A 56,805-nucleotide genomic window follows, 5' to 3' on the forward strand; every position below is an offset into this window, starting at 1 on the left:
GCCGGCTCATCGCCCCGGCCGCGGGCACCCCGTGCCCCACCGCGTCGCCGACCACGAGCGCCAGCCGGCCACGGCCGAGCGGCACGGCGTCGTACCAGTCGCCGCCGGCGGCATCGACCGACGTGGCCCGGTGGTAGCTGCCGGACAGCCGCACGTCCGGGAGCAGCGGCAGCGCCGGCGGCAGCAGCGAGTGCTGCACCTGGTCGACGACGTCCCCCTCGGCGAGCGCGGCCGCGGCCTGCGGGCAGCCGGTCCGGCCCGCCTCGACCAGCACGAGGACGCCGGGCTGCCCGTGCACCCGGAGCGGCTCGAGGACGACGGTGGCGGCCCGCCCGTCGGGGTCGGGGTCGCCGTGGACGGTCTCGGCCTGCCCGCTGCGGGCCACCTCCGCGGCCATCTCGGTGACGCGGCCGCCGACGGCCGCGGCGAGGTCACCGGCCCCCGTCCCGACGTCGCGGGCGCGGGCGTTGGCCCAGACCGGCTCCAGCCCAGGCCCCGCGAGACACCAGATGGCGGCCGAGGCGGTCTCCATCGCCCCGACGAGCGCGGCACCGCCTGCGTCGTCCACGGGTGCGGGCCCGGACGGCGGGCTCTCCTGGCTGGTGTTCATCTGCAGCCAGCGAACCGCAGCCCCGGAGCGCCTGCAACCGCGCCGACCCGCTGAGTGACCTGGGGTTTCCCTCTCTCCGCGACGGGGTAAGCCTCCCCGTCAGGCGCACCGCCCGGCGGCGCCGGGCAGGGCCCACTGCCGATCGGGCAGGATGGGTACGAACCGCGCAGGCCGGGGTCCCCCTGACCCCACCGGCCCGCGGTCGCCACGCGAGATTGAGGAGCAACGACGGATGGTGGACTCGAGGGGTGCCCTCGCGCAGGACGGGCGGCGCGCCGAGCGACTGGAACTGCGGGTGCCCACCACACCGACCCAGCTGCCCGCGGTGCGGGCCATGGCCGGTGACCTGGCGATGCGGATGGACTACGACCTCGACGCGGTGGAGGACCTCCGGCTGGCCGTCGACGAGGCCTGCGCGACGCTCTCGGCGATCGTCTCCGGCGACCGCCGGCTGACCGTGGTGTTCGAGACCACCCGCCGGGGCCTGCACATCGACGCCTGGGTGCCGACGGCCGAGGGCACCGACGTCCCCCGCGACGGCTTCGGCTGGGCGGTGCTGCACACCCTGGTCGACAAGGTCGAGGCCGGCCCGGCCACCCAGTCCACGGTCCCGGCCGGCGACGGCGGCGCCTCGCCGGTCGCGGTCATCTCCATGGACAAGTACCTCCCGGGACGGCACCCGGACCACCGGCTCGGGGGCACGGGCCAGAACGTCCCGGTCGCGCAGTGACCGGGGCGCCAGCCCCGGAGTCCCGAACCGTCGAGGAGGACACCCTGCGCGACGACGAGTCCCCGACCGGCCGCCGCGGCACGGAGGGCGAGGTCGCCTCGGAGCAGCAGCCCGTCGTGGTGCCCGACCCGCGCAGCGAGGCCGTCCCCGGCCCGGACGCCGGCGCCCCGGTCGAGGCCGACATGACCGACGAGGCGGAGACCGAGGCGGAGACCGAGGCGGAGACCGCCGACGACGACACGGCCGAGGACCCCGCCGCCGGTGCCGACGAGGACGAGACCGCGTCGGGCGACAGCGGCTCCTCCGGCTCCGCCCCCGTCTCGGAGAACCGGCGGCGGGCCGAGCGCACCGCACCGCTGTTCGCCGAGCTGGCGACGCTGGACAAGGACGACCCGCGCCGTGAGCGGCTGCGGGAGATCCTCGTCGAGGAGCACCTGCCGCTGGTCCGGCACTTCGCCCGCCGTTTCAGCAACCGCGGCGAGCCCTTCGACGACCTGCTGCAGGTCGGCACCCTCGGCCTGATCGCGGCCATCGACCGGTTCGACCCGAGCCGCGGCGTGGAGTTCCTCTCCTTCGCCGTCCCGACCATCACCGGTGAGATCAAGCGGCACTTCCGCGACCAAGGCTGGTCGGTGCGCGTCCCGCGGCGGCTGCAGGAGCTGCACCTGTCGCTGAACGCGGCGGTCGGCGAGCTGGCGCAGAAGAACGGCCGCGCGCCGACGCCGTCGGAGCTGGCCGAGCACCTGGGCATCCCGCGGGCGGAGGTGCTCGAGGGCCTCGCCGTCGCGAACGCCTACCGCAGCAGCTCCCTCGACGAGCGGCTCTCCGGTGAGGACGACTCCCCCACCCTCGCCGCCACCCTCGGCGAGGAGGATGCCGCGCTGGAGGGCGTGGAGTACCGCGAGTCGCTGCAGCCGCTGCTGGCCACCATCCCGGCGCGGGAGCGGCGGATCCTGATCCTGCGGTTCTTCGGCAACATGACCCAGTCGCAGATCGCCGCCGACATCGGCATCTCGCAGATGCACGTGTCCCGGCTGCTCAGCCAGACGCTGGCCAAGCTCCGCGAGGGCCTGCTCAAGGACTGACAAAGGACCCCGTCCTCCCTCCCCTCGAGGAAGGACCCCCTGCTCCCCGCCACTCGTGAGCTCGCGGCGGGACCCTGCAGGGGGCCGGCGGGCCCCGGGACGGGGCGGGGGCCGTCGGTCGTGGGCCCCGGCGGTCACGCGTTGGGTTGGCTGCCGTTCGCGGGCAGGTCGGGAGTCACCTCGGACAGCGGCGGCGGGCTCGGGACGGCGGGCGCGGTGTCGGCGATGCTCGACAGCTCGATCTTCGCCTCGGGCTGGTCGGCGGCGCGGGGCAGCGCCGACTCGAACCAGCCGGAGGTGTCCAGCTCGGCGGTCGGCCGGCCGGCGCCGTTCGCCGATCCGTCGACGTCCATCCAGGACCGCCCGTCGCCGTCCGCCCCGCCCAGCTTGGCCAGGCCCTCCAGCGCCTTGCTGAACTCGCTGGGGACGATCCACATCTTGTTGGCGTCGCCCTGGGCGATCTGCGGCAGCGTCTGCAGGTACTGGTAGGCCAGCAGCCCCTGGTCGGGCTTGCCGTCGTGGATGGCCTGGAAGACCGTCTCGATGGACTTGGCCTGGCCCTGCGCCTGCAGGAACAGCGCCGCCCGCTCACCCTCGGCCCGCAGGATCCGGCTCTGCCGCTCGGCCTCCGCCTCGAGGATCGCCGCCTGCTTCTTGCCCTCGGCCGACAGGATCGCCGAGGCCTTCTGCCCCTCGGCGGTGGTGATCGCCGACTGCCGGGCACCCTCGGCCTGCAGGATGATCGCGCGCTTGTCGCGGTCGGCCCGCATCTGCTTCTCCATCGAGTCGCGGATGGACGGCGGCGGGTCGATCGCCTTGATCTCCACCCGCGCCACGCGCAGACCCCACGGCCCGGTCGTGCCGTCGAGCACCTCGCGCAGCTGGCTGTTGATGCCGTCGCGGCCGGTCAGCGCGCCCTCGAGGTTGAGCCCGCCGACGACGTTGCGCAGCGTCGTCGTGGTCAGCTGCTCCATGCCGGTGATGTAGTTGGCGATGCCGTAGACGGCCAGCCGCGGGTCGGTCACCTGGAAGTAGACGACGGTGTCGATGCCGACCTGCAGGTTGTCCGAGGTGATCACCGGCTGCGGCGGGAAGGAGATCACCTGCTCGCGCAGGTCGATCGTGGCCCGCACGCGGTCGATGAAGGGCACCAGCAGCGACAGGCCCGGTGAGAGCGTGCGGCTGTAGCGACCGAGGCGCTCGACGACCTTGGCCTGGGCCTGCGGCACGATCGTCACGCTCTTGGCGACGACGACCACCACCAGCAGGGCGATCACGATGAGGGCGATCAGTGCGGGTGTCACGGGGACGCTCCCTCCTCCGGGTTCGGTCACCGATCCTGCCCGGTCCGGGTGACGATGCGGTCACGGCGCTGCGCGCGGTCACCCGCAGGAGGCGCTACTCCAGCTCGAGGGCGTCCCCGACGACGGCGGTGGCGCCGTCCACCTGAAGGATCCGCACGGTCGTGCCGACCGGGAAGTGCTCGCCGCCGTACTGGCTGCGGGCGGTCCACTCGTCGGCGCCGAGGCGGATGCGCCCCCCGTGCCCGTCGACGGCCCGGGTGACCCGCGCGGTGCGGCCGATCAGCGCGGCGACGCCGTCCGGTTGCCCGGGGGTGCCCTCGGTGAGGTGGCGCTTGGCCAGGGGCCGCACCACCGCCAGCAGCAGCGCCGAGACCACGACGAAGGCGGCCAGCTGCAGGACGACGGGACCGCCGAGCAGCGCGACCCCGACGCCGCCGAGCGCCCCGCCGGCCAGCATGAGCAGGAACAGGTCGCCGCTGGCCAGCTCACCGGCGGTGAACAGGCCCGACGCGATCAGCCAGAGCACCCAGGCGTCCACGTCCGCACTCTCCCACTTCCGGACCGCGATGGAATCGATCTCGACCGGATCGTCACCCCGGTCGGCGCCCGGCATAACCTCGCCCGGTGCACGACTTCCCCGCGGGCCGGTTCGCGGCCTGGGCGACCGCCTGGCTGACCGGCCGCGCCGCCTACGACCACGCCCTCGACGCCTTGGTCGGCGACATCGCGCACCGGGTCTCCGGGCTGCCCGGCACCGACGGGGCCGTCCCGCTCGGATGGGCGCTGAGCGCGCTGCGCGGCGCCGGCGAGCGCCGCATCCGACTGGTGCTGCCGGTCCCCGGCGACGTCCGGGGGCTGCCTCGCGTGCCCGGTCTCGCCGAGCTGGCGTTGGTGGCGGGGCAGGCCGCCGTCGGCGACCGGGTCGCGCTGGTGCCCGAGCCGCTGGGCCCGGAGGTCGTGCAGTGGACGGCGTTCGACCTGACCGGCGCCCCGCCGCTGCCGCCGCCGGTGGAGGGCTCGCTGCGCGCGGTGTCCGGCGCGCTCGACCTCGCCGTCGGCGACGCCGCCCGCACGCTGGCCGGACTCGACCTGGCGCGGTGGCACCCGGAGGTCCCGGCGCTGCTGGCCGGGCTGGCGGAGGCGGCCTCCCTGCCGGGGATGCCGCCGGGCACCGACCCGGTCGCGGTGTCGCTGCTGGCGCGGGCCCAGCGGCTGGCGAGGGTGCTCGACCTGGCGCTCACCGACGCCCCCGGCGGCGCGGTCACCCACCGCCAGGCCGCCGCCCGCGACGACGCGCTGCGGCCGCTGGGCGAGGCCGTCCGCGAGGCGGTCACCGCCGCCTTCAACGCCGTCCCGCGGTGAGACGCCGTGATCATCGGCGAGTGGTGGCCACCGCCGGCGTGTCGGGCAGCCGCCCGCCGATGATCACGGCGAGGGGTCAGGCGGCGGACCGGCTCGATACCGCACGATGACCGCGTGACGCCTCGGAGCCCCACGCGCCTCCCGGCCGTCGGCCGATGAGTGCCCCCGACGAGACCATGGCGGAGATCGTCGCCGCGGTCGAACTCGGCCGCGGCGGTGCGCCCGCCGAGGCGCGACAGCGGCTGACCGACCTGTGGGAGCGGGTGGGGCCCGACGGCGACCCGCTCCACCGGGTGACCATCGCCCACTTCCTCGCCGACCTGCAGGACGACGTCCGCGCGGAGCTGCGCTGGGACGAGCGGGCCCTGGCGGCAGCAGGGGACCTCACCGACGAGCGCGCACAGGAGTACGACACCGCACTCCGGGTGCGGGGCATGCTGCCGTCGCTGCACCTCAACCTCGCCGACTGCCTCCGCCGGCTCGGCGACGCGCCCGGCGCGCGGCAGCACCTGGCGCGGGCCGAGGCGTCGGTCGACGAGCTCGCGGACGACGGCTACGGGCGCCTGGTGCGCACCGGCCTGTGGCACGTCCAGGAAGCGCTCGAAGCGGGGTCGACGGAGCCGCTGCCCTCCGCGCCCTGAGCGACGTCGAAGACGGACTCCGCGAAGCGGGGACCGGTCGCGGGGGCCGGAGGCCGCCCGACCGGGACACGGGCAGCGGCTCGGCTCAGGCCGGGGACGCTTCTTGGCCGCGGTGGACCGGTCGCGGGGGCCGGAGGCCTCCCGACCGGGACACGGGCAGCGGCTCGGCTCAGGCCGGGGACGCTTCTTGGCCGCGGTGGACCGGTCGCGGGGGCCGGAGGCCTCCCGACCGGGACACGGGCAGCGGCTCGGCTCAGACCGGGGACGGCTCCTGGCCGCGGTGGAGGCCGGTAGGCCGACGTCGGACATGGCAGCAGGACGCCGGGCAGTTGGTGCCCAGCCGCGGCGGCGCCCCGGACCGGCGCTCCTCGACCAGCTCGCGCACCATCGCCACGAACGCCGGGTGGGTGCCCGCCGTCCCCGCCCGGACGAAGGCCATGCGGAGCTCCTCGGCGGTCTCCCTCGCCTCGTTGTCGAGGTCCCAGGCGACCTCGACGTGGTCGCTGACGAAGCCGATCGGGAAGACGACGACGGCCTTCTCCCCCGCCTCCGCCAGTGCCCGGAGGTGGTCGTTGACGTCGGGCTCGAGCCACGGCACCGACGGCGGCCCGCTGCGCGACTGCCACACCAGGTCGAACGCGCGGCCGGGCGCCACCGCGTCGACCACGAGCCGCGCCGAGCGCAGCAGCTCGGCCTGGTAGGCCCCGCCGTCCGGCCCGGCCACCGCGGCCATGCTGTCGGGGATGCTGTGCGCCGTCGCGACCAGCCGCGCGGTGTCCCGGACGTCGTCGGGCAGTGCGGCCAGCGCGGCCGCCAGCGCCTCGGCGTTGGCCTGCACGAAGCTGGGGTGGTCGCCGTAGTGCGGCAGCTTCTCCGCGGTCGGCCCGCCGCCGGGGGCCGCGCCGGTGAGCACCGAGCGGGCCCGGGCGACGTCCTCGTGGTACTGCCGGCAGCCCGACCAGGACGCGAAGCCCGACGTCGGGAAGACGTAGACGTGCTCGATGCCGTCGTCGGCCATCTGCCGCCAGACGTGCTCGACGTAGGGGGCCCAGTTGCGGTTGCCCCAGTAGACCGGCAGGTCGAGGCCGGCGGCGGCGAACTCCCGCTCGACGGCCGCGGTCAGCGCCCGGTTCTGCTGGTTGATCGGGCTGACCCCGCCGAAGTGCTGGTAGTGCTCGGCGACGTCGAGCAGCCGCTCGCGCGGGATGCCGCGGCCCCGGGTGACGTTCTCGAGGAACGGCATGACCTCGTCGGGACCCTCCGGGCCGCCGAAGCCGAGCACGAGCAACGCCTCCCGCCGGCCCGAGGGCGCGGGGTCCGCGGACGGCGGCGTCCCCCCGTTGTTGCGGGCGGCGAGCGACGGGTCCGCGTCGGGACGCTGGCCGGCGGGGGTGATGTCGACGTCGGTGGCGAGCGGCACGGTTCCTCTTCCTCCTCGCGGGCGCCCCTGGATGCGGCCCCGCGTCCTTCATACGCCCGCGGTGGCGGTCACACGCCCACGGCGTGGAAGCCCCCGTCGACGTGCACGATCTCGCCGGTGGTGGCCGGGAACCAGTCCGAGAGCAGGGCGACGACGGCCTTGCCGGCGGGCTCGGTGTCGGTGACCGACCAGCCCAGCGGCGCGCGGGTCTCCCAGGCGTCCTCGAACTGCTCGCTGCCCGGGATGGACTTCATCGCCATGCTGCGCAGCGGGCCGGCGGCGACCAGGTTGACCCGCACGCCCTCGGGCCCGAGCTCGCGGGCGAGGTAGCGGGAGGTGGACTCCAGCGCCGCCTTGGCCGCGCCCATCCAGCCGTAGACCGGCCAGGCGACGGTGGCGTCGAAGGTCAGCCCGACGACCGACGCCTTGTCCCCGAACAGCGGCCGGCAGGCCTGGGTGAGCGAGGCCATCGACCAGGTCGACACCTGGAACGCCGTCGCCGCGTGCTCCCAGGCGACCTCCGGGAAGCCCTCTCCCATCGCCTCCTGGGGCGCGAAGCCGATGGAGTGGACGACGCCGTCGAGGCTGTCGCCGACGTGCTCGCGCAGCCGGTCGGCCAGCGTCGCCAGGTGCTCGGGATTCGTCACGTCCAGCTCGACGACGGCCGCCTCCTGGGGCAGCCGCTTGGCGATCCGCTGGCACAGCGACAGCGCCCGGCCGAAGTTCGACAGGACGACGGTGGCGCCCTGCTCCTGCGCGATCCGCGCGGTGGCGTAGGCGATCGAGGCCTCGGTGAGGACCCCGGTCACCAGGACGGTCTTGCCCGCCAGGATCCCTCCACCAGCGATGCCGCTCATCAGTGCCCCATTCCCAGTCCGCCGTCGACCGGGACGACCGCCCCGGTGATGTAGCCGGCCGCGTCGCTCGCCAGGAAGCGCACCACGCCGGCGATCTCCTCCGCCGAGGCGTACCGCCCCAGCGGCACCTGCCCGAGGATCTCCTGCTGCCGCTCCTCCGGCAGCGCGGCGGTCATGTCGGTCTGCACGAAGCCGGGAGCCACGACGTTGGCGGTGATGCCGCGGCTGCCCAGCTCGCGGGCGATCGAGCGCGCGAGCCCGACGAGCCCGGCCTTGGAGGCGGCGTAGTTCGTCTGCCCCGCCGAGCCGAGCAGCCCGACGACGGAGGAGACGAAGACCATCCGCCCGCGGCGCGCGCGGACCATCCGGGCCGCGGCGCGCTTGGACACCCGGTAGGCGGCAGTGAGGTTGGCGTCGAGGACGTCGGTGAAGTCCGCCTCCTTCATCCGCATGAGCAGCCCGTCCCGGGTGATGCCGGCGTTGCTCACCAGCACCTCGACCGGCCCCTGGTGCTGCTCGACCTCGGTGAACGCCCGGTCGACCGCCGCGGCGTCGGTGACGTCGCACGGCACGGCGAACAGGCCCTCGGGGGCGCCGCTGCCCCGGTGGGTCACCGCCACCGCGTCACCCTGCTCGGCGAAAGCGCGGGCGATCGCCAGCCCGATCCCGCGGTTCCCACCGGTCACGAGCACCGATCTGGCCACGTGCCACACCCCCTGCGCCGGTCGCTGACGTCCGGGTCCAGAACCTAGTCGGTGGGTGCAGGTCACACCCGGTGACGGCGGCGGGCGGTGACGGCGGGGCCGGACGGCTGGTTGAGTAGCGGCGTACGGCTCGGGTAGTGCGCGACAGATGAGGGCGGCACGGAATGGGGAGCCGGCCCCGGCGAGGACTGGATCCCACAGATGAGCAGCAACAGCACACGCAGGTTCACGAACACCGCGGTCCTGTCCGTCCAGACGGAGGACGCCACGCGGGTGGTCGGCTCCGACGACCTCGACGACGCGCTCGAGGGGACCTACCAGCGGGTGGGGCTGCGGCGCGGGCTGCTCGAGCGCCTCGCCGGCATCCGCGAGCGCCGGTGGTGGGCCGACGGCGTCACCTTCGTCGACGGCGCCGCCATGGCCGGGGCCAAGGCGATCAGCGAGAGCGGCGTCGACCCGGCGTCCATCGGCCTGATGGTCAACACCTCGGTGAGCCGCCGGTACCTCGAGCCCTCGACGGCGGTCGCGGTGCACCACGCGCTGGGCCTGCCGCGGTCGTGCCAGAACTTCGACGTGACCAACGCCTGCCTGGGCTTCGTCAACGGCATGGAGCTGGCCGCCGCGATGATCGACTCCGGCATGGTCGAGCACGCCCTGATCGTCAACGGCGAGGACTCCCGGCCGGTGCAGGAGCGCACCATCGAGCGGTTGAACCACCCGGACACCGGGTCCAAGGACGTGCTGGCGCAGTTCGCGACCCTGACCCTGGGGTCGGGCGCGGTCGCCATGGTCCTCGGGCGCGCCGACCAGCACCCGGAGGGACACCGGCTGGTCGGGTCCGCGAGCCGGGCCGGCAGCGAGCACCACGAGCTCTGCATCGGCGACAACGACGAGATGCGGACCGACCTCAAGGGGCTCCTGGACGCCGGCCTCGAGCTCTCCGAGGAACTCTGGGTGGACGCCGCGGGGACCTTCGACTGGGGCCGTGGCATGGACCGATACGTCGTCCACCAGGTCTCCAAGGTGCACACGAAGGCGATGTGCGACCGGTTCTCCATCGACTCCTCCCTGGTGCCGACGACGTTCCCGACCCGGGGCAACCTCGGCCCGGCGTCGGTCCCCTTCACGCTGGCCGGCGAGCAGGACTCGCTCGTCGACGGCGACCGGGTGCTCCTGATGGGGATCGGCTCGGGCCTCAACGCCTCGTGCCTCGAGATCGCCTGGTGAGGGCGGCCGACACGACCCCGGCCCGGCCGGCACTGCCGGGGCTGGACCCGGCCTGGTCCCGGCTCGTCACCGTCGCCGACGTCGACGGCGTGGAGCACTGCTGGCACGTCCTCGACAACGGCGTCCACGAGCCGGTCGGCACGCTGCTGTGCGTCCACGGCAACCCCACCTGGTCCTACCTGTGGCGCCGGCTGCTGGCCGCCGCCCCACCCGGCTGGCGGGTGGTCGCCCCCGACCAGCTCGGCATGGGCTGGTCCGACCGGCTGACCGGACCGCGGCCGCTGCAGCAGCGGGTGGCCGACCTCGGCGACCTCACCGCGGCCCTGGGCGTAACCGGCCCCGTGGTCACCGTCGGCCACGACTGGGGCGGGGTGATCTCGCTGGGCTGGGCGCTCGGACACCGCGACCAGCTGCGGGGCGTCGTCCTGGCCAACACGGCCGTCGCCATGCCCGCGGGCGACCTCGGGCCGGTGCTGATCCGGCTGGCGCACGCCCCCGGGGTCCGCGCGGCGGTCACGGTGGGCACCCCGGTCTTCGTCCGGGCGACGACGGCGCTGTCCCGGCCGGCGCTGCCCGCCGACGTCCGGCGCGCCTTCGCCGAGCCCTACCGCTCCCCGGCGCGGCGGCGGTCGGTCGGGGACTTCGTCGCCGACATCCCGTTCTCCCCCGGGCACCCGTCCCGGCCGGTCCAGGAGGCGATCGCCGAGGGCATCCGCGGTCTCGACGTCCCGGCGCTGCTGCTGTGGGGGCCGCGTGACCCGGTCTTCGGCGAGCGGTACCTGACCGACCTGCGCAGCCGCCTGCCGCAGGCCCGGCTGCACCGCTACGAGGGCGCCTCGCACCTGCTGCCCGAGGACGCGCCGCAGTACGCGCAGGCCGTGGCGCAGTGGGTGACCGACCTCGAGACCGCGGACCGCACCCCTGCGCGCCCGGCTCCCTCGACGACCGGCCGGCGGTTGTGGTCGGCCCTGGACGAACGGGCGGACGACGGCTCCCCCGCGGTCGTCGAGGTCGGCGGCGCGACGGTCAGCTGGGCGGAGCTGTCCCGGCGGGTGACCCGGCTCGCCGCCGGGCTCGTGGCGGCGGGCGTCCGGCCGGGGGCCCGCGTCGCCCTGCTGGTGGAGCCCTCGGCCGACCTCACCGCGACCGTCTACGCCGTGTGGCGGGCCGGAGGCGTCGTCGTCGTCGCGGACAAGGGCCTGGGGCTGGCCGGGATGCGCCGGGCGCTGCGCAGCGCGGCGGTGCAGCACGTCGTCGGCAGCCGGGCCGGGCTGGCCGCGGCGCGCGTCATGGGGCTGCCCGGCTCGCGCTTCGCCGCGGGTCCCGTGCGACGGACGGCGCTGCGCGGTCTCGGGGCCCGGCACACGCTCGCCGACCTGGAGGAGCTCGGCCGGTCGGCACCGGTGCCCGACGAGCCGCCGCTGGACGCCGACTGCGCCGTGCTGTTCACCTCCGGGGCGACCGGCCCGGCCAAGGGCGTCGTCTACACGCACCGCCAGGCCGCCGCCCAGCTCGAGCTGGTGCGGTCCGCCTACGGCCTCGGCGCCGACGACCGGTTCGTGGCGGCGTTCGCGCCGTTCGCGATCCTCGGGCCGGCGCTGGGCATCGGGTCGGCGGTGCCCGACGTCGACGTGACCGCGCCCGGTTCGCTGACCGCGGCGGCGCTGGCCGACGCCGCGGCCGCCGTCGACGCGACGGTCGTCTTCGCCTCCCCCGCGGCGCTGCGGCGGGTGACCGCCACGGCGGCGGAGCTCGCGCCGCGGCAGCGTGCGGCCCTGGCCCGCGTCCGGCTGCTCATGTCCGCCGGCGCGCCCGTCCCGGCGGCCCTGCTGCGGTCGCTGCAGGTGGTGCTGCCCGCCGCCGACGCGCACACGCCGTACGGGATGACCGAGGTGCTGCCCGTCACGGACGTCTCGCTGGCCGGCATCGAGGCCGCCGGCGCCGGTGAGGGCGTGTGCGTGGGCCGGCCGCTGCCCGGCGTCGAGGTGCGGGTCAGCCCGCTGTCCGCCGACGGGCGGGCCGACGGCGGGCTCACCGACCGGCCGGGCGTCCCCGGTGAGGTCTGCGTGCGGGCGGCACACGTCAAGGACCGCTACGACGCGCTGTGGGCGCTGGAGCGGGCGACGTCCCGGGACCCGGGCTGGCACCGCACCGGCGACGTCGGGCATCTGGACGCGGACGGGCGGCTCTGGATCGAGGGCCGCCTCCAGCACGTGATCCCGACGGCGTCCGGTCCGGTGACCCCCGTGGGGATCGAGCAGCGGGTGGAGGGCCTGCCCGGCGTGGCGGCCGCCGCGGCCGTCGGCGTGGGACCCATCGGCGCGCAGGTCGTCGTCGTGGTGGTCGTGCCGTCCGGCCGCCGGACCCGGCCCGGCGGCCGACCGGCCCTGGCCGGGACCGACCTCGTCGACGCCGTCCGCGCGGCCGCGGGCGTCGAGGTCGCCGCGGTGCTGACCACCTCGCGCCTGCCGGTGGACGTCCGGCACCAGTCGAAGGTGGACCGGGCAGCGGTCGCCCGCCGGGCCGCGCGGGTGCTGGCCGGCGCGCGGACCGCCCGCCGGCCGTGAGGGTGCTGGTCACCGGGGCGAGCGGGATGCTCGGCCGGGCCACGGCCACCGGGCTGCTCGAGCGCGGGGACGAGGTGACGGTGCTGCAGCGCCGTCCCGCCGGCCTGCCGTGTCGCGAGGTGCTGGGGGACGTCGCCGACCCGGCCGCCGTCGCGCGGGCCGTCCGGGGTCAGGGCGCCGTGCTGCACCTGGCCGCGAAGGTCGACGTCACCGGTCCGTGGGCCGGGTACGCGCACGCCAACATCATGGGCACCCGGACCGTCCTCGACGCCTGCCGGGCCGCGGGCGTCGGCCGGCTGGTGCACGTCTCGTCCCCGTCGGTGGCGCACGCCGGGACGGCGCTGGCGGGGGTCGGTGCCGGGCCGGCCGACCCCGCCCGTGCCCGCGGCCGCTACTCCCGCTCCAAGGCCGTGGCCGAGCTCGACGCGCTGGCCGCCGACTCCCCCGCGCTGGCCGTGCTGGCCGTCCGCCCCCACCTGGTGTGGGGCCCCGGCGACACCCAGCTCGTCGGCCGCATCGTCGAGCGGGCGCGGACCGGGCGGCTGCCGGTGATCGGGTCGGGCGCGGCGCTCATCGACACGACCTACGTCGACAACGCGGCCGCGGCCCTGGTCGCCGCCGTCGACGCGTGCGGGCCGGTGCACGGCGAGGCGCTGGTCGTCTCCAACGGGGAGCCCCGCCCGGTCGCCGAGGTGCTCGGCCGGCTGTGCCGGGCGGCCGGGGTCCCGGGGCCGCGCGGCCGGGTGCCCTTCGGCGCGGCCTGGCTGGCCGGCGCCGCCGCGGAGGGGGTGTGGGCGGCGACGCGCCGCCGGTCGGTCCCGCCGCTCACCCGCTTCCTCGCCGAGCAGCTGGCGACCGCGCACTGGTTCGACCAGCGGCGGACGCGCGCGGCCCTGGGGTGGCGCCCGGCCGTGGGCCTGGACGAGGGGTTCGCCCGGCTGTGCGCCTGGTACCTCGGGCGTGACGCGTCCTGACCGACGAGTTTCCGGGGCAGCCGGAGTCGGGACCCCCATGAGCACCCCGCCTGCCCTGTCCCCGACCGACGTCGACGCGGCGGTGGCCGCCGAGCGGCACCGCGTCGCCGACCTCGTCGCCGACCTCACCGACGAGGAGTGGACGACGCCGTCGCTGTGCGCGGCCTGGACGGTGCGCGACGTCCTCGCCCACCTCACGGTGACGACGCGGCTGACCGTGCCGCGGCTGGTGCGGGCGGCGGTGCGGGCGCGGGGCAGCTTCGACCGGATGGAGATAGACCTCGCGGCCCAGCGGTCGGCGGTGTACTCCGCCGACGAGCTGGTCGCGCAGCTGCGCGAGAGCGCCGGTTCCACGCGGCGGTTCCCCGGCAGCACACCGAGAGACCCGCTGATGGACCTCGTCGTCCACGGCCAGGACATCGCGCGCCCCCTGGGCCGGCGCCACGGATCGCCTCCCGACGTGGTGGCCGACTGCCTGGCGTACGTCGCTGTCAACCGGTTCATGGGCGGGCCGCGCCGGCTGGCCGGGGTGCGACTCGTGTCGACCGACACCGGCTGGACCCTCGGCGAGGGCGCCGAGCTGCGCGGCCCCGACGTCGACCTGCTGCTGGTAGCGGCGGGCCGCCGCGCGGGCCTCGACGCGCTGGAGGGGCCCGGTGTCGCGGTGGTGAGTGCGCGGCTGGGCTGACGCGCGCTGCCCGGGCGGGACCCGGCCTGCCACGATCCCGGCATGCAGCAGCGCGCGCTGGTCCGCCGTCCCGGCCCCCGGCTGGCCGACGGGCTGCTCACCCACATCGACCGGACGCCTGTCGACGGCGAGCTGGCGCTCCGCCAGTGGCAGGGCTACGTCGACGCACTGCGCGCCGAGGGGTGGGAGACGATCGAGGTGCTCCCCGCCGACGACTGCCCCGACGCGGTCTTCGTGGAGGACACCGTCGTCGTCCACGGCGACCTCGCCGTCATCGCGCGACCGGGTGCGGACCGGCGCCGGCCCGAGACGACCGGGACCGAGGAGACCCTGACGGCCCTCGGCTACCGGATCGCCCGGATCGAGGCACCCGGCACGCTCGACGGCGGCGACGTGCTGAAGCACGGCGGCACCGTCTGGGTCGGGCTCGGCGGGCGCACGAACGAGGCCGGCCGGGAGCAGCTGGCCGCGCTGCTCGCTCCCCTGGGCGCGCGAGTGGTGGGCGTCCCGGTCACCCGGGTGCTGCACCTCAAGTCGGGCGTCACCGCACTGCCGGACGGCACGGTGATCGGCTACGAGCCGCTGGTCGACGACCCCGCCGTCTGGCCGGCGTTCCTGCCCGTCCCCGAGCCGGAGGGGTCGCACGTCGTCCTAGTCGACGGCGCCACGGTGCTGCTGTCGGCGAGCGCGCCGGCCACCCGGGCGCTGCTCGAGGCGCGCGGCCTGCGGGTCGTCGCGGTGGACCTGACCGAGTTCGAGGCGCTCGAGGGCTGCGTGACCTGCCTGTCCGTCCGCCTGCGCGGCTGACCTCGCCGGTCCCCCGGCGTCCCGGCCTCGTGCTCAGCGGGCTGCGGGCGCCGTCCTGCTGCCGGCCCCGCGCCGTGACCGGACCGCCTCGACCAGCTCGGCCAGCACCACCTCCGTCGTGTCGGGGTCCACGCAGGCGTCGGTGACGCTCACGCCGTACGCCAGTCGCTCGGGGTGCTCGCGGTCGAGGTCCTGCCGGCCGGCGACGAGGTTGCTCTCCACCATCACGCCGCGGATCGCCCGCTCGCCGGTGGCGACCTGCCCGGCCAGGTCCCGCACGACGACGACCTGCCGCCGGTGGTCCTTCTGGCTGTTGCCGTGCGAGGCGTCGACGACGACCACCTCCGGCAGCCCGCGCTGCGCCAGCTTCCGCTTGGTCTCCGCGACGTGGGCGGCGGAGTAGTTGGGGCCGTCCTTGTCGCCGCGCAGGATGACGTGGGCGGTGTCGTTGCCCGTCGTCGACAGCTGGGCGCTCACCCCGTGGTGGTCGACGCCGAGGAACTCGTGCGGGGCGCGCGCGGTCAGCACGGCCGAGACGGCGGCGTCGATGCTGCCCTCCGGCGAGTTCTTGAAGCCGACGACGGACGAGAAGCCCGACACCCGCTCCCGGGCGGTCTGGTCGGTGACGTTGCGGGCGCCGACGCCGTTGTAGGTGACCAGCCCGTTGACGTACTGCGGCGTGAGCGCGTTCAGCGGCTCGGCGGCCACCGGCACGCCGAGAGCCGTGATGCGGCACATGAGCATCCGGGTCGCGACCAGCCCGACGCTGATCCGGCTGGACCCGTCGAGGAAGGGGTCGTAGGCGAACCCCTTCCAGTCGACCTCGGTCCGCGGCTTCTCGGTGTAGGTGCGCATCAGGATCTCGAGGTCGTCGCCGTGCCGCTCCCGCATGCGGGCGAGGAAGGCGGCGTACTCGAGTGCGGCCTCCGGGTCGTGGATCGAGCAGGGTCCGGCGATGACGGCCAGCCGGTCGTCGGCGCCGGTGACGATGTCGGTCACGGCCCGCCGCCCGGCCCGGGTCGTGGCGGCGGACTCCGCCGACAGCGGGACGACGGTCGCGACCGCGGCGGGGGTCACCACGACGCTCAGCCCGGTGATGCGGGTGTTCACCAGGCCGGAGGGGTCGGCGGCGTCGGCTGACGAGACGCCCAGCCGCTGCTGCACTCGGGGCAGCAGGTCGGTCAGCGCGGCGTCGATCTGCCCGTTCACGCGCGTCTGGACGTCGAGCAGCAGGTCGGCGACCCGTGTCGCCGCGTCCAGGATCTGGTCAGCCGGGATGGGAGGCCTCCTCGTCGTTCCCGTCCGTCGGGACGGGACGGGGACGCCCGCCGCTCGGGCGGCTCGACACGCGTCGGTCAGCCAACCACAGCCGGGGAAGCCGGGGACGCCGCGGAGCGGTACCGGGCCGGTCCGCCATGCGCTGGTGGCCCGTGCGGCCGGCTCGACTGCGTTCCCCACGGGTCAATGGGGGGTGGGCCGGTAGACGAGCTCCTGGGTTCGAGCGTCGAGTGTCCGGCTCTCGACCAGCTCGAGGTCGAAGTCGGCCGCACTCCGGAAGATCGGGTCCAGCCCGGTCTGACCGGTGATGACGGGGAAGATCGTCACCTGCACGAGGTCGACCAGACCGGCGGCCATCAGTGCCCGGTTCATCGACAGGCTGCCGTGCGAGCGCAACGGCACCTCGGACTCCTCCTTGAGCCGGGCGACGACGTCGACGGCGTCGCCGCTCACGAGGGTCGCGTCCGGCCAGTCGAGGGGTTCTTCCAACGTCGTCGACACCACCGTTGCGGGCATGCTCGTCATGCGGGTGACCCACGGGTCGCGCACCTCGGACTCCTCGGAGCTCGAGGCCAACATCCGCACGAATGCCCGGTACGTGGTGGCCCCGAAGACCATCCGCTGCTCTTCGCGGTACAGGTCGAGGCGGTGGTCGAGCAACTCGGGGCCCTGCTTACCCCAGTAGCCGGTCCAGTTGGCGCTGGCGGCGCCGTAGCCGTCGAGGCTGGAGAAGACGTCGAAGGTGTAGGTCGCGGTCATCTCGTCCTCCTCGAGCGCGGTCGTTCGATGTGAGTGAAGACCAGGACCACGGCGGCAACTCATCGTCGTCGACCAGCCGTGGCGTCGTGGAGGCTCTCGGGTGCGGACAGGGTCGGACCGCTGGGTGTCCGGACGCACAGCCGTTCACACCCGCAGACCCCGACGTCGGCATCCACCGTGGCGAGGACCGAGCGGAGCCCAGAGCGCTCCTCCGGCACCTCGATCGCCCGCAGCAGCCATCGGAGTGCGCCCACCGGTGTCGAGAGCCGCACGCACGTTCCGGACCAGCGGGACCGCGGCCAGCCTCCGACCTGTGCGAGGAGGCCGACGTCGTCGCGGCAGGCCCAGTGCTCGACGATTGCCCCGTCCGCAACCCGCCAGATGTGGATGAAGTCCCACGCGACGCCTTCCCGGTCGGAGTCAGCTCGGCGAGCAGCGGCATCGGCGAAGCGACATGGCGCCCGTGCATCGTGAGGTGCACGACGACGAGATCGTCCTGGGCCACGACTCGGTGGATGGATCGTCACCGCCGGGCGGTCGAGGTCGTGGTCGAGCGTCGCGAGGGTCTGTCGCAGGCCTTCACGGCCCTGCGGCCCCGCGGCGTGCTGGACGAGGTCCCCGGGCGACGAGATCGAGTGCGGAGCCGTCTCGACGGTCCGCGGCCTGGTGGAAGGCCACCACGGTCTCCGTGGGCGTCCTCGCGTCATCACACACCCGGCCGGGTCGTCCGTGCCGGATCGGTGTCGTGCCGGGAAGGCACCCCACACGGTGGGCGCGACCCGGAGAGTCCCGGCTGCCGAGTCGACCGCCGGGTGGGGAGAGCCGACGAGCGCACTGCTCCCGCTCGCCCCGGGGCTCCAGCGCCCGGCGGCCGGCTCGACGTCCTCCGCGAGGCCATGGCCTCGGCGACATGCCCGCCGTGCAGATCACCCGCCTCGGCGGCCCCGACTGTCGGGCTCAGGCGAGCGTGGCGGTGTCGATGACGAAGCGGTAGCGCACGTCGGAGGCGAGGACCCGCTCGTAGGCCTCGTTGACCTGCTCCACGCCGATCGTCTCGATGACAGCGGCGATGCCGTGCTCGGCGCAGAAGTCGAGCATCTCTTGGGTCTCGCGGATGCCGCCGATCGTCGAGCCGGCGAAGGAGATACGCCGCATCAGCAGCGAGAAGGCACGCACCGACTGCGGGTGCTCCGGTGCGCCGACGTTGACCATCGTGCCGTCGACGTCCAGCAGCGACAGGTACGCGTCGACGTCGATCGACGCGCTGACCGTGTTGAGGATGAGGTCGAACGAGGCGGCCAGCCGGGTAAAGGTGTCCGGGTCGCTCGTCGCGAAGTAGGAGTCGGCCCCGAGCCGGAGACCCTCCTCCTGCTTCTTCAGCGACTGCGACAGCACGGTGACCTCCGCGCCCAGGGCGTGAGCCAGCTGCACGCCCATGTGGCCCAGCCCGCCGAGACCCACCACGGCGACCCGCGTGCCCGGCCCGGCGCCCCAGTGCCGCAGCGGGGAGTAGAGGGTGATGCCGGCACACAGCAGCGGGGCAGCGACGTCGAGCTCGAGGCCGTCCGGGATGCGCAGCACGAAGTCCTCGGTGACGACGATGGCCTGGGAGTACCCGCCCTGGGTCGGCACGCCGTCCTTGCCGACGCCGCCGTAGGTCTGGATGTTCCCCTTGACGCAGTACTGCTCGTCCCCGCGCCGGCAGTACTGGCACTCCCCGCACGAGTCGACCATGCAGCCGACGCCGACCCGGTCCCCCACGGCGAACCGCGTGACCTCCGAGCCGACCTCGGCCACGACGCCGGCGATCTCGTGGCCGACGACGATCGGGTAGTTCGTGGCACCCCATTCGCCGCGGGCGGTGTGGATGTCGGAGTGGCAGATGCCTGCGTACGTGATGTCGATGCGCACGTCGCGCGGGCCGACGTCGCGACGCTCGATGGTGGTCGGCGTCAGCGGCTCGGTCGCGGACGTGGCAGCGTAGGCCTTGACCGTGGTGGGCACGTGCTCCTCCTGGAGGCGGTGTCGGGGTGCGGGGCCGGCTCGGACGCCCGGTCAGTCCATGCAGGCGGCGAGGCGGACGGACACGACGCCGACGTTACGGGCGCCGGCAGGGCGCCGTGTCGGTACCCGGACCGGGTGGCGACGAGGGCAGGACACAGGCCGGAATCCCCCCATCCGTCGGGGCGTTGTCGACAGCGTGCTGAGCAGAGAAGGGCACGAGATGATGACCGAGACCGCGATCCTGGCCGGCGGCTGCTTCTGGGGTGCGCAGGACCTGCTGCGGAAGCGCCCGGGGGTGGTGTCCACCCGGGTCGGGTACTCGGGCGGCGACACCCCGAACGCCACCTACCGCAACCACGGCGACCACGCGGAGGCCGTCGAGATCGTCTTCGACCCCGAGGTGATCTCTTTCCGCGAGTTGCTGGAGTTCTTCTTCCAGATCCACGACCCGTCGACCCCGAACCGCCAGGGCAACGACAGCGGCCGGAGCTACCGCTCGGCGATCTTCTTCACCAGCGACGAGCAGAAGCGGGTCGCCGAGGACACGATCGCCGACGTCGACGCGTCGGACCTGTGGCCCGGCAAGGTCGTGACCGAGGTGGCGCCGGCCGGTCCGTTCTGGGAGGCCGAGGAGGAGCACCAGGACTACCTGCAGAAGTATCCGCACGGATACACCTGCCACTTCGTGCGGCCCGACTGGGTCCTCCCAGACCGCCAGGCGCAGTCCACTCGCTGAGTGGGCGAGACGGCGGGGGTCTCCTCGGCACCCGCCGCCCCCGGTGGCGGTCGCTCGGTCGGACGCAGACAGCACCGTCAGGGTCCGTTCCAGACGTCCCTCGGAACGACCCCTGACGTGTTCCATCGGGCAGACAGGGTCCTCGATCCGCCGGCACCTAGCCTGACGGGCATGCGAGCCGTGCAGATCACCCGCTTCGGCGGCCCCGAGGTCCTCGACGTCGTCGACCTGCCCGACCCGGTCCCCGGCGACGATGAGCTGCTCTACGACGTCTCCTCGGCCGGGGTCAACTTCGCCGACACGCACCACCGGCTGTCGACCAACTGACCTGACAGCCGCGCCCCTCCGCAGTTCCGTGTCTCGCCGACCCGCAGCGGACGCGTCAGAGGCGCAGGGCGGTCCGGGCGAGCCGGCTCCCGCGAGGGATCGACCCTACGGAGGCCACGCGCTGACGGTGGCGACCGCTGGCGCATCCACGACTGGCACCGACGGTCCTTCGCGCAGCAGGGGACCCATGAATTCGCCTTGGAAGCGCGGCTGGCATCAAGCGGTCACCGCGTAATCTACGGAACGCGCATCCCACCGAGCTCGACAGCTCGTGGCAGCGGCGGACCCGACCTCGCGATCACCGAGGACTGCCGAGGGACGGCGTGGTCACAGAGACGGGTCGCCCTCCGGGACCTCGGTCGCGACCACCTCGGCCACCTCCGCGTCCTCACCGGACAGCCCGTCAGCCTGCTCGTGCTCGTCGTGGAACGCCAGCCAGCGCATCCCGAGGGCCTCGCGCTGCTCGTCGTCGACGGCCTCCTTGAACGCAGGGAAGAAGTCCGTCTCCTCCTCGCCCATGTGGTCGGCGTTGACCTGCCGGACGGTGCGCACCGCCTCCCACCTCCTGCGCGAGCAGCGGATAGAACAGCTGCTCCTCGGCGACGGCGTGCACCTCCAGCTTGGCGTGCAGGGCTTCCCACGCGGCGGCGAGCTCTTGACCGGACAGGTCCTCGAGCGCTGAGAACTCCCGCCGGAAGACCTCGTGCTCGGCCAGGACCAGGGCGGTGATCTCGAAGTCGGACACGCAGACCGCCTACCCGTACTGAGGGGGAGGTAGGCGGATGGAGCAGGCGGCCCGGCGCTCGACCACTCGATGGCGATGGCGCGCGCTGCAGGTGGGCGGTGACCGGTACGACGCCGTCCAGGTCTCCGACGGCAGCACCGAGCTCGTCGTCGGCGACGTTTCCGGCCACGACCAAGAGGCCGCGGTCATGGCGCAGGTGCGGAACGTGCTGCGCGGGATCGCCCCGGAGCGACCGCACCGCGACCATGCGCAGACACTCGGGCCCGGGGCGATCGTCCTCTACACCGACGGCCTCGCGGCACGACGCGGCTCTTCCTCGACGGGGCGGAGCTGTTGCGGACCACTGCCACGAGGCGAGCCCGTGCCGGACTCATGCTGGGCCAGCTCTGCGACGCGCTGCTGGCCGAGCTCGGCCGGGCCCTCGACGACGACGTCGCCCTGCTCGCAGCACGGCCCGCCCCGAGGACCGCCCGCGGCCCCCGGAAGCCGGACCGCCGGTGCAACCGGCCGACCAGCAGGGCCGCTGACCGACGGTCACCCGCCTCGCGCTGGGGATCAGTCCTGGAAGTCGGTGCTGACGCTCAGCTCTTCCCACTCATCAGCCTCGGCGAGGGCCGTGCCGAGCACCCGCCGGTAGCTGGTCAGGGCGTCGCTGCCCAGCAGCAGCATCGCCGGCGGATCGGCGGACTCCACGGCGGTGAGGATGGCCCGGCCGGCGCGCGCCGGGTCGCCTAACTGGGTTCCGTGCGTCGTGTCGCGTTCCTTACGTCGCTTGCCCGCCGTCTCGGCATAGTCGTCGATCACGGTCCGGGACTGGGTCAGCGAGCGACCGGAGAAGTCCGTGCGGAATCCGCCGGGCTCGACGACCGTCACCGAGATGCCCAGCGGTTCCAGCTCGCCCCGCAGAGAGCCGGACATCCCCTCGAGTGCCGCTTTCGCCGCCGCGTAGTAGCCCGATCCCGGTGGGGTGACCTGCGCCCCGATCGACGAGACGTTGACGATCGCCCCCGCACGGCGCGCCCGCATCCCGGGCAACACCGCCTTGATCATGGTCACCGACCCGAAGAAATGGGTCTCGAACAACGCACGGACGTCGGCGTCCTCACCCTCTTCGACCGCGGCGCGGTACCCGTATCCGGCGTTGTTGACCAAGACGTCGACGGCGCCGAAGCGATCCTCGGCCTGTTGAGAGACAGCTGCCGCTCGCGCCGGGTCGGTGACGTCCAACGCCGCGCTCAGCACGCGATCCGGAGCCAGCTCCACGAGGTCGGCGACCTTGGCCTCGTCGCGCGCGGTGACCACGGCGTGATGGCCGGCCCCGATGACTGCTTCGGCAAGGGCTCGACCGAGCCCGCTCGAGCAGCCGGTGATGAGCCAGGTGGACATGCTTGTTCCTCTCCGAGGGTGGTCCTGTGCGGGCTGCCGAGGCCCAGACGGTCGACCGCGACCGCTCCCGGTCTGCAGGCAGGTTCCCCAGCCGAGCATGGTCCCAACCGCACGGGGCAGCCGCTGACGGGCGGCCCACTGCGCGCCGGTCGCCCCGTGCGCGGACGGCTTCCCCGGCCGCGTGGACGCCGGTCGCGGGGCTCGGGGAGGATGGCCGCGCCATGTTCACAGCCCCGCCGCCCCTGCGACCGGACCCATGGCCCGGAGGCAGCCGACCCCTGGCCGTCATCGTCCTCCGGGAGTACTGGTGATCGGCCGGTTGCTCCTGCTCGGTGCCACGGGCGACCTCGCCGGGCGGTTCCTGCTGCCCGCGCTCGCCCGGCTGTCGGCCGACGGCCGGATGCCGGACGGCCTGCAGGTCGTGGGCGGCGCCTTGCAGGACTGGGACGACCGGACCTTCCAATCGCACGTGGCCACCCGATTGCGCGAGCACGCCGGGGACGTACCGACCGCGGTACGAGACGCGCTGGTCGGTCGCCTGCGGTACCGCGCGGTCGACCCCGGAGCGGCCGGCACCGTCGCCGCCGCGGCGCGGGCCTTCGACGGTGGCAGCGATGCCGCTGACCGCGCGGCGGTAGCCGTCTACCTGGCCCTGCCCCCGGCGCTGTTCCCCGCGATGCTGGGCGCGCTCGGCGACGCGGACCTGCCGGCCGGCAGCCGCATCGCGGTGGAGAAGCCGTTCGGTACGGATCTGGCGAGCGCAGTGGCACTGAACGACCTGCTCACCCGGGTGACCGGCGGCATCGAGAAGGCTGCGTTCCGCGTCGACCACTTCCTCGGGATGCCCAGGGTGCAGGCGCTGCTGGACCTGCGCGCGCCCGGCCGCTCGCTGGCACCCGTCTGGGACAGTGCCTCCATCGCGGAGGTCGACGTGCTGTGGGAGGAGACGCTGGGGCTCGAGGGCCGAGCGGACTTCTACGACCGGACCGGTGCCGTCAGGGACGTGATGCAGAACCACATGCTCCAGGTCCTGACCCTCGTCGCGATGGAGCTGCCGGCTCGGCAGACCGAGGGCGACCTGCATGCGGCCAAGCTGGAGCTGCTGCGGTCGGTCCGCGTGCTCTCCGCCGCAGAGGTCCCCGTCCGGACCCGACGGGCGCGCTACACCGCCGGGACACTGGGCGGGACAGGCGCCACCGGCGGTCGGACCGTGCCCGGGTACACCGACGAGGACGGCGTCGACCCCGCTCGCGGCACCGAGACCTACGCCGAGGTGCTCCTGGAGCTGGACACCCCTCGGTGGACCGGCACCCGGTTCGTGCTGCGCACCGGAAAGGCACTCGGAACGCCCCGCAAGGGAGTCGCCCTCCACTTCCGGACCGCCGCGCCGGCGTGCGACCCGTCCGACGCCGAGCGGGTGGCGGCCGACCAGTTGTGGATCGAGCTGGACGCGCCGGAGGAAGGCTGGCAGCCTGGTGTGCAGGTGGCATCCCCGGGGGAGCGCACCGCGTACGGCCAGGTCCTGACCGACCTCCTGTCCGGCGGTGGCCGAGTCTCGGTGAGCGGCGAGGAGGCAGAGCAGGCCTGGCGGATCGTCGATCCGGTACTGCAGGCGTGGGCGCAGGACGCCGTGCCGATGCTGGAGTACCCCGCCGGCGCGGCCGGCCCTCCCCCGCTCGAGGAGACCGCCGGCTCGAGGCGGTGATAAGCGTTCCGAGGCGACCAGCACCATCTGGTCTCGGGGAGCCTGCCCGCACAGGACTGCCTCGTGCGCCGTCCGCTGTCGGCCCCTGAAGCCCTGTATGCCGGTGGAGCCCTAGCCTCAGGCGCATGCGAGCCGTGCAGATCACCCGCTTCGGCGGCCCTCAGGTCATGGACGTCGTCGAGCTGGCTGACCCGGTCCCCGCCGACGGCGAGGTCCTCTACGACATCTCCTCGGCTGGCGTCAATTTCGCGGATACACACCAGATCGAGGACAGCTACCTCGCCGCCCAGCAGCTGCCGCTGGTGCCCGGCGCGGAGTTCGTGGGGACGCCGGCCGGCGGCGGCCCGCGGGTGGTCGGCCTGCTCGACGGCGGCGGCTACGCGGAGAAGGTGGCCGCGCACCCGCGGCTGACCTGGCAGGTGACCGACGGCGTGACCGACGAGCAGGCGCTGGCCGTCGTCCTGCAAGGCAGCACCGCCTACCACCTGCTGCGCACGAGCGCGCACCTGGCCGCCGGGGAGACCGTCGTCGTCATCGCCGGCGCCGGCGGCGTCGGGTCGCTGGCCGTGCAGCTGGCCCGCCGCTGGGGGGCCGGCCGGGTCATCGCCACCGCCTCCAGCCCGCAGAAGCGCGCGCTCACCGAGGATCTCGGCGCCGACGCCGCGATCGACCCCGCCCTTGCCGACGACGACCCGAGGGCCTTCACCGCGGCACTGCGTGAGGCCAACGGCGGCCGGCCGGTCGACGTCGTCCTGGAGATGACCGGCGGCAACGTGTTCGCCGGGTCGCTGTCGGCGCTGGCCCCGTTCGGCCGGCTGGTCACCTACGGGATGGCCGCCCGCCAGGAGACCGCCGCCGTCCCGCCCGGAATGCTGCAGCAGAAGAGCCGCGCCGTCGTCGGCTTCTGGCTGGCGCACTGCATGGCGCGGCCTGCGATGCTGGACGACGCCATGGCCGAGCTGCTGCCCCTGGTGGCCGACGGCGCGCTCCGCCCGGTCGTCGGCGGCCGCTATCCGCTGTCCGCCGTCCGGGAGGCGCACCAGGACCTGCTGGCCCGCCGCACGACCGGCAAGCTCGTCCTCGACCCCTCCCGCTGACCGGAGTGCGGGCGCGGACCATCACATGTCGGCCGGCCCCAGGCCCCGACCAGTGATCTCCCGTCGGAGTCGGGACAGTCCTCGCGCCCGTGTCGGGCCGATGCTCCCGATCGGCATCGCGCACGTGGCCGCCACGACGTCGTAGGAGTCGAGCTCCTCACGGAACAGCGCCACGAGCAGCTTCTGCTGCCGGGGCGAGAGACGGTCCACCGAATCCCACAGCTCGCGCGCCACCTCGCGGTCCACGACGCTCCCCTCGAGGTCGACCGCCGAGTCGGGCGTCTCGTCGACCATTGCCCTCGGGGCCTCCCTCGAGGCCGTGCGCAGGACGGCCAGCGACTCACGCCGCGCGGTGACCGCGAGCCACCCGGCCAACCGTTCGGGGTCGTGGATGGTGTGAAGGTGCTGCACCAGGCGCAGCCAGGTCGTTTGTGTGACGTCGTGGACGTCCGCCGCCTGGAGACGGAACGAGCGAGCCACGGAGCGGACGAGACCGTCGTACTCCTCGAGCAGTCGTCCCCACGCCGCCTGGTCCCCCCGAGCTGCCAGCTCCAGGAGCTCCGCGTTGCTGCAACCGGTCGCGGTACCGAGATGGGTTCGTGGTGCCATGGCGACATCGATCCGATCCGTGTGATCAGGCGCTCCCCTGCGGAGACGGGGCCACCCCCGAGGGTGGCCAGGGGGTCTGGAGGAGCGCTGAACAGCCGCTGAAACACAGCCGCTGAGACGGCTTGAACGGGCGGCTGCAGCCGGGAACGCTCGGCGGTGGCGCTGCGTGCACGACGGGCAGACGTCCGGTCGCCGATGGCCAGGTGACCGGATCGACGCGGTCATCGGTCGGAGCGGAGGGATCCGCCATGGACATCCGGATCCTGGGCCCGCTGGAGGTCCGGGGGGCAGGAGCACCGCTCCCCCTCGGAGGTGTGAAGCAGCGGGCAGTGCTGGCCATGTTGGCGCTCCACCTCGACGAGGTGGTCCCGGTCGACGTACTCGTCGACGGTCTGTGGGGAGAGAAGCCGCCGGCGGGCGCCGTCAACACGCTCCAGGTCTACGTGTCGCGGCTACGGAAGGTCCTCCTCCAGGCCGAGGACGCCCCCGACCGCGCCGGCGTTGCCGTGCTGCAGCGCCGCGGGCCCGGCTACGTGCTCGGCCTGGTCCCCGAGCAGCTGGACCTGCACCGCTTCCAGCGTCTGGTGCGCGAGGGCACTGAGGTCCTGCGGATGGCGCCGGCACGGGCATCGGGCACGCTGCGGGAGGCTCTCGGGCTGTGGCGTGGGCAGCCGTTGGCCGAGTTCGTCGACGAACCGTTCGCACACACCGAGATCCCGCACCTGGCGCAGCTGCGACTGGGTGCGCTCGAGGCCTGTCTGGAGGCAGAGCTGGCCCTGGGCCGCCACGCTCAGCTCGTCAGCGAGTTGGAGTACCTGGTCGCTGAGCACCCCCTGCACGAGGGCCTGCACGGGATGCTCATGGTCGGCCTCTACCGCTCGGGCCGACAGGCCGAGGCGCTGGGTGCCTACCGACGAGCCCGCCGCATCCTCGCCGAGGCACTGGGGGTCGATCCCGGCCGCGGACTGCAGGAGCTCGAGGCCGCCATCCTCGCGCACGACCCCAGCCTCGACTGGACCCCACCGCGGGCGGAGGCCATGCCTGCGAGGACCGCCGAGGCGCCGCGCTCACCCACCACCGCGTCACGGCCGCAGGTGTGGCGGGCGCCGGCCCGCAACCCGCACTTCACCGGACGGGACGACGTGCTGGCCGAACTGCGGCGGAGGCTGCGCGCGGAGGGGACGACGCTGGCGGTCCAGACGCTGTACGGGCTGGGTGGGGTGGGCAAGACCCAGATGGCCATCGAGTACGCGCACCGCTTCGCCGCCGACTATGACGTCGTGTGGTGGATCGACGCCGAGCAGCCGGTGCTCATCCCCGATCAGCTCGCCGGGCTGGCCGCCCGGCTCGGTGTACCGGCCGCGGCCACGGTGACCGACACCGTCGACCGTCTGCTCACCGAACTCCGTCACCGGGACCGGTGGCTGCTGGTCTTCGACAACGCTGAACACCTCCAGGACGTCGCCTGCTATCGGCCGGACGGGGCCGGGCACCTGCTGATCACCTCCCGCTCCCCCGGCTGGGGAGCACTCGGCGGGCGGATAGAGGTGGACGTGCTCACGCGGGCGGAGACGATCGCCCTGCTACGGGCTCGTATCCCGGCACTCGACGCGGAGCTGGCCGACAAGATCGCCGCCTCGCTGGGCGACCTGCCGCTGGCCGCCGCCCAGGTCGCCGGATACCTGGAACAGACCGACCTGCCGGCGGCCGACTACTTGCGCCGCTTCAGCACTTGCCAGGCCGACCTGTTGGCCCGCGGCGACGTCCTGGGCTACCAGGGCCGGATCGACACCACGTGGGCGCTGTCCCTGGAGCGACTTCGCGGGGACGACCCCGCGGCGGTGCAACTGCTCGAACTGGCTGCCTTCCTCGCCCCCGAACCCATCCCGCTGTCACTCATCAGCGACCACGCACGAGTCCTCGACGAGCCGCTGCGCACCACCGCCGCCGACCTCGATGCCCTCGCCGACACTGTCGGAGCACTGGTCGGCTACTCGCTGGCCCGCCGGGACCCCGACAGCTTCCAGGTCCACCGCCTGGTGCAGGCGGTGATCCGCCGCCAACTGCCCCTCGACCGGCAGCACGCGACGGCCGCGCAGGTGGTGGCACTGTTGGCTGCCGCCTCCCCGGGCGACCCGGAGGATCCGGCCAGCTGGTCGGCCTACGTCGAGCTGGTCCCGCACGTGCTCGCCACCGGCCCGCTGAGTGATGACTCGCCGGTCAGTCGCCGACTCGTGCTGGACACCGTCCGCTACCTCCAAGCCCACGGTGACAGCCACGGCAGCCGGGCCGTCTGCGAACCGCTCGTCGACCGCTGGCGGTCGCTCCTGGGCCCCGATCACCTCGACACGCTGGCCGCGGCCGCCACTCTCACTCTCGACCTGTTCTACGTGAAGGAGGCGGCGCCGGCCCGTTCCCTGGGCGAGGACACGGTGCAGCGTTGCCGCCGGGTGCTCGGCCCCGACCACGCGACCACCCTGTCGGCGGCGGCCGCGCTCGCGCTCGTCCTGAACCAGGTGGGAGATGCAGAGTCGGCCCGCGTCCTGGGCCAGGACACCCTGCAACGTTGCCGCCGGGTGTTGCAGGGGGACCATGCGATCACCCTGCTGGCGGCGACGGCCCTGACCGTCGCACTGGTCGTGCTGGGTCAGGTCGGGGCAGCCCGTCGGCACGGCGAGGACACGCTGCAGCGTTGCCGCCGGGTGTTCGGCCCCGACCACGCGACCACGCTGCTGACCGCGGCCACCGTGGCCGTTGCCATGGTCCTACTGGGTGAGGACGAGCCGGCCCGTGAGCTCGGTGAGGACACGCTGGCGCGTTGCCGCAGGGTCTTCGGGCCCCAGCACGTGGTCAGCCTCTGGGCTGCGGGCGCCCTGACCCACGCTCGGGTCCAACTGGGTGAGACGGAGCCGGCTCGTGAGCTCGGGGAGGACACGTTGCAGTGCCGGGTGCTCGGCCGGAACCACCTGATCACCCTCCTGGTGGAGGGAGGTCTGAGCCTCGCACTGACCTCGCAGGGTGAGGCAGCGGGGGCACGCACGCTCGGTGAGGACACCGTGCAGCGCTCCCGCCGGACCCTCGGCCCAGACCACCCCATCACCTTGTGGGCGGCCGCCGCCCTGACCCACGCCCTGGACCGGCTGGGCGAGGCAGGACCGGCCCGCGCCCTGGGACAGGACACCCTGCAGCGCTGCCGGAGAGTGCTCGGTCCGGGGCACCCGCTCACAGTCTGTGTGGTGCAGACCGCGGGTGGCGGTCGCCTGCCGCCCGGTGACGGTGCGGCCGCCGACGCGCGCGTCGGCAGCGGGGAGCGCTGCTCCGCTCCGCCCCTATAGCAGGCGGTTGGTCCAGATCAGGCTGAGGACGACGCCGAGCAGCGCGAACAGCACCCCGCCGCGGACGAACCAGTAGCTGACGTCGCGCGGCTCGGTCGTGTAGCCGATCTGGCTGCCGAGGTCCTGGTAGACCTGCTCGAGTTCCGCGGCGCTGGCCGCCTCGCTGTAACTGCCGCCGGTGGCGTCGGCGATCTTCTCGAGCGTCGCGCGGTCCACCGGCACCGGCACCCGCTCGCCGTCGAGGTCGAGGGTGCCGTAGTCGGTGCCGAACGCGATGGTGGAGACCGGGATGCCGGCGCCCAGCGCGGCCTCGACGGCCTGGGTGTCCGGGCGGCCCACGGTGTTGTAGCCGTCGGACAGCAGCACGATCCGCGCCGGCGGCACCTCCTCGCCGTCGGCGTCCAGCGACGACTGGAAGTTCTCGACGGCGGTCAGCGAGGTGAACACCGCCTCGCCGATCGCGGTCGACTCGGCCAGCTCCAGGTTGTCGATCGCGGTGCGCACCTGGCCGCGGTCGGTCGTCGGGGTCACCACCGTGGTCGCGGTGCCGGCGAAGGACACCAGCCCGAGGTTGATCCGCTCGGGCAGCACGTCGACGAACTGCTTGGCCGCCACCTGCATCGCCTCGAAGCGGCTGGGCTCGATGTCGGTCGCCTGCATCGACAGCGAGACGTCGACGGCCATGATCACCGTCGCCCGCTCGCGCGGCACCCGCACCTCGGTGCTGGGCACCGCCAGCGACACGACCAGCGCCGCCAGCCCGAGCGCCACGAGCCCGAACGCCAGGTGCCGCCGCCAGCCGGGCCGCCGAGGCACCAGCGTGCCGAGCAGCGCGACGTTGGTGAACCGGGCGGCGTAGGCCTTGCGGCGCAGCTGGAGCACCACATACAGCGCCACCAGCGCGACGACGGCCAGCAGGCCGAGCAGCCACCACGGTGCCTGGAAGCTCATTGGGGGGCTCCTCCGCTGCCGGCGCGCCGGCGGTCGCCGCGAGTGGTCGGGGTCGGCACCGTCACCGGGACGCACCGCCCGAGCCGGCCCGCCGCCGATCGGCGACGAACCGGACGACGTCCATCAGCCAGTCGCGGTCGGTGCGCAGCTGCAGGTGCCCGGCGCCGGCGCGGCGCAGGGCCGCGGCGATCGCCCGCCGCTGGGCCGCCGCACCCTCGGCGAACCGGGCCCGGAAGGCCGCGTCGCCGGTGGGCACCTCCAGGGTCTGCCCGGTCTCCGGGTCCACGACGGTGAGCAGGCCGACGTCCGGCAGCTCGAGCTCGCGCGGGTCGACCACCTCGATGGCCAGCAGCTCGTGCCGGGCCGCGAGGCCGCGCAGCGGGCGCTCCCAGTCCGGGACGCCGAGCGCGTCGGAGCCCAGGAAGTCCGAGACGACGACGACCAGACCACGGCGGCGCGGCGGACGGCGCAGCGATTCCAGCGCGGCGGCGAGGTCGCCCCGGCGCCCGCCGGCGGCCCGCGGCGTCGCCACGACCGCGCGCAGCAGCCGGTCGGCGGCCAGCCGGCCGGCGGTGGCCGGCTGGCGGTCGACCCGCTCGCCGGTGGTGACGACGGCGCCGAGGCGGTTGCCGCCGCGGACGGTGAGGTGGCTGACCGCGGCCAGCCCGGCGATCGCCAGGTCGCGCTTGGTGCAGGCCGCCGTCCCGAAGTCCAGGCTGGCCGAGAGGTCGACCACCGCCCAGGTCTCCAGCTCGCGGTCGGCGATCGTCTCCCGCACGTGCGCCACCTGGGTGCGCGCGGTCACCGGCCAGTCCATCCGCCGGACGTCGTCCCCCGGGTGGTAGGTGCGCGAGTCGCCGGCCTCGGTGCCCGACCCCGGCACCAGGCCCAGGTGGTCGCCCTGCAGCAGCCCGTCGAGCCGGCGCCGGACGGTGAGCTCCAGTCGCTGCAGGAGCACGTCGGCCGGGCCCTCGCCGAAGTGCGGCGGGGCGCCGTCCCCGGCTCCCGGGTCGATGCCGGAACCCGGGGTGGGTGGGGAGCCGGTCTGCTCCGGGGCCGCGGCGCCGCCGGACCGGCGACGCAGGATCACGCCGGCGAGGAGTCGCGCTCGGCGCCGTTGACGGACGCGTCCGAACGGCCCTGCCCAGCGGGACCGGGCTGCCCCTGGACCGGCTGGACGGGGCCGCCGAACGGCCCGGACGGCGGCACGGGACCGGGCTGGCCGGGACCGGGGAAGGGCTGGCCCGGCTGGCCGTACTGCGGTCCGGGCGGGCCGAACTGCGGCGCTCCGAACGGCGGCGCGGCCGGCACCGAGGGGCCGCCGGGGCTGCCCGGGCCGAAGCCCCCGGACCGCTGCCGCGGGGCCACCTGGGGCAGCGGGACGGTCTGCAGGATCCGCCTGACCACGTGGTCGGCGGGCACGCCGTCGGCCAGCGCGTCGTAGGAGAGCACCAGCCGGTGCCGCAGCACGTCGGCGGTGACGTCGAGGACGTCCTGCGGCAGCACGTAGTCGCGCCCGCGGACCAGCGCGAGCGCCCGGCTGGCGGCGATCAGCCCGAGGGAGGCACGCGGGCTGGCGCCGTACGACACCCACGAGGCGACGTCCTCCATGCCGTGCTCCCGCGGCGCGCGGGTGGCGACCACCAGCCGGACGACGTAGTCGACCAGCGCGTGGTGGACGAACACCTGCGAGGCGGTGCGCTGCATGCGGACCAGGTCGGCCGGGCCCAGGACGGTGTCGGCGACGGGCGGCTCCGAGCCCATCCGGTAGATGATCTCGCGCTCCTCCTCCGGCGTCGGGTAGTCCACGAGCACCTTCATGAGGAAGCGGTCGCGCTGGGCCTCGGGCAGCGGGTACACGCCCTCGGACTCGATCGGGTTCTGGGTGGCCAGCACGAGGAACGGGTCCGGCAGCGGGTGGGTGACCCCGCCGATCGACACCTGGCGCTCGGCCATGACCTCCAGCAGCGCCGACTGGACCTTCGCCGGCGCGCGGTTGATCTCGTCGGTGAGGACGAAGTTGGCGAACACCGGGCCCAGCTCGGTGTCGAAGGCGTCCTGCCCGGCCTTGTAGATGCGGGTGCCGATGATGTCGGCCGGCACCAGGTCGGGGGTGAACTGCAGGCGGGCGAACCGGCCGCCGACGACGGTCGCGAGGGTCTCGACCGCGAGGGTCTTGGCCACGCCGGGGACGCCCTCGAGCAGCACGTGCCCGCGGGCCAGCAGCGAGACGAGCATCCGCTCGACCAGCCGGTCCTGGCCGACGATGACCCGCTTGATTTCGAACAGCACCCGCTCCAGGCGGGCCGCGTCGACCGACGGGGGGACCGGCTGCCCGGCGGACTGCTCGAGCGGGGTGCTGGCGGCGCTGCTCACGGAACTCCCTGGTCGTGCCGGGTCCACGGCCCCGCATCCGGAGGACGTCCCGGGGTCGGCGACGGGCGGCGTGCCCGTCGCAGCCAGTGTCCTACACGTTCCTGGACCACAGCTGGGCGCGCACGCGGGAGAGCCGACCGGACACCCGCGGTTAACGACGCGAGCCCCGCGCGCGCCGCGTGCAGACACGTGCCCGCAACCTGTGCTGACTGCTAGCCTCGGCGGTGCGTCGGGCAGCTCCCCCCGTGGCTGCCCGACGCCCCATGTCTCGGGCCCTGCAGGGCACCGCCGCGAGCCTGGCGACGTGCTGGAACGGCCACCCTTCAGGGTCCCGCCGGCCCCCTTGCAGGATCCCGCCGCGAGCCTGCGAGTGGTGGGGGGCAAGGGGGTCCTCTTTCGAGGCGTGGGGGAAAGGGTGGTCCTCCTTCAGGCCGTCGGCCGCACCGCGCCGTAGTAGTCGCTGCCGAACCACATGGCCGAGACGCGCACCACGTCCCCGCTCTGCGGCGCCTGCACGACCTGGCCGCCGCCGATGTAGAGCGCCACGTGGTAGATCGACGTGTAGTCCGCGGTCTCGCCCCAGAACACCAGGTCGCCGGGCCGCAGGTCGCCGGCGGCCACCGTCCGGTCGCGGAAGCGCCAGTACTGCTCGCGGCTGGTGCCGCCGATCCGGATCCCGGCCTGCGCGTAGGCGTACTCGGTCAGGCCGGAGCAGTCGAACCCGAAGACGTCGGTGTCCGGCGGGATGCCCCACGTCGGGCCGTGGGCGTTGCCGCCGCCCCAGCTGTAGGGCAGCCCGCGCTGGCTCTTCGCCGCCGCGATCGCCCGCTCCACGACCGAGCCCGTGGGCTCGCCGGCCGTGGTGCGGGTCCCGGTCGGCGAGCCGCCGCCGGAGGACGACGACCCGGACGAGGAGGACGACCCCGACGAGGCGGACGAGCCCGAGGACGACGTGCTCCGCGACGAGGACCCGGCCGACGGGGCCGCTGGCGGGGCGGGCGCTGGAGGGCGGGCCTGCGCCGCGGCCGCGGCGGCCTCGGCGGCCGCGGCCGCGGCGGCCGCTCCCCGGGCGCCGTGGAGGAACTCCTGGGCCTCGGCGAGCTCGGCCTCGAGATCCTCGCGCCGGTCGGCGAGCGCGGCGGCCTGGGCGCGCGCCGAGACCTCCAGCTCCTGCGCGTCGGCCAGGGCGCCGGCCGCCGCGGCCTCGGCCTCGTCGGCAACCTGCACGGCGACCTGGGCGGCGTCGTCGGCGGCGGTGGCCTGCTGCTCGAGGACGGTCAGCTCGGCGACGACGTCGACCCGGTGGTCGCCCGCGGCCTCCAGCAGCGCCGCCCGCTCCACCAGCTGGGCCGGACCGTCGGCGGTGACGAGAGCGGCCGCACCGGGGCTGGTGCTGCCCTGCATGTAGCTCGATCGCGCGAAGGCGACCACCTGGTCACGGCCGTGGTCCAGCGCGGCGGCGGCGCGCGCCGCGGCTACGGCAGCGGCCTCGGCCGCGACCTGCGCCTCTTGCTGCGCGGCCTGCCGGACCTCGTACTCCTGGAGCGCGATCTGGGCACCCCGGCGGGCGGCGTCCACCCGCTCCTGGGCCGACGCGAGCTGCGCGCCGATCTCGCCGACGCGGGCGGCCGCGGCATCGCGCTCGGCCTGCGCCTCGGCGACCTCGGCCTCCCCGGGGGCGGCGACCGCCGTCCCGGGAACCAGGCCGGCCAGGAGCAGGGCGGTGACCGCCGTCCCGGCGCCGCGCACCAGCCACCCGGTGCGCCTCGGATGGCTCTCCCGCTCGTCCGTCCTGCCCACGTCCGACCTTCCTCACGACCTCGTCGACCGGCGCCCGGAGGCGCACTCCGGTGCCGGAACGACAAGATCAGGAGGACGGTTGAGCAGGTACTCCCCACATGGGGGGAGGCCGCCGCCGCAACTGGGGTGTCAGGACGACGGCCCCGACTGGGCAGCAGCGGCCCGCCCCGGGTCCCGCCCCGAGCTCTGACGGCCCCCGTGCAGGGTTCCCGCCGCGAGCGTGCGAGTGGCGGGGGGCAGGGGGAGGACGGGGTCCTTCAACTAGTTGACCTGGCGGTCGGAGCCCGACCAGAAGCCCTCGCGCAGCTTGAACTTCTGGATCTTGCCGGTGGCCGTGCGGGCCAGCTCGTCGCGGAACTCGACCCGCTTGGGGATCTTGTACCCGGCGATCCGGCCCCGGCAGTGGGCGACGATCTCCTCGGCGGTGACCTGCTGGCCCTCGGCGACGACCACCACGGCGGTCACCATCTCGCCCCACTTGTCGTCCGGGACGCCGATGACCGCGACCTCCGCGACCGCCGGGTGGCTGAAGACGACGTCCTCGACCTCGATCGACGAGACGTTCTCACCGCCGGTGATGATGACGTCCTTCTTGCGGTCGGAGATGGTGAGGTAGCCGCCGTCGTCGATGGTGCCGCCGTCCCCGGTGTGGAACCAGCCGCCCTCGAGGGCCTCCGCCGTGGCATCCGGGTTGTTCCAGTAGCCGGCCAGCACCGTGTTGCTCTGCACCAGCACCTCGCCGGACTCGCTGGTCGCCATCCGGGTGCCGAGCGCCGGGACGCCGGCGCGGGACAGCTTCCTGGCCCGCTCCTCCGGCTCGAGGGCGTCGTACTCCTCACGCGGCCGGTTGACGGTGACCAGCGGGGCGGTCTCGGTGAGGCCGTAGATCTGGTTGAACTCCCAGCCCAGCTCCTCCTCGATGCGGGCGATGGTCCGCGACGGCGGCGGCGCGCCGGCGACCGCGATGCGCACCCGGTCGCGTCCGGGGATCTCCCCCTCCCAGGAGGCCGCGGCGTCGAGGACAGCGCTCCACACGGCCGGCGCCCCGCACATCAATGTCACGCCGTGCTGCTCCACGCGGCGCAGGATCTCCGCACCCTCCACCTTGCGCAAGGCCACCTGGCGGGCGCCGAGACCGGCCAGTGCGTACGGCATGCCCCAGCCGTTGCAGTGGAACAGGGGCAGCGTGTGCAGGTAGACGTCCCGGTCGCTGACCTGCATGTGCATGCCGAAGGTGACCGCGTTGACCCATTCGTTGCGGTGGGTCATCTGCACGCCCTTGGGCCGCGCCGTCGTGCCGCTCGTGTAGTTGATCGTGGCGGTCGCGTCCTCGTCGGGCTCCGACCACGGTCGTGGCTCGACGTCGAATCGCAGCAGCTGCTCGTACTCCTCGCCGATGCTGAACCGGTGCTCGGCCTCGACGGGCTTGAGCGAGGACTCCAGCTCCGGGTCGACGAAGAGGACACGAGCCCCGGAGTGGCCGACGACGTAGCTGACCTCCTCCTGGGAGAGCCGGAAGTTGATCGGCACGAGGATCCGGCCGGACGACGGGACGCCGAGCAGCAACTCGATGAGCCGCCCGGCGTTGTGACTGACGACCGCCACCCGGTCGCCCTCGCCGATGCCCAGCCCGTCGAGGGCGGCCTGCATGGCGCGGGCGCGGCGGGCGACCTCGCGGTAGGTGACGTCGCCCAGCGACGGCGCGGGCTGGTTTGGCTCGTCGACGATCCCGACGCGGTCGCCGTAGACCAGCTCGGCGCGGTCGAGGAAGTCTCGGGTGGTCAAGGGCACGCGCATGCTGGACTCCCGGGTCCTCGGGCCGGCCAGCCGGCCGGCCGCTCGACGTGGTGCCGGTCACGCTAGCGGGCCGGTCCCCGCCCGGTGTGGCCCCGGTTCAACCGAGCAGGGTGAGCAGCGCCGCCGCGGTCCCGGCCGTCGCCGCGACCGCCCGCACGGAGTCCACCCGCAGCAGCCACCGGAACGCCGCCTCGTCCCACGCCGCCCCCAGCCGGCGGTGCAGGGGGACGGCGCCCAGCGCGGTGGCCGCCAGGACGACGGCCAGGCAGCCGGCGCCGGCCAGCACGGCGGCCAGCGGCGTCGCCTCCGGCCGGTCGGCGAGCAGCCACAGCGTCGTGACGCCCTGCCCGGCGAACAGCGGGCCCACGACCCGGCCGACCCGCTGCTGGTGGCGGCGCTCGTAGGCCGGGAAGACCGCCGGCGGGACGAGCGCGAACTGCGGGTAGACCAGGGCCCGCACCGTCCACTGGAAGCCGGCGTAGGCCGCGGTCAGCGCCAGGTGGACGGCGAGCAGGGTCACCGCGCGGGCCGACCCGGTGGGCTGCGCTTCGGTGGCTGACCGCGCCAGGCCAGGCTCTGCGCGTCGAGCTCGCGCAGCAGCGGATCGCCCTCGGCCAGCACCCGCTCGGCCAGCGCGACGGCGGCGGCCAGCTGGTCGTCGTCCAGCTGGGCGGAGGCCGGCGAGCGGCGCCGGTCCAGGACGTCGTACCAGCGGCCGCCCACGGCGTGGTCGAGCAGGATCCGCCCGAAGCAGTGGTCGGCGGTCACCACCCACCGGCCCTCGCGCGCCCGCCGCGGCAGCTCGTCGTCCACCAGCTGCCGGTAGCGGGTGTACACCTCCTCCCGGGTCACGGCGCCAGCAGTCGCGGCAGCGACGTCCCGATCGGCTCGCGCACGACGTGGTCGGCCAGCCAGTCGTAGGGGGTCGGCTCGGCGTTGACGACGACGACCCGCGCGCCGGACTGCGCGGCGAGGTCGGTCAGCCCGGCCGCCGGGTGCACCGTCAGCGAGGTGCCGACGGCGAGGAAGACGTCGCAGTCGGTCGCCGCCTCAGCCGCGGCCTGGACGACCGCCGGGTCCAGCGCCTGGCCGAAGCTCACCGTGGCCGACTTGAGGATGCCGCCGCAGACGCGGCAGGCCGGGTCGGGCTCGCCGGCGGCCACGCGGGCCAGCGCCTCTGCCATCGTCGTCCGGTCGCCGCAGGCCAGGCACGCGACGGCGTGCACCGTGCCGTGCAGCTCCAGCACCAGCTCCGGGGACGACCCGGCCGCCTGGTGCAGCCCGTCGACGTTCTGGGTGACCAGCGTGCGCAGCCTGCCCTGCCGCTCGAGGTCCACCAGGGCGGAGTGCCCGGCGTTGGGTCGGGCGCCGGGTGCGGTGTCGCGGCGCATCAGCCAGGCCCGGCGCCGGATGTCGGGGTCGGCGACGTAGTAGGACAGCGTCACGAGCTTCTCGGCGTCGGGGTCGCGGGTCCACACGCCGTTGGGCCCGCGGTAGTCGGGGATGCCGCTGTCGGTCGAGATGCCCGCGCCGGTCAGCACGGTCAGCCGCCGGGCGCCGCTCAGCCAGCCGGGGACGGTCACGCCTCCACCGTAGGAGCGCGCGAGACCGTCCCCGGATGATCAGCTCAGCTCACCGTCGCGCGTCCTGGCTCAGCGTCGACGGTGAGCCAGGAGGCAGCACGATCAGCCCACCTGATCGTCGGACAAATGACCCGCCAGCACCCGGGCGCATGAGGGAAGGGTCGCCTGACCTCCGCGAGGTGGCGGGCTCCTGGGATGATGCAGGCTGGCAAGCAGCGCGACGGACCAGCTGAGGGGTAGGCGCAGAGACGTGGCAGCCAGCAAGGACAGCTTCGGAGCGCGGGCGACGCTGAGCGTCGACGGCACCGACTACGACATCTACCGACTCGACGCGGTGGAGGGCGCAGAGCGGCTGCCCTTCAGCCTCAAGGTGCTCCTCGAGAACCTGCTGCGGACGGAGGACGGCGCGGACATCACCGCTGACCACATCCGCGCGCTGGCGAACTGGGACCCGAACGCGGAGCCTGACCAGGAGATCCAGTTCACCCCGGCCCGCGTGGTCATGCAGGACTTCACCGGCGTCCCCTGCATCGTCGACCTGGCCACCATGCGCGAGGCCATGGCCGAGATCGGCGGCGACCCGCAGAAGATCAACCCGCTGGCCCCCGCCGAGCTGGTCATCGACCACTCCGTCATCGCCGACGTGTTCGGCACACCGGAGTCCTTCGACCGCAACGTCGAGATCGAGTACGAGCGCAACGGCGAGCGCTACCAGTTCCTCCGCTGGGGCCAGGGCGCCTTCAGCGACTTCAAGGTCGTCCCCCCGGGCACCGGCATCGTGCACCAGGTCAACATCGAGCACCTGGCCCGCGTGGTCTTCCCGCGCCAGGAGGGCGACCGCGTGATCGCCTACCCCGACACCTGTGTGGGCACCGACTCGCACACCACCATGGTCAACGGCCTGGGCGTGCTGGGCTGGGGCGTCGGCGGGATCGAGGCCGAGGCCGCGATGCTCGGCCAGCCGGTGTCGATGCTCATCCCGCGGGTGGTCGGGTTCAAGCTGACCGGGCAGCTGCCCGACGGCGCCACTGCCACCGACCTGGTCCTCACCATCACCGAGATGCTGCGCCAGCACGGCGTGGTCGGGAAGTTCGTCGAGTTCTACGGCGAGGGCGTCTCCGCGGTGCCGCTGGCCAACCGCGCCACGATCGGCAACATGAGCCCGGAGTTCGGCTCGACCGCGGCGATGTTCCCCATCGACGAGGAGACCATCGGCTACCTGCGGCTCACCGGCCGCTCCGACGAGCAGGTGGCGCTGGTCGAGTCCTACGCCCGGGAGCAGGGCCTCTGGCACGACGCGTCGCGCGAGCCGGCCTTCTCCGAGTACCTGGAGCTGGACCTCGCCACCGTCGTCCCGTCGATCGCCGGTCCGAAGCGGCCGCAGGACCGCGTGGCGATCACCGACGCGAAGGCGTCCTTCCGCGAGGCGCTGCCGACCTACGCGCCCGTCGACGAGATGCAGGCGGACGACGACGACGCCCCGCGCGACGCCGGGTCCAGCGTCGACGAGGCGGTCGAGGAGACCTTCCCGGCATCCGACCCCGCCAGCCCCTTCGCCCACGGCAACGGTGACTCCGGCAAACCGCACGGCGCCTCCCACGGCACGGTGGACGGCGACCGGGCCACCAGGCCCACGCGCGTGGTCATGGAGGACGGCACCGAGACGTTCGTCGACCACGGCCACGTCGTGATCGCCGCGATCACGTCCTGCACCAACACGTCCAACCCGCAGGTCATGATCGGCGCGGCCCTGCTGGCCAAGAACGCCGTCGAGCGCGGTCTCACCACGAAACCGTGGGTGAAGACGACGCTGGCCCCCGGGTCGAAGGTCGTCATGGACTACTACGAGAAGGCCGAGCTCACCCCGTACCTGGAGAAGCTCGGCTTCTACCTCGTCGGCTACGGCTGCACGACCTGCATCGGCAACTCCGGGCCGCTCCCCGAGCCGGTCAGCCAGGCCGTGAACGAGGCCGACCTCGCCGTCGTCTCGGTCCTCTCGGGCAACCGCAACTTCGAGGGCCGGATCAACCCCGACGTCAAGATGAACTACCTGGCCAGCCCGCCGCTGGTCATCGCCTACGCGCTGGCCGGGTCGATGGACGTCGACCTGAACAACGACCCGCTGGGCCAGGACCCCGACGGCAACGACGTCTTCCTGCGCGACATCTGGCCGTCGCCGCAGGAGGTCCAGCGGACCATCGACGAGGCCGTCTCGGCGGAGCAGTTCGGCCGCAGCTACGAGGACGTCTTCGCCGGCACCGAGCAGTGGCAGAACCTGCCCACGCCGACCGGTGACACTTTCGCGTGGGACGCCGGGAGCACCTACGTCCGCAAGCCCCCGTACTTCGAGGGCATGCCGGCCGAGCCCACCCCCGTGGAGGACATCACCGGTGCCCGCACCCTCGCCGTCCTCGGCGACTCGGTGACCACCGACCACATCTCCCCCGCGGGATCGATCAAGGCCGACAGTCCGGCCGGGCAGTACCTGCGCGAGCACGGCGTGGAGCGGCGGGACTTCAACTCCTACGGCTCCCGGCGCGGGAACCACGAGGTGATGATCCGCGGCACGTTCGCCAACATCCGGCTGCGCAACCTGCTCGTCCCCGGTACCGAGGGTGGCGTCACCAAGAACCACCTCACCGGCCAGACGACGTCGATCTACGACGCGTCGGTCGGCTACCAGGAGCAGGGCATTCCGCTGGTCGTGCTGGCCGGCAAGGAGTACGGCTCCGGCTCGTCGCGCGACTGGGCGGCCAAGGGGACGGCGCTGCTGGGCGTCAAGGCGGTCATCGCCGAGAGCTACGAGCGGATCCACCGCTCCAACCTCATCGGCATGGGCGTGCTGCCGCTGCAGTTCCCGGCCGGCCAGGACCGGGAGTCGCTCGGCCTGACCGGCGACGAGGAGTTCACGATCACCGGGATCACCGAGCTCAACGAGGGCCGGACCCCGCGGACGGTCAAGGTGCAGGCCGGCGACGTCGAGTTCGACGCCACCGTCCGGATCGACACCCCCGGTGAGGCGAACTACTACCGCAACGGCGGGATCATGCAGTACGTGCTGCGCTCGCTGCGCGGCTGACGACGCCGCATGGACCTAGGCCTGGGCGACCGCGGCTACCTGGTCACCGGCGCGAGCCGAGGGCTGGGGTTCGCGGCGGCCCAGGCCCTCGTCGTCGACGGGGCGCGCGTGCTGGTGAACGCGCGCTCCGCCGACGCCGTGGACGCCGCCGTCGCCGCCCTGGGCGGGCCGCCGTCGGCGCACGGCGTGGCCGCCGACCTCACCGACGCCGGCACGGCCGAGCGGCTGGTCGCCGCCGCCCGGGACCGGCTCGGCCGGGTGGACGGCGCCCTGATCAGCGTCGGCGGCCCGGAGCCCGGCACCGTGCTCGACACCCCCGAGAACGCCTGGCGGGACGGCGTCGAGGGCGTGCTGCTCGGCCCGCTGCGGCTGGTGCGCGCGCTGGTCCCCCACCTCGCCGAGGGCGCCGTCATCGGCTTCGTGCTCTCCACCTCCGCCCGGTCCCCGCTGCCGGACCTTGCTGTCTCCAACGGCCTGCGCCCGGGCCTGGCCATGACCGCCAAGCAGCTGGCCGACGAGCTCGCCCCCCGCGGGATCCGGGTGGTGGGGCTGCTCCCGGGCACCTTCGCCACCGAGCTGGTCGTCGGGCGCGAGGAGGCCTCCGGCGACCCGGCGCGCGTCCGGGCCCGTGCCGAGGCCGACATCCCCCTCGGCCGGGTCGGCGAGCCCGCCGAGTTCGGCCGGGTGGCCGCCTTCCTCCTCTCCCCCGCCGCCTCCTACGTCACCGGCACCAGCGTCGCGGTCGACGGCGGCCGGCTGAGGACGCCGTGAAGGAGGACCCCCTCGCCCCCCGGGAAGGACCCCCCTGCCCCCCGCCGCTCACGAGCTTGCGGCGGGACCCTGCAGGCGGGCCGATCGACGCCTGGGGCGGGTCCCTGCGAGGGGGCCCGGTGCTCGTCGCCTGCGCGCACGGCACCCGCAGCCCCACCGGACGCCGGCTGGTCGCCGAGCTGGCCCTGGCCGCCCGCACCCTGCGGCCCGGCCTGGTCACCACCGCCGCGTTCGTCGACGTGCAGCCGCCCACGGTGGCCGACGTGGTGGCGGGCCTGGCCGGGGGCGGCCGGCCCTCGGTCGTCGTCCCGCTGCTGCTGTCCGGCGGCTACCACGTGCACGTGGACATTGCCCGTGCCGTCCACGAGCACGCAGCGGCCCGCGCCGCCCGGCCGCTGGGCCCCGACCCGCGGCTGGTCGCCGTCCTGCACGACCGGCTGCTCGGCGCCGGCGCCGACCCGGACGACCCGGCCACCGCCGTGGTGCTCGCCGCCGCCGGCTCCAGCGACCCGCGGTCGGTCGCCGACGTCGAGGCCACCGCGGCCGCACTGCAGGAGCGCTGGACCGGACCGGTGACCACCGGCTACGGCTCGGCGGCCCGGCCCCCGGTGCCCGACGCGGTCGCCGCCGCCCGGACCACCGGCGCCCGGCGGGTCGTGCTCGCCGCCTACCTGCTGGCGCCCGGCCACTTCCATGACAAGCTCGGCGGGGCCGGCGCGGACACCGTCACCGCTCCCCTGCTGCCCGACGACCGGGTCGCCGCCGTGCTGCTCGACCGCTACGACGCCGCGGTCGCCGGCTGGTCCGCCTGACACCCCGCACCGCCCGTGGGACCATCGGGTTGGGCCGCAGCCCGGCCCCCGGACGAGCGGTGCCGTACCCGGACAGCGACAAGACGGCGCCTGCGGAGGCTGTCGTGTCCTGGCTCGTCCTCGTGCTGTCCGGTGTGCTGGAGGCCGTCTGGGCGACCGCGCTGGGTCGCTCCGAGGGGTTCAGCCGGCTGGGTCCGTCCGTGGTCTTCGGACTCGCCCTGGTACTGAGCATGGTCGGGCTGGCCTACGCGATGCGCGAGCTGCCCGTCGGGACGGCGTACGCGGTCTGGGTCGGCATCGGCGCGGTGCTGACCGTGGTGATCGCGATGGTCTCCGAGGAGGAGCCGGTGTCGGCCGTACGGCTGCTGCTGCTCGCCGGGATCGTCGGCTGCGTCATCGGGCTCAAGGTGCTGCACTGAAGCTCGGCGTGAGCCCCTGGAGGGTGGCCGTTCCAGCAGCTCGGCAGCCGCTTACAGGCGCTGTACCGGGATGACGTACCCGCAGGTCACTGCGGCGTCAGCAGCCCGCGTAGCTCCTGGGTGAGCGCCTCGCGGCCGCCGGGGTTCTGCTGCCAGGCCGCAGGGGTGGCCTGGAGCAGCGCGATCCGCCAGCGCCCGACGCCCTCGTCGGTGGCGATCACCGTGTGGACCGTGTGGTACCGCGGGTCGACGTCGTTGCCCCCGGGCGGGATCATCCCGGCGTTGGCCATGAGCACCGCGACGCCCGGCGCCACGGGCCGCACCGAGCGGACCACCGCGACGTAGGCGGCCGTCGGGTGGGTGCCGAAGATCTGCCGGAAGTCGGCCGCGATGGCCAGCCGCCCGTGGTGGTGGGTGCCGTCGTACCCGATGATGTCCCCGTCGTCGGCGAACGCAGCGGCGACCGCGGCGCCGCTGCGCCGGTTCCAGCCGTCGAGGAACTGGGCGTAGAGCGCACGGATCTGGGCGTCGTTCGGGTGCGCGGACGTCACGCTGGCTCCTCCTGCGTTGCTGGGACAGGAGTGACGGTAGTGGTCACGCCGCGCCGACCGTTCGCCCCTCGCCGACGGCGAACTGGGTGCGGTAGAGGTCGGCGTACCGGCCGCCGAGCGCCAACAACTCCGCGTGCGTGCCCGACTCCACGATGCGACCGTCGTCCACGACGAGGATCTGGTCGGCGCTGCGGATCGTGGACAGCCGGTGCGCGATGACCAGCGACGTCCGGCCCTCCAGCGCGGTGTCCAGCGCGTGCTGGACCGCCACCTCCGACTCGCTGTCGAGGTGCGCCGTGGCCTCGTCGAGGATCACGACGCCCGGCGCCTTGAGCAACACGCGGGCGATCGCCAGCCGCTGCTTCTCCCCGCCGGAGAGCCGGTAGCCGCGGTCGCCGACGACGGTGTCCAGGCCGTCCGGCAGCGACCGGATCAGCCCGCCGATGCGAGCGCCGCTCAGCGCGGCCCACAGCTCGTCGTCGGTCGCCTCCGGCCGGGCGTAGAGCAGGTTAGCGCGGATCGTGTCGTGGAACAGGTGCGCGTCCTGGCTGACGACGCCGATCGTGTCGCGCAGCGAGGCCAGCGTGGCGTGCCGGACGTCGACGCCGCCGACCCGCACGGTGCCGCTGGTTGCGTCGTACAGCCGCGGTACCAGGTTGGCGATCGTCGACTTGCCGGCGCCGGAGTGGCCCACCAGCGCGACGAGCCGGCCGGGCTCGACGCGGAAGGAGACGTCGTGCAGCACCGCCGTCGGCCCGCCGTGCTCGGGCAGCGACACGTCCTCCAGTGACGGTAGCGAGACGTCCGCGGCCGACGGGTAGCTGAACGAGACGTGCTCGAACTCGATCGACCGGTCGTCCGCGGGGACCGGGACGGCGTCGGGCTCCTCGCGGATCATCGGCTGCAGGTCGAGCACCTCGAAGACGCGGTCGAAGCTCACCATCGCGCTCATCACGTCGACCCGGACGTTGGACAGCGCGGTCAGCGGGCCGTAGAGCCGGGACAGCAGCAGTGCCAGCGCCACCACGTCGCCGGGGCTCAGCGACCCGGTGAAGGCCAGCCAGCCGCCGAGGCCGTAGACCAGCGCCGTGGCCAGGGCCGCAACGAGGGTGAGCGCGGTGAAGAAGGTGCGGCCGTACATGGCCGAGAGGACGCCGATGTCGCGGACCCGGGCCGCGCGACCGCGGAAGCCCTCGGCCTCCGCCTGGGGCCGGCCGAACAGCTTGACCAGCAGCGCGCCGGCGACGTTGAACCGCTCGGTCATCGTCGCGTTCATGGACGCGTTGAGCCCGTAGGACTCCCGGGTGATCTCCTGCAGCCGCCGGCCGATCCGGCGGGCGGGCAGCACGAACACCGGCACGAGGACCAGCGACAACGCGGTGATCTGCCAGGACAGCGAGAACATGACGCCGGCGGTGAGCACCAGGCCGATGGCGTTGGAGAGGACCCCGGACAGCGTCGAGGTGAAGGCCTGCTGGGCGCCGATGACGTCGTTGTTCAGCCGGCTGACCAGCGCCCCGGTCTGGGTGCGGGTGAAGAAGGCGACCGGCATCCGCTGCACGTGCTCGAACACCCGGCTGCGCAGGTCGTAGATGACGCCCTCGCCGATCCGCGCCGAGTACCAGCGGGTGGCCAGCGAGATGCCGGCGTCGACGACCGCGAGACCGGCGATGACCAGCGCGATGCGGACGACGTCGCCCGCCGTCCCCTCCAGGCTGGCGACGTGATTGACGATCCGCCCGGCCAGCAGCGGGGTCAGCACGCCGATGACCGACGAGCCGACCACCAGCAGCACGAACCAGGTCAGGTCGCGCCGGTAGGGCCGGGCGATGCCGAGGATGCGCCCGACGGTGCCCTTGGGCAGCTCCCGCGCGACGACCGACGGGTCGCGGCGGAAGGACCGCATCGCCGCCATGGAGGTCATGGGACCGCTCATGTCCATGCCACCTCCTCTCCCGTCCGCCCAACAGCCCGGCCGGGCGGGCTGTTCCGGAGGCAGTCTGGCAGCGCCCCCCGACGGTTCAGCGGCCGCCGACCAGCTCGGCCAGGCGGCGGGTCTGCGCGGCCCGCTCGGCGGCGTCCTGGGCCTCCGGGTCGTTGCGGACGGCGGAGCGGACCAGTGCCGCGGTCTCCCGGCTGGCCCCGACCGGCGCCGCCGTGAGCGCGGCGACGAGCGCGGCCACGGCCTTGTCGAGGCCGGCGGCGGGGACGACGGCGTTGGCCAGCCCGAGCGCGAGCGCCTCGGCCGCGGGCACCGGGCGGCCGGTCAGGCAGATCTCCATCGCCCGCGAGTAGCCCACCAGCTCGGTCAGCGTGCTCGTGCCGGTCAGGTCGGGCACCAGGCCGAGCGTGGCCTCGGGCAGCTGCAGGTCGGCGTCCTCGGTGAGCACGCGCAGGTCGCAGGCGAGGGCGAGTTGGGCGCCGGCGCCGATGGCGTGGCCCTGCACCGCGGCGATCGAGACGATCCCCGGCGAGCGCAGCCAGCGGAACCCGCTCTGGTAGCGGCGGATGCGCTCCTGGGTCTCCTCGGCGGGCAGCCGGCCCAGCTCACCGAGGCCGCCGGCGGTGCCGGGGTCGGCGCTGAACAGGCTGCGGTCCAGGCCCGCGGAGAAGGAGCGCCCCTCACCGCGGACGACGACGACCCGCACGTCGTCGTCCAGCGAGGCGCCCACGTCGGCGAGTGCGGTCCAGGTGGCCGGGGTCTGCGCGTTGAGCCGGTCGGGGCGGTCGAGGGTGACGGTGAGGACGGCGCCGTCGCGGGCCGTCCTCACCCACCCGTCCTGAGCGGGACCGCTCAACTCTTCTTGCTGTTCCGGTTGGCTCCCCCGCGGCTGCGCAGCGTGGCACCGGACTCCGACAGCAGCCGGTGCACGAAGCCGTAGGACCGGTTGGTCGACGACGCCAGCGAGCGGATGCTCTCGCCGCCGTCGTAGCGCTTGCGCAGCTCGTCGGCCAGCGACGTCCGGTCGCCTCCGGTGATGCGCTTGCCCTTGCTCAGATCCGCGGTGCTCGAGTCGGCCATGACTCCCCTCCGTCAGCAACCGGCGGCGGGCCCGTGGCCCGCCGAGGCTGCTCGTCCCGTCGGCGCCGGGCCCCGCTGACCTCGACGTCCCACCTCCTCATGATCACCCGACCGGGCGACCCCGGCCACGCGAAGGGGGCAGGAAGCTGGAAGGTCGCGGGTCGAGAGCTGTGCGGGCCCGTGTGCGCTTGGGACGCCGTCCACCGCGCGCCCCGCGACGACGGGCCGTCACAGGTGCCGGCGTCCCGGCCGGGAACGGCACGTGGCCGCGGTGCGGGGTCCCTGGGAGCGGGGGGCCGGAGGCTCCCCCGAGCAGGGACGGGCAGGGCTCCACGGCGGCCGGGGACGGCGCGTGGCCGCGGTGCGGCCCGGTAGGGCCGCAGTGACTAGGCCAGCTCGACGAGGTCGGCGAGGTCCTCGCTCCAGGCGTCCTCGGTGCCGTCGGGCAGCAGGATCACCTTGTCCGGGTCGAGCGCCCGCACCGCGCCCTCGTCGTGCGTGACGAGCACGATCGCCCCGGCGTAGGTGCGCAGCGCGTCGAGCACCTGCGCGCGGCTGGCCGGGTCGAGGTTGTTCGTCGGCTCGTCGAGCAGCAGCACGTTGGCACCGGACACGACCAGCGTGGCCATCGCCAGCCGGGTCTTCTCGCCGCCGGAGAGGGTGCCGGCACGCTGGTCGGCGGCGTCCCCGGAGAACAGGAAGGCGCCGAGGATCCGGCGCAGCTCGGTGTCGGTGCTCTGCGGCGCGGCCGCGCGCATGTTCTCCAGCAGCGAGCGGTCGTGGTCGAGGGTCTCGTGCTCCTGCGCGTAGTAGCCGATGCGCAGCCCGTGCCCGGGCTTGACCTCGCCGGTGTCGGGCGCCTCGGTGCCGGCCAGCATGCGCAGCAACGTCGTCTTCCCCGCGCCGTTGAGCCCGAGGACGACGACGCGCGCGCCCCGGTCGACGGCCAGGTCGACGTCGGTGAAGACCTCGAGCGACCCGTAGCTCTTCGACAGCGCCTCGGCGGTGAGCGGCGTCCGGCCGCAGGAGGCCGGCGTCGGGAACCGCAGCCTGGCCACCCGGTCGGCGACGTGGACCTCCTCGAGCCCCGCGGCCAGCCGCTGCGCGCGCTTGTCCATGCTCTGCGCGGCCTTGGCCTTGGTGGCCTTGGCACGCATCTTGTCGGCCTGCGCGGTGAGCGCGTCGATCTTGCGCTCGGTGTTGGCCCGCTCCTGCCGGCGCCGGCGCTCGTCGGTCTCCCGCTGCGCGAGGTAGGGCTTCCAGCCGAGGTTGTAGACGTCGACGGTCGCCCGGTTGGCGTCGAGGTGCCACACCTTGTTGACGACGGCGTCCAGCAGCTCGACGTCGTGGCTGATGACGATCAGGCCGCCCGTGTGCGAGGCGAGGAATGACTTGAGCCAGGTGATCGAGTCGGCGTCGAGGTGGTTGGTGGGCTCGTCGAGCAGCAGCGTCTCGGCGTCGGAGAACAGGATGCGGGCGAGCTCGACGCGGCGCCGCTGGCCGCCGGACAGGGTGCGCAGCGGCTGGGTCAGCACGCGGTCGGGCAGTCCGAGCGCGGTGCAGATGCGGGCTGCCTCGCTCTCCGCGGCGTACCCGCCGAGGGCGGCGAACTGGTCCTCGAGGCGGCCGTAGCGGCGCACCGCCCGGTCCCGCTCGGCGTCGTCGGCCGGCTCGGCCATCGCGATCTGCGCCTTGGTCATCTGTGCGCGGAGCACGTCGAGTCCGCGGCCGGACAGCACGCGGTCGCTGGCGGAGGTGTCGAGGTCGCCGCTGCGCGGGTCCTGCGGCAGGTAGCCGATCTCCCCGCTGACCTCCACCTTGCCGGCGTGCGGCAGCCGCTCGCCGGCGAGCGTGGTGAGGGTGGTGGTCTTGCCGGCGCCGTTGCGGCCGACGAGGCCGATGCGGTCGCCGGGCTGCACGCGGAGGTTCGCGTCACTGATGAGGACGCGAGCCCCGGCGCGCAGCTCGAGGCCGGTCGTCGTGATCACTGATCCCAGGATAGGCGCTCCGCCGAGCCCTCCTGCCCGGCTCCCGGGTGATATCGGCGGCATCCGTCGTCCACAGACGGGCGAACCGGCTCCCACAGGGGGCTCCGCAGCCGCCACCATCTCGGCCATGACCTCGACGTCCGGCCCCTCCTGGGGTCTGCCGTGCCCGGTGTGCGGCCGGCCGAGCGCCGGACCGGGACCGGCGCCCTGCCCGTCCTGCGGACTGCCCGCCGTGGGCGAGGCGGCCCGCGTCGTCGCCCGCATCGGGGCGACCATCGACGAGCTGGTCCGTGACCGCGACCGGCTGCTCGCCACCCTGCGGGCGGCGACGGCGACGGCGACGGCGACGGCACCGGCACGGGCACCGGCACCACCGCCCACCCCGGTGACCGTCCGGCCCACCGCACCCCCGCCGGCGCCCCCTCCCGCTCCGCCCGCGGCCACACCGTGGCCTTCCCCACCCTCGATCGACGAGCGCTCCCCCGTGCCGCCGCCCTCGCGCCGGGTCAGCCCGCAGCAGGTGCTCCTGGCCCTGGGCGCGCTGCTGGTGGTCGCCGCGGGCATCGCCTTCGTCGCGGTCGCCTGGACCCGGCTGGGCCTGGTCTTCCAGTCCGCCGTGATGGCGACCGTCACCGCCACCGCCTGCGGCGTCTCGGCGTGGACGGCGCGCCGCGGCCTGCGGGCCACCGAGGAGGCGCTGGCCGCCGCCGGGGCGGCGCTGCTCGCCGTCGACCTCGGCGCGGCGCACGCCCTGGGGCTGTGGGGCCTCGACGGCGTCCCGGTTCGGCTGTGGACCGCGGTCTCCTGCGCCGTCGTCGCGGCGGTCGCCCTCGGGCTGGGCCGGTGGACCCGCAGCACCGTCACCTGGCCGCTCACCGCCCTGCTCGCCGTCCAGCTCATCCCGATCCTGCTGGTGCCCGCCGACGCCGTCGCCGGGTCCGCCGGGGTGGCGGCCGCGCTGGGCACCGCGCTGCTCGACGTGGTCGTCCTGCTGCGTCTGCGTGCGGTCCTCGCGCCCCTGGCACAGGCGCTGGCCGGCCTGTGGGCGGTGGTCGCCGCGGCGGGTGGCGTGGCCCTCGCCTGGGTGGGGACGGCGGTCGACGCGTGGACGGCGACGGCGCTGCTGGCCGCCGCCGGCGCGGTCGGGGTGCTGCTCGGCCAGGACACGCGGCTGGCCGGCCGGCTGCCCGCCGCCCCGGTCCTCGCGGGCGCCGCTGCCGCGAGCACCGCCGTGGCGCTGACCGGCGCGCTGGCGCGGGCGGACCTCGCCGGGCAGGTCGCCGCCGCGGCGCTGGGACTCGTGCTGCTCACCGCGGCCGTGCCCGCCGCCCCGCGATGGACCCTGCTGGCCGCGCTCGTGCCCTCCGGCGGGCTGCTGATCGCCGGCGGTGCGGCGCTGCTGGCGGTGGAGGGCCGCCTCGGCGTCCTCGGCCTGGTGGTCCTGGCCGGAACGGTGCCCGCGGTGCTGGCGGCCGTCCGGCTGCCGGCGGGCAGGCCGGGCGCCACGGTCGCCGCGCTGCTGTGCCCGGCCACGGCGCTGCTGCTGATCCGGGAGGAGGGCTGGCTCGGCACGGCCGTCGCCGGCCTGCTCGCCGCGCTGGTCGCGGCCGCCGGGTTCGCCGTGGCCGCCGCCCGCGCCGATCGGCCCGAGGAGCCTGCGGCGGCCGGCGCGGCGGCCCTCGTCACCCTGCTGGCGGCGGTGGCTACGGCGGAGGCGGGCGCCTGGGGTCAGGTGGCCGTCCAGCTCGCGATCGCCGGTGCCGCGGGCGGCGGCTATGCCCTGGTCACGCACCGACGGGACGTGGCGGTGCTCGCGGTCGCGGACCTCGTGGTGGCCTGCTGGGTGGCCGCGGGTGGTGCGGCGGTGCAGACGGTGGAGGTCTACACGCTGCCGGCCGCCGTGGGGTTGCTCGTCGCGGCCCTGCCGCAGCCGCGCGCCGGCGCCCGGTCGTGGGCGGCGGAGGGCGCGGCGGTGGCCACCGCGGTGGTGCCCTCGGCGCTCGTCGTGGTCGCCGAGCCGTCGGCGCTGCGGCTGGTGCTCGTCGTGCTGGCCGCCGGCGCGCTGACCGTCGTCGGCACGCTGACCCACCGGCAGGCGCCGTTCGTGGTGGGCGCCGCGTCGCTGGCGTTCGTGGTGCTGGGCCGGCTGACGCCCTACGCGCCGCTGGTCCCGCGGTGGCTGACGCTGGCGGTGGTCGGGCTGCTGCTGCTGGCGCTGGGTGCGACCTACGAGCGTCGGCGGCAGCAGGCCCGCGAGGCGGTGGCCTGGGTGGCGCAGATGCGCTGACCGGCCGCAGCGCGCCGGGGGGCGCCCCGCCCTACCGTGGACCGGTCGCACGGACGCGGGAGGGGGAGGTCGTGGGCTCAGCTCCGGTGCCGCCGCTCCCCTACCGCGCCCGCCCGCCCCAGCTGCTGCTGGTCGTCGGCGCGGTGCTGGTCGTCAGCGCCGGCGGGACCGCGGCCGCGGTCTACGGCGGCGGGTCCGCCCGCGTGCTGCTGCTGGCGCTGGCCGCGGCGGCCGCCGGCGCCTCGGCCTGGGGCTCGTCCGCCCGGCTGCGCGCCACCGAGGAGACCCTGGCCGCCGCCGCGGTCGCGCTGGCCGTGCTGGGCACCGACGCCGGGACCCCGCTGCTGCGCGGCTCCGCCGTCCCGCCGCTGGTGCTGGGCGCCGTCTTCCTCGTCCTCACCCGGGTGCTGCGCCGCCCCGTCACCTGGCCCCTGGCCGCCTGGCTGGCCGGGCAGCTGGCCGCGCTGCGCGCCCTGGACGGCGCCGAGGCCGGCGTCGTCCGCACCGCCGGGGTGCTGTCCGTCGCCGTCGTCGGGCTGGGCGTGGCGATCGGCGCGCGCCGACTGGTCGCGCGGGTCGCGCTGGGGACCACCGCGCCGTGGTGGGTCGCCGGGGTGGCCGGCGCCCTGACAACGGCGTGGTCCGCCGACGCGCCCGCCCGGTGGACGTCGGCCGCGCTCACCGTGGTCGCCGCGCTCGCGCTCGTCGCCGCCCGGCTCGACCGTGCCCTGGAGCCGCTGCTCGGGCCCCCGGTCGCCGTCCCCGTCCTGGCGGGCGCGGTCTCGGGCGCGGCGCTCGGGGGCGCGCTGAGCGCCCCGGGGCCCGGCGCGGTGCTGCTGGCCGGCTACACGGGGGTGCTGCTCGCCGCGGCCGCCGCGGCCCTGCTCACCGGCTGGGTGCGCGGGCTGTTCCTGCCGGCGGCCCTCGCGGCGGGCGGCGCGCTGGTGGTGCTCAGCGTCGGCCAGCTGATGGCCGGGGCGCGGTGGCTGGAGCTGGTCCTCCTCCTGCTGCTCACGGCGCTCCCGTGCGTGCTGGTCGCGGTGCTGCGCAGCGAGGACCGGCCGGTCGCCGTGCCCGCGGCGGTCGGTTGCCTGGCGGGCGCCGCGCTGGTGGCGGCCGCCAGCGGGTTGATCGGCGCCGGCGCGGCCGCGGGGGGCCTGGGTCTGCTCTACGCGGTGTCCCTCGGCGCCGGCCTGGTGCTGGACCCGCAGACCCGGCGGGCCACCGTCGTCACCGGCGCGGTGTGCGCGGGCCTCGCCGTGGTGCTGTTGGTCGTCGCGCGGGACCGCGAGGCCCTGGCGGTGCAGCTGGCCGCGCAGGGGCTGGTCAGCTGCGCGTGGGGCTGGCACGTCTGGCACACGCGCGACCCGCGGGACGGCCCGGTGGAGGGCTCACCCGCCTGGCGGGCCGGCGCCGCGCAGCTGGTGGGAGCCGCGTGGACGGCCGCCGCGCTGGCGGACTCGCCGGTGGTCGAGGCCTACACGCTGCCGGCGGCGCTCGGGCTGCTGCTGGCCGCCGGACCGCGGTTGGCCGACGGACCGTCCTGGCCGGCGTGGGGTCCGGGGCTGCTGGTCGCGGCGGTCCCGTCGGTGGTGTGGGCGGTCGTGGCGCCCGGGAGCACCCGGCCGGTCCTGGTGCTGGTGACGGCCGCCGCGGTGATGGCCGGAGCCGGGAGGAAGGCGGTGCGTGCGCCGCTGCTCGTCGGCGCCTGGACCGCGGTGGCGGTGGGCCTGGGCCTGGCGGTCGTGGCGCTGCCGCTGCCGGTCACCGGCGCCCTCGTCGTCGGGGTGGTGCTGCTGGCGGTCGGCGCCCGACGCGAGCGGTACCCGGTGGCCGGCTTCGGCGTCCGCCTCGCCGCCATGCGCTGACGCCCGTCCACCCGGGCACGCGAGCAGCCGGGTCGGCGGTCTCGACCGACACGGACCGGAGACGATCATGGCGCCGTGACCACCACCCGGGCGGGCGGAGTGGTCGCGGCGCCATGATCGCCGGCCCGCTGCAGGGCCGGCGTGGCGTGCTGGGGGGTCGCTAGACGCGGAAGCCGAGGGCGCGCAGCTGCTCGCGGCCGTCGTCGGTGATCTTGTCCGGACCCCACGGCGGCATCCAGACCCAGTTGATCTTGATGTCGTCGACCAGCCCGGGGCCGGGGCCGCCGGTGAGGGCCTGGCGCGCCTGGTCCTCGATGACGTCGGTCAGCGGGCAGGCCGCCGAGGTCAGCGTCATGTCGATGACGGCGACCTCGTCGACGACGTCGATGCCGTAGACCAGGCCGAGGTCGACGACGTTGACGCCGAGCTCGGGGTCGACGACATCGCGCATGGCCTCCTCGACGTCCTCGAGCAGGGCTGACTTGTAGGCCGGCGGGTCGCCCGGCGCGCCGTCCGTCGCGGGGGTGGCGTTCTCGGTGGTCTCGCTCATGCCTCATCGCCTCCAGTCGGGGTGGTGGCCGCCAGCGCGCGGGCGGACGCGTCCTTGAGGGCCATCCAGCTCATCAGCGCGCACTTTATCCGCGCCGGGTACTTGGACACGCCGGCGAACGCGATGGCGTCCTCCAGCTCGTCCTCGAGCTTCTCGGCCACCGACGCGTCGCCCTTGCTCTGCATCAACGTCATGAAGTGCTCGCCGGTCTCCAGCGCCTCGGGCACCGACCGGCCGACGACGAGCTCGTACATCGCCGACACGGACGCCTGGCTGATGGAGCAGCCCATCCCCTCGTAGGAGACGTCGGCGAGGGTGTCGCCGTCCAGGTGCACCCGCAGGGTCACCTCGTCACCGCACGTCGGGTTGACGTGGTGCACCTCGGCCTCGAACGGCTCGCGCAGCCCGCGGCCGTGCGGGTTGCGGTAGTGGTCCAGGATGATCTCCTGATACATCGACTGCAGCTGCATCAGCTCACCTCACCCTGTCCAACACCGAAGAAGCGCTGGGCTTCCCGCACGGCGTCGGTCAGGGCGTCGATGTCGTCGTAGCCGGTGTGCACGTAGAACGTGGCCCGCGTCGTTGCCGGGACGCCGTAGCGGCGCACCACCGGCCAGGCGCAGTGGTGGCCGACCCGCACCTCGACGCCGAGGTCGTCGAGCACCTGACCCACGTCGTGCGGGTGGATGCCCTCGACGGTGAAGGAGACCGCCCCGCCGCGGGCCACGGTGTCGGGTGGGCCGATGACCGTGACGCCGGGGATCTCGGCCAGCTTCGCCAGCGCGTACGCGGTGAGCGCCTCCTCGTGCCCCTGCACCCGGTCCATGCCGAGCTGCTGCAGGTACTCGACGGCGGCGGCCAGCCCGATCACCTGGGCGGTCATCGGGACGCCGGCCTCGAAGCGCTGCGGCGGCGGCATGAAGGTGCTGCCCTCCATGCGCACGACCTCGATCATCGAGCCGCCGGTGAGGAAGGGCGGCAGCGCGTCGAGCACCTCGTAGCGGCCCCACAGGACGCCGACGCCCGTGGGCCCGAGCATCTTGTGGCCGGAGAACACCAGGAAGTCCGCGCCCAGCGTGGTGACGTCGACCGGCTGGTGCGGCACCGACTGGGCGCCGTCGACCAGCAGCAGGGCGCCGACCTCGCGGGCCCGCGCGGAGATCTCCCCGAGCGGGTTGATCGTGCCGAGGATGTTCGACTGCTGGGTGACGGCGACCAGCCTGGTCCGTTCGTTGACCACGGTGGCGAGGTCGGAGAGGTCGAGGCGGCCGTCGTCGGTGAGGCCGAGCCAGCGCAGCGTGGCGCCGGTGCGCTCGCACAGCTGCTGCCAGGGCACCAGGTTGGCGTGGTGCTCCATCTCGGTGACGACGATCTCGTCGCCCTGCCCGACGGCGTACCGCCGGAACTGCTCCTCCTTGGCCGTGGCCGCGTTCGACAGTGCGTAGGCGACCAGGTTGATCGCCTCGGTGCTGTTGCGGGTGAACACGACCTCCTCCGCCGGCGCACCGATGAACGCGCCGATGGTCGCGCGGGCCGCCTCGTAGCGGGCGGTCGCCTCCTCCGCGAGCTGGTGCGCGCCGCGGTGCGGTGCGGCGTTGCAGGTCAGGTAGAAGTCGCGCTCGGCGTCGAGCACGCTCAGCGGCTTCTGCGACGTGGCCCCGGAGTCGAGGTAGACCAGCCGCTTCCCGTCCCGGACGGTGCGGGACAGGATCGGGAAGTCCGCCCGGATCGCCTCGACGTCCAGGGGCAGGGGCACCTGCTGCGCCCCGGCACCGGGACGCGAGACGGTCTGGGTCACAACCCCTCCTCGCTGGCGCTCGTCGGGTCCGTGACCCGGGTCGCCGTGCTCATGGGTGACCTCGCGAGCTCGGTCACGCCTTCGCGGTCTCCCTCGAGTCCTTGACGTACGCGGCGTAGCCCTCGGTCTCCAGCTTCTCCGCCAGCTCCGGGCCGCCCTCCTCGGCGATCCGGCCGTTGACGAAGACGTGCACGAAGTCCGGCGTGATGTAGCGCAGGATCCGCGTGTAGTGGGTGATCAGGAGGACGCCGATCTCACTCTCCGAGCGGGCCCGGTTGACGCCCTCGGAGACGACTCGCAGCGCGTCGACGTCGAGGCCGGAGTCGGTCTCGTCGAGGATCGCGATGGCCGGCTTGAGCAGCCGCATCTGCAGGATCTCGTGGCGCTTCTTCTCACCGCCGGAGAAGCCCTCGTTGACGTTGCGCTCGGCGAAGGCGGAGTCCATCTCGAGGAGGTCCATCTCGCTCTTGACGTCCTTGACCCAGGTGCGCAGCTTGGGGGCCTCGCCCTTGATCGCGGTGGCGGCGGTGCGCAGGAAGTTCGACACCGAGACGCCGGGGACCTCGACCGGGTACTGCATCGCCAGGAACAGGCCGGCGCGGGCGCGCTCGTCGACGCTCATGGCGAGGACGTCCTCGCCGTCGAGGGTCACCGCGCCCCCGGTGATCGTGTACTTCGGGTGGCCGGCGATCGAGTACGCCAGGGTCGACTTGCCCGACCCGTTCGGCCCCATGATCGCGTGCGTCTCGCCCGAGCGGACGGTCAGGTCGACGCCCGTGAGGATCTCCTTGGCGTCGTTCCCCTCCCCCACGCTGACGTGCAGGTCGCGGATCTCCAGAACGGACACTTCTCTTCTCGCTCCTCAGTTGCCGGCTGCGCGGGGGAGGACGTCGTCGGACACGGCGCTCGCCTCCGTGTCGACGAGCACGTCCTCCCCCTCCACGCGGACCGGGTAGACGTCGACCGGCTCGGTCGCCGGCAGGTTGGTGGGCTCGCCGGTGCGCAGGTCGAAGCACGACCCGTGCAGCCAGCACTCGATGGTGGGGGCGCCGTCGAACTCCTCGACGTCGCCCTCGGACAGCGGGACCTCGGCGTGCGAGCAGACGTCCTGAACCGCGTACACGTCGTCCTCGTACCGGACGACGGCGACGTCGATGTCGGACAGCTCGACCCGCAGGGCGCCGTTCTCGGGCACCTCGGAGAGTGCGCAGACCCGCTCGAAGGCCATGGGTCAGGCCACCTCGACCGGCTGCTCGTCGAGGCCGGGCAGCGCACCGAGACGGGTCTCGATGGTGCGCATCAGCCGGTCCTGCAGCTCGTCGATGCCGATGCGCTGGACGACGTCGGCGAAGAAGCCACGGACGACGAGGCGGCGCGCGGTTTCGGCGTCGATGCCCCGCGAGCAGAGGTAGAACAGCTGCTCGTCGTCGAAGCGGCCGGTGGCGCTGGCGTGGCCGGCGCCGACGATCTCGCCGGTCTCGATCTCCAGGTTGGGCACCGAGTCGGCGCGGGCGCCGTCGGTGAGCACGAGGTTGCGGTTGAGCTCGTAGGTGTTGGTGCCGGTGGCCTCGGGGCGGATGCGGACGTCGCCGATCCACACCGTGCGCGCGCCCTCGCCCTGCAGCGCGCCCTTGTAGAGCACGTTGCTGGTGCAGTTGGGCACCGCGTGATCCACCCAGAGCCGGTGCTCCTGGTGCTGGGTCTCGTCGGAGAAGTAGACGCCGAACAGCTCCGCCGTCCCGCCCGGGCCGGCGTACTGCACGTTGCTGACCAGCCGGACGAGGTCGCCGCCGAGGGTCACCACGGTTTGCGTGAACGAGGCGTCCCGGCCGACGACGGCGTCGTACTGCGCGCCGTGGACGGCGCCGGGCGCCCAGTCCTGCACCGAGACGAGGTCGACGTGCGCGCCGTCACCGACGAGGACGGCGACGCCGCCGGCGTACCTTGCCAGGCCGCTGTGGTCGAGGACCACCGTCGCCCGCGCGAAGGCGCCGACCTCGATGACCAGCTGGCCCCAGACGACGTCCTCGGAACCGGTGCCCGACAGTCGCAGCGTGACCGGGCGGTCCAGCTGGGCCTCGGCCGGCACGCGGACGACGGCGGCGCCGCCGCTGCGCTGCCGGGCGAGGGCGGCCAGCCGGTCACCCGGCTCGGGCAGCCCCTTGAGCAGCGGGTCGTCGGCCTCGACGCTGGTGA

Annotated in this window: 51 protein-coding genes, 1 pseudogene and 1 riboswitch (2 of these 53 cut by a window edge); of the genes and pseudogenes, 20 read left to right on the forward strand and 32 right to left on the reverse strand. The window is 74.5% G+C overall.

Features of this window, described 5'->3' with window-relative positions; genetic code table 11:
• A protein-coding gene (locus tag BLW63_RS02095; RefSeq protein WP_091150914.1) for a SpoIIE family protein phosphatase crosses the window boundary here: on the reverse strand, positions 1 to 610 show its 5' end (the start). Its footprint begins 1,247 nt before the window's first position; the window shows 610 of its 1,857 coding nt (coding positions 1–610); its start codon is at positions 608 to 610; the stop codon falls past the left edge of the window.
• Positions 611 to 842: 232 nt separating this feature from the next.
• On the opposite strand from BLW63_RS02095, the gene BLW63_RS02100 reads away from it, so the two are divergent.
• Positions 843 to 1,340: an ATP-binding protein gene (locus BLW63_RS02100; protein WP_091150917.1), complete on the forward strand. Its 498-nt coding sequence runs from the start codon at positions 843 to 845 to the stop codon at positions 1,338 to 1,340.
• Positions 1,337 to 2,425 (forward strand): RNA polymerase sigma factor SigF, encoded by a 1,089-nt coding sequence (locus tag BLW63_RS02105; RefSeq protein ID WP_091150918.1) that lies wholly within the window; start codon positions 1,337 to 1,339, stop codon positions 2,423 to 2,425. Before BLW63_RS02100 ends, BLW63_RS02105 begins: the two co-directional genes overlap by 4 nt.
• Positions 2,426 to 2,559: 134 nt before the next feature.
• Here the strand turns inward: BLW63_RS02105 and BLW63_RS02110 are convergent, their stop codons facing one another.
• Positions 2,560 to 3,729: an SPFH domain-containing protein gene (locus BLW63_RS02110; protein ID WP_091150920.1), complete on the reverse strand. Its 1,170-nt coding sequence runs from the start codon at positions 3,727 to 3,729 to the stop codon at positions 2,560 to 2,562.
• A 94-nt stretch (positions 3,730 to 3,823) separates the two neighbouring features.
• Positions 3,824 to 4,267 carry an NfeD family protein gene (locus BLW63_RS02115; RefSeq protein ID WP_091151201.1) on the reverse strand — a complete coding sequence of 148 codons (444 nt, stop codon included), beginning with the start codon at positions 4,265 to 4,267 and terminating at the stop codon, positions 3,824 to 3,826.
• An 86-nt stretch (positions 4,268 to 4,353) separates the two neighbouring features.
• Here BLW63_RS02115 and BLW63_RS02120 point away from each other — a divergent pair, with 86 nt between their 5' ends.
• Together BLW63_RS02120 and BLW63_RS02125 are read left to right on the forward strand one after the other, a co-directional pair.
• On the forward strand, positions 4,354 to 5,091 hold the full coding sequence (locus BLW63_RS02120; protein WP_091150922.1) for a hypothetical protein: 738 nt from the start codon (positions 4,354 to 4,356) through the stop codon (positions 5,089 to 5,091).
• Between the two features lie 155 nt (positions 5,092 to 5,246).
• The gene (locus BLW63_RS02125) at positions 5,247 to 5,732 is read left to right on the forward strand and encodes a hypothetical protein (protein WP_091150924.1); all 486 of its coding nucleotides are present in this window, start codon (positions 5,247 to 5,249) and stop codon (positions 5,730 to 5,732) included.
• Between the two features lie 253 nt (positions 5,733 to 5,985).
• Here the strand turns inward: BLW63_RS02125 and BLW63_RS02130 are convergent, their stop codons facing one another.
• The 3 genes from BLW63_RS02130 to fabG all read right to left on the reverse strand — a co-directional run bounded on the left by BLW63_RS02130 (position 5,986) and on the right by fabG (position 8,713).
• Positions 5,986 to 7,152 carry a ferrochelatase gene (locus tag BLW63_RS02130; protein WP_091150926.1) on the reverse strand — a complete coding sequence of 389 codons (1,167 nt, stop codon included), beginning with the start codon at positions 7,150 to 7,152 and terminating at the stop codon, positions 5,986 to 5,988.
• Between the two features lie 68 nt (positions 7,153 to 7,220).
• Positions 7,221 to 8,009, reverse strand: a complete 789-nt coding sequence (gene fabI, locus BLW63_RS02135) for an enoyl-ACP reductase FabI (RefSeq protein ID WP_091150928.1) — start codon at positions 8,007 to 8,009, stop codon at positions 7,221 to 7,223.
• The gene (gene fabG / locus BLW63_RS02140; RefSeq protein WP_091151203.1) at positions 8,009 to 8,713 is read right to left on the reverse strand and encodes a 3-oxoacyl-ACP reductase FabG; all 705 of its coding nucleotides are present in this window, start codon (positions 8,711 to 8,713) and stop codon (positions 8,009 to 8,011) included. The genes fabI and fabG overlap by 1 nt, the downstream gene beginning before the upstream one ends.
• 201 nt (positions 8,714 to 8,914) lie before the next feature.
• On the opposite strand from fabG, the gene BLW63_RS02145 reads away from it, so the two are divergent.
• Genes BLW63_RS02145 through ddaH form a run of 5 tightly spaced genes read left to right on the forward strand, consistent with a single transcriptional unit; the run spans position 8,915 to position 14,976 of the window.
• Positions 8,915 to 9,940 carry a 3-oxoacyl-ACP synthase III gene (locus BLW63_RS02145; protein WP_091150930.1) on the forward strand — a complete coding sequence of 342 codons (1,026 nt, stop codon included), beginning with the start codon at positions 8,915 to 8,917 and terminating at the stop codon, positions 9,938 to 9,940.
• Positions 9,937 to 12,507: an alpha/beta fold hydrolase gene (locus BLW63_RS02150; protein ID WP_244522290.1), complete on the forward strand. Its 2,571-nt coding sequence runs from the start codon at positions 9,937 to 9,939 to the stop codon at positions 12,505 to 12,507. Before BLW63_RS02145 ends, BLW63_RS02150 begins: the two co-directional genes overlap by 4 nt.
• On the forward strand, positions 12,504 to 13,481 hold the full coding sequence (locus tag BLW63_RS02155) for an NAD-dependent epimerase/dehydratase family protein (RefSeq protein ID WP_091150932.1): 978 nt from the start codon (positions 12,504 to 12,506) through the stop codon (positions 13,479 to 13,481). The genes BLW63_RS02150 and BLW63_RS02155 overlap by 4 nt, the downstream gene beginning before the upstream one ends.
• Before the next feature lie 37 nt (positions 13,482 to 13,518).
• Positions 13,519 to 14,169 (forward strand): maleylpyruvate isomerase family mycothiol-dependent enzyme, encoded by a 651-nt coding sequence (locus BLW63_RS02160; protein WP_091150933.1) that lies wholly within the window; start codon positions 13,519 to 13,521, stop codon positions 14,167 to 14,169.
• A gap of 42 nt (positions 14,170 to 14,211) precedes the next feature.
• Positions 14,212 to 14,976 carry a dimethylargininase gene (ddaH, locus tag BLW63_RS02165; RefSeq protein WP_091150935.1) on the forward strand — a complete coding sequence of 255 codons (765 nt, stop codon included), beginning with the start codon at positions 14,212 to 14,214 and terminating at the stop codon, positions 14,974 to 14,976.
• A 33-nt stretch (positions 14,977 to 15,009) separates the two neighbouring features.
• On the opposite strand, the gene BLW63_RS02170 is transcribed toward ddaH, so the two are convergent.
• The 3 genes from BLW63_RS02170 to BLW63_RS02180 form a co-directional block, all read right to left on the reverse strand.
• On the reverse strand, positions 15,010 to 16,185 hold the full coding sequence (locus tag BLW63_RS02170; protein ID WP_244522291.1) for a 3-deoxy-7-phosphoheptulonate synthase: 1,176 nt from the start codon (positions 16,183 to 16,185) through the stop codon (positions 15,010 to 15,012).
• A gap of 252 nt (positions 16,186 to 16,437) precedes the next feature.
• Complete coding sequence (locus BLW63_RS02175) at positions 16,438 to 17,013, reverse strand: dihydrofolate reductase family protein (RefSeq protein WP_091150937.1); 576 nt, start codon at positions 17,011 to 17,013, stop codon at positions 16,438 to 16,440.
• 957 nt (positions 17,014 to 17,970) lie between these two features.
• A complete protein-coding gene (locus BLW63_RS02180; RefSeq protein ID WP_091150939.1) occupies positions 17,971 to 19,017 on the reverse strand; it encodes an NAD(P)-dependent alcohol dehydrogenase in 1,047 nt (348 codons plus the stop codon).
• Positions 19,018 to 19,240: 223 nt separating this feature from the next.
• Here BLW63_RS02180 and msrA point away from each other — a divergent pair, with 223 nt between their 5' ends.
• Both msrA and BLW63_RS02190 read left to right on the forward strand, forming a co-directional pair.
• Complete coding sequence (gene msrA / locus BLW63_RS02185) at positions 19,241 to 19,753, forward strand: peptide-methionine (S)-S-oxide reductase MsrA (protein WP_244522292.1); 513 nt, start codon at positions 19,241 to 19,243, stop codon at positions 19,751 to 19,753.
• Between the two features lie 171 nt (positions 19,754 to 19,924).
• Positions 19,925 to 20,080: a Zn-dependent oxidoreductase gene (locus tag BLW63_RS02190; RefSeq protein ID WP_091150943.1), complete on the forward strand. Its 156-nt coding sequence runs from the start codon at positions 19,925 to 19,927 to the stop codon at positions 20,078 to 20,080.
• A gap of 327 nt (positions 20,081 to 20,407) precedes the next feature.
• Here the strand turns inward: BLW63_RS02190 and BLW63_RS27720 are convergent, their stop codons facing one another.
• From BLW63_RS27720 to BLW63_RS02205, 3 genes and pseudogenes are all read right to left on the reverse strand, one after another.
• Positions 20,408 to 20,632 (reverse strand): hypothetical protein, encoded by a 225-nt coding sequence (locus tag BLW63_RS27720; RefSeq protein WP_244522293.1) that lies wholly within the window; start codon positions 20,630 to 20,632, stop codon positions 20,408 to 20,410.
• A gap of 22 nt (positions 20,633 to 20,654) precedes the next feature.
• Positions 20,655 to 20,825 (reverse strand): annotated as a pseudogene (locus BLW63_RS28840) (hemerythrin domain-containing protein); the annotation flags it as partial.
• 555 nt (positions 20,826 to 21,380) lie between these two features.
• Entirely contained in the window at positions 21,381 to 22,211 is an 831-nt protein-coding gene (locus tag BLW63_RS02205; protein WP_091150950.1) for an oxidoreductase, read from the reverse strand.
• Positions 22,212 to 22,518: 307 nt separating this feature from the next.
• On the opposite strand from BLW63_RS02205, the gene BLW63_RS02210 reads away from it, so the two are divergent.
• Together BLW63_RS02210 and BLW63_RS02215 are read left to right on the forward strand one after the other, a co-directional pair.
• Positions 22,519 to 23,916 carry a glucose-6-phosphate dehydrogenase gene (locus BLW63_RS02210; protein WP_091150952.1) on the forward strand — a complete coding sequence of 466 codons (1,398 nt, stop codon included), beginning with the start codon at positions 22,519 to 22,521 and terminating at the stop codon, positions 23,914 to 23,916.
• A 125-nt stretch (positions 23,917 to 24,041) separates the two neighbouring features.
• A complete protein-coding gene (locus BLW63_RS02215; RefSeq protein ID WP_091150954.1) occupies positions 24,042 to 25,013 on the forward strand; it encodes a quinone oxidoreductase family protein in 972 nt (323 codons plus the stop codon).
• Between the two features lie 21 nt (positions 25,014 to 25,034).
• Here the strand turns inward: BLW63_RS02215 and BLW63_RS02220 are convergent, their stop codons facing one another.
• Positions 25,035 to 25,847, reverse strand: a complete 813-nt coding sequence (locus BLW63_RS02220) for an RNA polymerase sigma factor (protein ID WP_342028681.1) — start codon at positions 25,845 to 25,847, stop codon at positions 25,035 to 25,037.
• An 89-nt stretch (positions 25,848 to 25,936) separates the two neighbouring features.
• On the opposite strand from BLW63_RS02220, the gene fxsT reads away from it, so the two are divergent.
• Positions 25,937 to 28,957 carry an FxSxx-COOH system tetratricopeptide repeat protein gene (gene fxsT, locus BLW63_RS02225; RefSeq protein ID WP_244522296.1) on the forward strand — a complete coding sequence of 1,007 codons (3,021 nt, stop codon included), beginning with the start codon at positions 25,937 to 25,939 and terminating at the stop codon, positions 28,955 to 28,957.
• Here fxsT and BLW63_RS02230 read toward each other — a convergent pair.
• The 8 genes from BLW63_RS02230 to BLW63_RS02265 all read right to left on the reverse strand — a co-directional run bounded on the left by BLW63_RS02230 (position 28,952) and on the right by BLW63_RS02265 (position 37,464).
• Complete coding sequence (locus BLW63_RS02230) at positions 28,952 to 29,908, reverse strand: VWA domain-containing protein (protein WP_091150960.1); 957 nt, start codon at positions 29,906 to 29,908, stop codon at positions 28,952 to 28,954. The two genes, fxsT and BLW63_RS02230, sit on opposite strands and share 6 nt — an antisense overlap.
• Positions 29,909 to 29,969: 61 nt before the next feature.
• Positions 29,970 to 30,998: a DUF58 domain-containing protein gene (locus tag BLW63_RS02235; RefSeq protein WP_091150962.1), complete on the reverse strand. Its 1,029-nt coding sequence runs from the start codon at positions 30,996 to 30,998 to the stop codon at positions 29,970 to 29,972.
• Positions 30,995 to 32,284, reverse strand: coding sequence for an AAA family ATPase (locus BLW63_RS02240; RefSeq protein WP_091150964.1), 1,290 nt, complete (start codon positions 32,282 to 32,284; stop codon positions 30,995 to 30,997). Before BLW63_RS02240 ends, BLW63_RS02235 begins: the two co-directional genes overlap by 4 nt.
• 426 nt (positions 32,285 to 32,710) lie before the next feature.
• Positions 32,711 to 34,084 (reverse strand): C40 family peptidase, encoded by a 1,374-nt coding sequence (locus BLW63_RS02245; RefSeq protein WP_091150966.1) that lies wholly within the window; start codon positions 34,082 to 34,084, stop codon positions 32,711 to 32,713.
• Between the two features lie 261 nt (positions 34,085 to 34,345).
• Complete coding sequence (locus BLW63_RS02250; protein ID WP_091150967.1) at positions 34,346 to 35,881, reverse strand: AMP-binding protein; 1,536 nt, start codon at positions 35,879 to 35,881, stop codon at positions 34,346 to 34,348.
• A 97-nt stretch (positions 35,882 to 35,978) separates the two neighbouring features.
• A complete protein-coding gene (locus tag BLW63_RS02255) occupies positions 35,979 to 36,401 on the reverse strand; it encodes a DUF1772 domain-containing protein (RefSeq protein ID WP_091150969.1) in 423 nt (140 codons plus the stop codon).
• Positions 36,398 to 36,733, reverse strand: a complete 336-nt coding sequence (locus BLW63_RS02260; protein WP_091150971.1) for a hypothetical protein — start codon at positions 36,731 to 36,733, stop codon at positions 36,398 to 36,400. The genes BLW63_RS02255 and BLW63_RS02260 overlap by 4 nt, the downstream gene beginning before the upstream one ends.
• Positions 36,730 to 37,464, reverse strand: a complete 735-nt coding sequence (locus tag BLW63_RS02265; RefSeq protein WP_091150973.1) for an SIR2 family NAD-dependent protein deacylase — start codon at positions 37,462 to 37,464, stop codon at positions 36,730 to 36,732. The genes BLW63_RS02260 and BLW63_RS02265 overlap by 4 nt, the downstream gene beginning before the upstream one ends.
• Before the next feature lie 250 nt (positions 37,465 to 37,714).
• Between BLW63_RS02265 and BLW63_RS02270 the strand changes: the two genes are divergently transcribed.
• The 4 genes from BLW63_RS02270 to BLW63_RS02285 all read left to right on the forward strand — a co-directional run bounded on the left by BLW63_RS02270 (position 37,715) and on the right by BLW63_RS02285 (position 42,545).
• The gene (locus BLW63_RS02270; RefSeq protein ID WP_091150975.1) at positions 37,715 to 40,543 is read left to right on the forward strand and encodes an aconitate hydratase; all 2,829 of its coding nucleotides are present in this window, start codon (positions 37,715 to 37,717) and stop codon (positions 40,541 to 40,543) included.
• 9 nt (positions 40,544 to 40,552) lie between these two features.
• Positions 40,553 to 41,314 (forward strand): SDR family oxidoreductase, encoded by a 762-nt coding sequence (locus BLW63_RS02275; protein WP_091150978.1) that lies wholly within the window; start codon positions 40,553 to 40,555, stop codon positions 41,312 to 41,314.
• 119 nt (positions 41,315 to 41,433) lie between these two features.
• Positions 41,434 to 42,126, forward strand: coding sequence for a sirohydrochlorin chelatase (locus BLW63_RS02280; RefSeq protein ID WP_244522297.1), 693 nt, complete (start codon positions 41,434 to 41,436; stop codon positions 42,124 to 42,126).
• Positions 42,127 to 42,153: 27 nt separating this feature from the next.
• Positions 42,154 to 42,219: riboswitch (guanidine-III (ykkC-III) riboswitch) on the forward strand.
• Between the two features lie 11 nt (positions 42,220 to 42,230).
• Positions 42,231 to 42,545 carry a DMT family transporter gene (locus BLW63_RS02285; protein ID WP_091151212.1) on the forward strand — a complete coding sequence of 105 codons (315 nt, stop codon included), beginning with the start codon at positions 42,231 to 42,233 and terminating at the stop codon, positions 42,543 to 42,545.
• Positions 42,546 to 42,631: 86 nt separating this feature from the next.
• On the opposite strand, the gene BLW63_RS02290 is transcribed toward BLW63_RS02285, so the two are convergent.
• From BLW63_RS02290 to BLW63_RS02310, 5 genes are all read right to left on the reverse strand, one after another.
• Positions 42,632 to 43,096, reverse strand: coding sequence for an SgcJ/EcaC family oxidoreductase (locus BLW63_RS02290; protein ID WP_091150980.1), 465 nt, complete (start codon positions 43,094 to 43,096; stop codon positions 42,632 to 42,634).
• A gap of 43 nt (positions 43,097 to 43,139) precedes the next feature.
• Positions 43,140 to 45,032 carry an ABC transporter ATP-binding protein gene (locus BLW63_RS02295; RefSeq protein ID WP_170856592.1) on the reverse strand — a complete coding sequence of 631 codons (1,893 nt, stop codon included), beginning with the start codon at positions 45,030 to 45,032 and terminating at the stop codon, positions 43,140 to 43,142.
• Positions 45,033 to 45,117: 85 nt separating this feature from the next.
• On the reverse strand, positions 45,118 to 45,867 hold the full coding sequence (locus BLW63_RS02300; RefSeq protein WP_170856593.1) for an enoyl-CoA hydratase/isomerase family protein: 750 nt from the start codon (positions 45,865 to 45,867) through the stop codon (positions 45,118 to 45,120).
• 23 nt (positions 45,868 to 45,890) lie between these two features.
• Complete coding sequence (locus BLW63_RS02305) at positions 45,891 to 46,118, reverse strand: helix-turn-helix domain-containing protein (RefSeq protein ID WP_091150986.1); 228 nt, start codon at positions 46,116 to 46,118, stop codon at positions 45,891 to 45,893.
• A gap of 386 nt (positions 46,119 to 46,504) precedes the next feature.
• Positions 46,505 to 48,106 (reverse strand): ABC-F family ATP-binding cassette domain-containing protein, encoded by a 1,602-nt coding sequence (locus BLW63_RS02310; protein WP_091150988.1) that lies wholly within the window; start codon positions 48,104 to 48,106, stop codon positions 46,505 to 46,507.
• Positions 48,107 to 48,233: 127 nt separating this feature from the next.
• On the opposite strand from BLW63_RS02310, the gene BLW63_RS02315 reads away from it, so the two are divergent.
• Both BLW63_RS02315 and BLW63_RS26585 read left to right on the forward strand, forming a co-directional pair.
• Entirely contained in the window at positions 48,234 to 50,393 is a 2,160-nt protein-coding gene (locus tag BLW63_RS02315; RefSeq protein WP_091150990.1) for an SCO7613 C-terminal domain-containing membrane protein, read from the forward strand.
• 71 nt (positions 50,394 to 50,464) lie between these two features.
• Positions 50,465 to 52,261 (forward strand): SCO7613 C-terminal domain-containing membrane protein, encoded by a 1,797-nt coding sequence (locus tag BLW63_RS26585; RefSeq protein WP_170856594.1) that lies wholly within the window; start codon positions 50,465 to 50,467, stop codon positions 52,259 to 52,261.
• Between the two features lie 160 nt (positions 52,262 to 52,421).
• Here BLW63_RS26585 and BLW63_RS02325 read toward each other — a convergent pair whose 3' ends face one another.
• The 6 genes from BLW63_RS02325 to sufD form a co-directional block, all read right to left on the reverse strand.
• Complete coding sequence (locus BLW63_RS02325) at positions 52,422 to 52,811, reverse strand: metal-sulfur cluster assembly factor (RefSeq protein WP_091150994.1); 390 nt, start codon at positions 52,809 to 52,811, stop codon at positions 52,422 to 52,424.
• Positions 52,808 to 53,281 carry a Fe-S cluster assembly sulfur transfer protein SufU gene (sufU, locus tag BLW63_RS02330; RefSeq protein WP_091150996.1) on the reverse strand — a complete coding sequence of 158 codons (474 nt, stop codon included), beginning with the start codon at positions 53,279 to 53,281 and terminating at the stop codon, positions 52,808 to 52,810. The genes BLW63_RS02325 and sufU overlap by 4 nt, the downstream gene beginning before the upstream one ends.
• Complete coding sequence (locus BLW63_RS02335; protein ID WP_170856595.1) at positions 53,281 to 54,609, reverse strand: cysteine desulfurase; 1,329 nt, start codon at positions 54,607 to 54,609, stop codon at positions 53,281 to 53,283. The genes sufU and BLW63_RS02335 overlap by 1 nt, the downstream gene beginning before the upstream one ends.
• Positions 54,610 to 54,682: 73 nt before the next feature.
• On the reverse strand, positions 54,683 to 55,456 hold the full coding sequence (gene sufC, locus BLW63_RS02340; RefSeq protein WP_091150998.1) for a Fe-S cluster assembly ATPase SufC: 774 nt from the start codon (positions 55,454 to 55,456) through the stop codon (positions 54,683 to 54,685).
• A gap of 15 nt (positions 55,457 to 55,471) precedes the next feature.
• A complete protein-coding gene (locus BLW63_RS02345) occupies positions 55,472 to 55,837 on the reverse strand; it encodes a non-heme iron oxygenase ferredoxin subunit (protein WP_091151001.1) in 366 nt (121 codons plus the stop codon).
• Between the two features lie 3 nt (positions 55,838 to 55,840).
• Positions 55,841 to 56,805 carry the 3' portion of a Fe-S cluster assembly protein SufD gene (sufD, locus tag BLW63_RS02350; RefSeq protein ID WP_091151003.1) on the reverse strand. The gene runs 355 nt beyond the window's last position, so the window shows 965 of its 1,320 coding nt (coding positions 356–1,320); the start codon falls outside the window, past its right edge; its stop codon occupies positions 55,841 to 55,843.

The sequence above is a fragment of the Geodermatophilus africanus genome (genome assembly GCF_900107105.1).
Lineage (GTDB): Bacteria > Actinomycetota > Actinomycetes > Mycobacteriales > Geodermatophilaceae > Geodermatophilus > Geodermatophilus africanus.

Coding starts and splice junctions, on each gene's coding strand:
- BLW63_RS02125 (WP_091150924.1), top strand. CDS start 5,247: ATGAGTGCCCCCGACGAGACCATGGCGGAGATCGTCGCCGCGGTCGAA.
- BLW63_RS02205 (WP_091150950.1), bottom strand. CDS start 22,211: ATGTCCACCTGGCTCATCACCGGCTGCTCGAGCGGGCTCGGTCGAGCC.
- BLW63_RS02305 (WP_091150986.1), bottom strand. CDS start 46,118: ATGGCCGACTCGAGCACCGCGGATCTGAGCAAGGGCAAGCGCATCACC.
- BLW63_RS02190 (WP_091150943.1), top strand. CDS start 19,925: ATGCGAGCCGTGCAGATCACCCGCTTCGGCGGCCCCGAGGTCCTCGAC.
- ddaH (WP_091150935.1), top strand. CDS start 14,212: ATGCAGCAGCGCGCGCTGGTCCGCCGTCCCGGCCCCCGGCTGGCCGAC.
- BLW63_RS02345 (WP_091151001.1), bottom strand. CDS start 55,837: ATGGCCTTCGAGCGGGTCTGCGCACTCTCCGAGGTGCCCGAGAACGGC.
- BLW63_RS02325 (WP_091150994.1), bottom strand. CDS start 52,811: ATGAGCGAGACCACCGAGAACGCCACCCCCGCGACGGACGGCGCGCCG.
- BLW63_RS02275 (WP_091150978.1), top strand. CDS start 40,553: ATGGACCTAGGCCTGGGCGACCGCGGCTACCTGGTCACCGGCGCGAGC.
- BLW63_RS02160 (WP_091150933.1), top strand. CDS start 13,519: ATGAGCACCCCGCCTGCCCTGTCCCCGACCGACGTCGACGCGGCGGTG.
- BLW63_RS02250 (WP_091150967.1), bottom strand. CDS start 35,881: ATGCGCGTGCCCTTGACCACCCGAGACTTCCTCGACCGCGCCGAGCTG.
- fabI (WP_091150928.1), bottom strand. CDS start 8,009: ATGAGCGGCATCGCTGGTGGAGGGATCCTGGCGGGCAAGACCGTCCTG.
- BLW63_RS02220 (WP_342028681.1), bottom strand. CDS start 25,847: ATGACCGCGTCGATCCGGTCACCTGGCCATCGGCGACCGGACGTCTGC.
- BLW63_RS02145 (WP_091150930.1), top strand. CDS start 8,915: ATGAGCAGCAACAGCACACGCAGGTTCACGAACACCGCGGTCCTGTCC.
- BLW63_RS02230 (WP_091150960.1), bottom strand. CDS start 29,908: ATGAGCTTCCAGGCACCGTGGTGGCTGCTCGGCCTGCTGGCCGTCGTC.
- msrA (WP_244522292.1), top strand. CDS start 19,241: ATGACCGAGACCGCGATCCTGGCCGGCGGCTGCTTCTGGGGTGCGCAG.
- BLW63_RS02215 (WP_091150954.1), top strand. CDS start 24,042: ATGCGAGCCGTGCAGATCACCCGCTTCGGCGGCCCTCAGGTCATGGAC.
- sufU (WP_091150996.1), bottom strand. CDS start 53,281: ATGCAGCTGCAGTCGATGTATCAGGAGATCATCCTGGACCACTACCGC.
- BLW63_RS02175 (WP_091150937.1), bottom strand. CDS start 17,013: ATGACCGCGACCTACACCTTCGACGTCTTCTCCAGCCTCGACGGCTAC.
- BLW63_RS02295 (WP_170856592.1), bottom strand. CDS start 45,032: ATGAGCGGTCCCATGACCTCCATGGCGGCGATGCGGTCCTTCCGCCGC.
- BLW63_RS02100 (WP_091150917.1), top strand. CDS start 843: ATGGTGGACTCGAGGGGTGCCCTCGCGCAGGACGGGCGGCGCGCCGAG.
- BLW63_RS02315 (WP_091150990.1), top strand. CDS start 48,234: ATGACCTCGACGTCCGGCCCCTCCTGGGGTCTGCCGTGCCCGGTGTGC.